Annotated in this window: 57 protein-coding genes and 2 pseudogenes (1 of these 59 running past the window's edge); 14 read left to right on the forward strand and 45 right to left on the reverse strand. The window is 50.2% G+C overall.

Annotated features, from left to right (window positions below; translation table 11 throughout):
• Positions 1-556: pseudogene (locus tag CFI03_RS31440) on the forward strand (transposase); the annotation flags it as partial.
• A 107-nt stretch (positions 557-663) separates the two neighbouring features.
• Here CFI03_RS31440 and CFI03_RS16045 read toward each other — a convergent pair.
• From CFI03_RS16045 to CFI03_RS16065, 5 genes are all read right to left on the reverse strand, one after another.
• Positions 664-1,530, reverse strand: coding sequence for an aldo/keto reductase (locus CFI03_RS16045; RefSeq protein WP_248757996.1), 867 nt, complete (start codon positions 1,528-1,530; stop codon positions 664-666).
• 114 nt (positions 1,531-1,644) lie between these two features.
• Positions 1,645-3,402: a hypothetical protein gene (locus tag CFI03_RS16050; RefSeq protein ID WP_248757997.1), complete on the reverse strand. Its 1,758-nt coding sequence runs from the start codon at positions 3,400-3,402 to the stop codon at positions 1,645-1,647.
• 12 nt (positions 3,403-3,414) lie between these two features.
• On the reverse strand, positions 3,415-3,939 hold the full coding sequence (locus CFI03_RS16055; RefSeq protein WP_248757998.1) for a prepilin-type N-terminal cleavage/methylation domain-containing protein: 525 nt from the start codon (positions 3,937-3,939) through the stop codon (positions 3,415-3,417).
• Positions 3,923-4,453, reverse strand: coding sequence for a type IV pilus modification PilV family protein (locus CFI03_RS16060; RefSeq protein ID WP_248757999.1), 531 nt, complete (start codon positions 4,451-4,453; stop codon positions 3,923-3,925). Before CFI03_RS16060 ends, CFI03_RS16055 begins: the two co-directional genes overlap by 17 nt.
• A gap of 201 nt (positions 4,454-4,654) precedes the next feature.
• Positions 4,655-5,281, reverse strand: a complete 627-nt coding sequence (locus CFI03_RS16065; RefSeq protein ID WP_248758000.1) for an O-methyltransferase — start codon at positions 5,279-5,281, stop codon at positions 4,655-4,657.
• Positions 5,282-5,406: 125 nt separating this feature from the next.
• Here CFI03_RS16065 and CFI03_RS16070 point away from each other — a divergent pair, with 125 nt between their 5' ends.
• Positions 5,407-6,543 carry a THUMP domain-containing class I SAM-dependent RNA methyltransferase gene (locus CFI03_RS16070; protein ID WP_248758001.1) on the forward strand — a complete coding sequence of 379 codons (1,137 nt, stop codon included), beginning with the start codon at positions 5,407-5,409 and terminating at the stop codon, positions 6,541-6,543.
• A 21-nt stretch (positions 6,544-6,564) separates the two neighbouring features.
• Positions 6,565-8,637 carry an LTA synthase family protein gene (locus tag CFI03_RS16075; RefSeq protein ID WP_248758002.1) on the forward strand — a complete coding sequence of 691 codons (2,073 nt, stop codon included), beginning with the start codon at positions 6,565-6,567 and terminating at the stop codon, positions 8,635-8,637.
• 68 nt (positions 8,638-8,705) lie between these two features.
• Here the strand turns inward: CFI03_RS16075 and CFI03_RS16080 are convergent, their stop codons facing one another.
• The 13 genes from CFI03_RS16080 to CFI03_RS16135 all read right to left on the reverse strand — a co-directional run bounded on the left by CFI03_RS16080 (position 8,706) and on the right by CFI03_RS16135 (position 17,468).
• Positions 8,706-10,130, reverse strand: a complete 1,425-nt coding sequence (locus tag CFI03_RS16080; protein WP_248758003.1) for a PDZ domain-containing protein — start codon at positions 10,128-10,130, stop codon at positions 8,706-8,708.
• Between the two features lie 89 nt (positions 10,131-10,219).
• Positions 10,220-10,522 (reverse strand): iron-sulfur cluster assembly accessory protein, encoded by a 303-nt coding sequence (locus tag CFI03_RS16085; RefSeq protein ID WP_127496923.1) that lies wholly within the window; start codon positions 10,520-10,522, stop codon positions 10,220-10,222.
• Positions 10,523-10,583: 61 nt separating this feature from the next.
• Positions 10,584-10,820, reverse strand: coding sequence for a hypothetical protein (locus CFI03_RS16090; RefSeq protein WP_248758004.1), 237 nt, complete (start codon positions 10,818-10,820; stop codon positions 10,584-10,586).
• A 73-nt stretch (positions 10,821-10,893) separates the two neighbouring features.
• Positions 10,894-11,790, reverse strand: a complete 897-nt coding sequence (locus CFI03_RS16095; protein WP_248758005.1) for a M14 family metallopeptidase — start codon at positions 11,788-11,790, stop codon at positions 10,894-10,896.
• Positions 11,791-11,903: 113 nt separating this feature from the next.
• Positions 11,904-13,136, reverse strand: coding sequence for an MFS transporter (locus tag CFI03_RS16100; RefSeq protein ID WP_248758006.1), 1,233 nt, complete (start codon positions 13,134-13,136; stop codon positions 11,904-11,906).
• A gap of 142 nt (positions 13,137-13,278) precedes the next feature.
• A complete protein-coding gene (locus CFI03_RS16105; RefSeq protein ID WP_248758007.1) occupies positions 13,279-13,758 on the reverse strand; it encodes a MarR family transcriptional regulator in 480 nt (159 codons plus the stop codon).
• 106 nt (positions 13,759-13,864) lie between these two features.
• Complete coding sequence (gene racE / locus CFI03_RS16110) at positions 13,865-14,674, reverse strand: glutamate racemase (RefSeq protein WP_349292481.1); 810 nt, start codon at positions 14,672-14,674, stop codon at positions 13,865-13,867.
• A gap of 181 nt (positions 14,675-14,855) precedes the next feature.
• Positions 14,856-15,251 carry a YtxH domain-containing protein gene (locus tag CFI03_RS16115; RefSeq protein ID WP_248758009.1) on the reverse strand — a complete coding sequence of 132 codons (396 nt, stop codon included), beginning with the start codon at positions 15,249-15,251 and terminating at the stop codon, positions 14,856-14,858.
• 26 nt (positions 15,252-15,277) lie between these two features.
• Positions 15,278-15,739, reverse strand: a complete 462-nt coding sequence (locus tag CFI03_RS16120) for a DUF948 domain-containing protein (protein ID WP_164775571.1) — start codon at positions 15,737-15,739, stop codon at positions 15,278-15,280.
• Positions 15,740-15,851: 112 nt separating this feature from the next.
• Complete coding sequence (locus CFI03_RS16125; protein ID WP_248758010.1) at positions 15,852-16,532, reverse strand: helix-turn-helix transcriptional regulator; 681 nt, start codon at positions 16,530-16,532, stop codon at positions 15,852-15,854.
• Between the two features lie 49 nt (positions 16,533-16,581).
• Positions 16,582-17,028: a DUF86 domain-containing protein gene (locus CFI03_RS16130; RefSeq protein WP_127496931.1), complete on the reverse strand. Its 447-nt coding sequence runs from the start codon at positions 17,026-17,028 to the stop codon at positions 16,582-16,584.
• Positions 17,029-17,032: 4 nt separating this feature from the next.
• A complete protein-coding gene (locus CFI03_RS31095; RefSeq protein ID WP_015843681.1) occupies positions 17,033-17,155 on the reverse strand; it encodes a hypothetical protein in 123 nt (40 codons plus the stop codon).
• A gap of 25 nt (positions 17,156-17,180) precedes the next feature.
• The gene (locus tag CFI03_RS16135) at positions 17,181-17,468 is read right to left on the reverse strand and encodes a Dabb family protein (RefSeq protein WP_127496932.1); all 288 of its coding nucleotides are present in this window, start codon (positions 17,466-17,468) and stop codon (positions 17,181-17,183) included.
• A gap of 109 nt (positions 17,469-17,577) precedes the next feature.
• Here CFI03_RS16135 and CFI03_RS16140 point away from each other — a divergent pair, with 109 nt between their 5' ends.
• A complete protein-coding gene (locus CFI03_RS16140; protein ID WP_015843679.1) occupies positions 17,578-17,835 on the forward strand; it encodes a hypothetical protein in 258 nt (85 codons plus the stop codon).
• 44 nt (positions 17,836-17,879) lie between these two features.
• Here the strand turns inward: CFI03_RS16140 and CFI03_RS16145 are convergent, their stop codons facing one another.
• From CFI03_RS16145 to CFI03_RS16265, 25 genes and pseudogenes are all read right to left on the reverse strand, one after another.
• A complete protein-coding gene (locus CFI03_RS16145; RefSeq protein ID WP_015843678.1) occupies positions 17,880-18,269 on the reverse strand; it encodes a cupredoxin domain-containing protein in 390 nt (129 codons plus the stop codon).
• A gap of 144 nt (positions 18,270-18,413) precedes the next feature.
• A complete protein-coding gene (locus CFI03_RS16150) occupies positions 18,414-18,809 on the reverse strand; it encodes a YhjD family protein (protein WP_248758011.1) in 396 nt (131 codons plus the stop codon).
• 74 nt (positions 18,810-18,883) lie between these two features.
• Entirely contained in the window at positions 18,884-19,279 is a 396-nt protein-coding gene (locus tag CFI03_RS16155; protein ID WP_127496934.1) for a phage holin family protein, read from the reverse strand.
• Positions 19,280-19,371: 92 nt separating this feature from the next.
• Positions 19,372-20,982, reverse strand: a complete 1,611-nt coding sequence (locus CFI03_RS16160; RefSeq protein WP_248758012.1) for an extracellular solute-binding protein — start codon at positions 20,980-20,982, stop codon at positions 19,372-19,374.
• 12 nt (positions 20,983-20,994) lie between these two features.
• On the reverse strand, positions 20,995-23,358 hold the full coding sequence (locus CFI03_RS16165; RefSeq protein ID WP_248758013.1) for a helix-turn-helix domain-containing protein: 2,364 nt from the start codon (positions 23,356-23,358) through the stop codon (positions 20,995-20,997).
• Positions 23,359-23,568: 210 nt separating this feature from the next.
• Complete coding sequence (locus CFI03_RS16170; RefSeq protein WP_248758014.1) at positions 23,569-24,699, reverse strand: glycoside hydrolase family 88 protein; 1,131 nt, start codon at positions 24,697-24,699, stop codon at positions 23,569-23,571.
• Positions 24,700-24,741: 42 nt separating this feature from the next.
• Positions 24,742-25,623 (reverse strand): carbohydrate ABC transporter permease, encoded by an 882-nt coding sequence (locus tag CFI03_RS16175; RefSeq protein WP_248758015.1) that lies wholly within the window; start codon positions 25,621-25,623, stop codon positions 24,742-24,744.
• An 11-nt stretch (positions 25,624-25,634) separates the two neighbouring features.
• Positions 25,635-26,489, reverse strand: coding sequence for an ABC transporter permease (locus tag CFI03_RS16180; protein ID WP_236013348.1), 855 nt, complete (start codon positions 26,487-26,489; stop codon positions 25,635-25,637).
• Between the two features lie 117 nt (positions 26,490-26,606).
• On the reverse strand, positions 26,607-28,247 hold the full coding sequence (locus CFI03_RS16185; RefSeq protein WP_248758016.1) for an extracellular solute-binding protein: 1,641 nt from the start codon (positions 28,245-28,247) through the stop codon (positions 26,607-26,609).
• Between the two features lie 531 nt (positions 28,248-28,778).
• Complete coding sequence (locus CFI03_RS16190; RefSeq protein WP_248758017.1) at positions 28,779-30,056, reverse strand: ABC transporter substrate-binding protein; 1,278 nt, start codon at positions 30,054-30,056, stop codon at positions 28,779-28,781.
• Positions 30,057-30,079: 23 nt separating this feature from the next.
• Complete coding sequence (locus tag CFI03_RS16195) at positions 30,080-31,687, reverse strand: response regulator (RefSeq protein ID WP_248758018.1); 1,608 nt, start codon at positions 31,685-31,687, stop codon at positions 30,080-30,082.
• A 15-nt stretch (positions 31,688-31,702) separates the two neighbouring features.
• Positions 31,703-33,529, reverse strand: coding sequence for a sensor histidine kinase (locus tag CFI03_RS16200; RefSeq protein WP_248758019.1), 1,827 nt, complete (start codon positions 33,527-33,529; stop codon positions 31,703-31,705).
• Positions 33,530-33,592: 63 nt separating this feature from the next.
• Positions 33,593-34,405 (reverse strand): carbohydrate ABC transporter permease, encoded by an 813-nt coding sequence (locus CFI03_RS16205; RefSeq protein ID WP_015843665.1) that lies wholly within the window; start codon positions 34,403-34,405, stop codon positions 33,593-33,595.
• Between the two features lie 10 nt (positions 34,406-34,415).
• Positions 34,416-35,324, reverse strand: a complete 909-nt coding sequence (locus CFI03_RS16210; protein WP_248758020.1) for a carbohydrate ABC transporter permease — start codon at positions 35,322-35,324, stop codon at positions 34,416-34,418.
• Between the two features lie 97 nt (positions 35,325-35,421).
• Entirely contained in the window at positions 35,422-36,729 is a 1,308-nt protein-coding gene (locus CFI03_RS16215) for an ABC transporter substrate-binding protein (protein WP_248758021.1), read from the reverse strand.
• Between the two features lie 242 nt (positions 36,730-36,971).
• Positions 36,972-37,835 (reverse strand): RNA polymerase sigma factor SigJ, encoded by an 864-nt coding sequence (gene sigJ / locus CFI03_RS16220; protein ID WP_248758022.1) that lies wholly within the window; start codon positions 37,833-37,835, stop codon positions 36,972-36,974.
• Positions 37,813-39,117: a phytoene desaturase family protein gene (locus CFI03_RS16225; protein ID WP_283094568.1), complete on the reverse strand. Its 1,305-nt coding sequence runs from the start codon at positions 39,115-39,117 to the stop codon at positions 37,813-37,815. The genes sigJ and CFI03_RS16225 overlap by 23 nt, the downstream gene beginning before the upstream one ends.
• A 103-nt stretch (positions 39,118-39,220) precedes the next feature.
• Entirely contained in the window at positions 39,221-39,877 is a 657-nt protein-coding gene (locus tag CFI03_RS16230) for an HAD family hydrolase (protein ID WP_248758023.1), read from the reverse strand.
• Positions 39,878-39,896: 19 nt separating this feature from the next.
• Positions 39,897-40,373, reverse strand: coding sequence for a GNAT family N-acetyltransferase (locus CFI03_RS16235; RefSeq protein ID WP_248758024.1), 477 nt, complete (start codon positions 40,371-40,373; stop codon positions 39,897-39,899).
• A 56-nt stretch (positions 40,374-40,429) separates the two neighbouring features.
• Positions 40,430-40,597: pseudogene (locus tag CFI03_RS16240) on the reverse strand (NUDIX domain-containing protein); the annotation flags it as partial.
• Positions 40,598-40,615: 18 nt separating this feature from the next.
• Positions 40,616-40,972 (reverse strand): hypothetical protein, encoded by a 357-nt coding sequence (locus tag CFI03_RS16245; RefSeq protein WP_248758025.1) that lies wholly within the window; start codon positions 40,970-40,972, stop codon positions 40,616-40,618.
• 307 nt (positions 40,973-41,279) lie between these two features.
• Entirely contained in the window at positions 41,280-41,765 is a 486-nt protein-coding gene (locus CFI03_RS16250) for a hypothetical protein (RefSeq protein WP_248758026.1), read from the reverse strand.
• A 361-nt stretch (positions 41,766-42,126) separates the two neighbouring features.
• Positions 42,127-44,004: an ABC transporter ATP-binding protein gene (locus CFI03_RS16255; protein WP_127496951.1), complete on the reverse strand. Its 1,878-nt coding sequence runs from the start codon at positions 44,002-44,004 to the stop codon at positions 42,127-42,129.
• Entirely contained in the window at positions 44,001-45,728 is a 1,728-nt protein-coding gene (locus tag CFI03_RS16260) for an ABC transporter ATP-binding protein (protein WP_248758027.1), read from the reverse strand. Before CFI03_RS16260 ends, CFI03_RS16255 begins: the two co-directional genes overlap by 4 nt.
• Positions 45,722-46,210 carry a MarR family winged helix-turn-helix transcriptional regulator gene (locus CFI03_RS16265; protein WP_248758028.1) on the reverse strand — a complete coding sequence of 163 codons (489 nt, stop codon included), beginning with the start codon at positions 46,208-46,210 and terminating at the stop codon, positions 45,722-45,724. Before CFI03_RS16265 ends, CFI03_RS16260 begins: the two co-directional genes overlap by 7 nt.
• Positions 46,211-46,518: 308 nt before the next feature.
• Here CFI03_RS16265 and CFI03_RS16270 point away from each other — a divergent pair, with 308 nt between their 5' ends.
• Both CFI03_RS16270 and CFI03_RS16275 read left to right on the forward strand, forming a co-directional pair.
• Positions 46,519-47,007: a C40 family peptidase gene (locus CFI03_RS16270; RefSeq protein WP_244935721.1), complete on the forward strand. Its 489-nt coding sequence runs from the start codon at positions 46,519-46,521 to the stop codon at positions 47,005-47,007.
• A gap of 107 nt (positions 47,008-47,114) precedes the next feature.
• Complete coding sequence (locus CFI03_RS16275) at positions 47,115-47,618, forward strand: GNAT family N-acetyltransferase (RefSeq protein WP_248758029.1); 504 nt, start codon at positions 47,115-47,117, stop codon at positions 47,616-47,618.
• 69 nt (positions 47,619-47,687) lie between these two features.
• On the opposite strand, the gene CFI03_RS16280 is transcribed toward CFI03_RS16275, so the two are convergent.
• On the reverse strand, positions 47,688-48,617 hold the full coding sequence (locus CFI03_RS16280; RefSeq protein WP_127496956.1) for a manganese-dependent inorganic pyrophosphatase: 930 nt from the start codon (positions 48,615-48,617) through the stop codon (positions 47,688-47,690).
• 214 nt (positions 48,618-48,831) lie between these two features.
• On the opposite strand from CFI03_RS16280, the gene CFI03_RS16285 reads away from it, so the two are divergent.
• From CFI03_RS16285 to CFI03_RS16320, 8 genes are all read left to right on the forward strand, one after another.
• Positions 48,832-49,608 (forward strand): Cof-type HAD-IIB family hydrolase, encoded by a 777-nt coding sequence (locus CFI03_RS16285; RefSeq protein WP_201004909.1) that lies wholly within the window; start codon positions 48,832-48,834, stop codon positions 49,606-49,608.
• Positions 49,609-49,928: 320 nt separating this feature from the next.
• Positions 49,929-50,816 carry a VOC family protein gene (locus tag CFI03_RS16290; protein WP_248758030.1) on the forward strand — a complete coding sequence of 296 codons (888 nt, stop codon included), beginning with the start codon at positions 49,929-49,931 and terminating at the stop codon, positions 50,814-50,816.
• A 12-nt stretch (positions 50,817-50,828) separates the two neighbouring features.
• A complete protein-coding gene (locus tag CFI03_RS16295) occupies positions 50,829-51,521 on the forward strand; it encodes a metal-dependent hydrolase (protein WP_248758031.1) in 693 nt (230 codons plus the stop codon).
• 127 nt (positions 51,522-51,648) lie between these two features.
• Entirely contained in the window at positions 51,649-52,326 is a 678-nt protein-coding gene (locus CFI03_RS16300) for a response regulator transcription factor (protein ID WP_248758032.1), read from the forward strand.
• The gene (locus CFI03_RS16305; RefSeq protein ID WP_248758033.1) at positions 52,323-53,786 is read left to right on the forward strand and encodes a sensor histidine kinase; all 1,464 of its coding nucleotides are present in this window, start codon (positions 52,323-52,325) and stop codon (positions 53,784-53,786) included. The genes CFI03_RS16300 and CFI03_RS16305 overlap by 4 nt, the downstream gene beginning before the upstream one ends.
• A gap of 172 nt (positions 53,787-53,958) precedes the next feature.
• Positions 53,959-54,669, forward strand: coding sequence for a polyphosphate polymerase domain-containing protein (locus tag CFI03_RS16310; RefSeq protein WP_283094569.1), 711 nt, complete (start codon positions 53,959-53,961; stop codon positions 54,667-54,669).
• Between the two features lie 4 nt (positions 54,670-54,673).
• Positions 54,674-55,381 carry a DUF4956 domain-containing protein gene (locus CFI03_RS16315; RefSeq protein WP_127496963.1) on the forward strand — a complete coding sequence of 236 codons (708 nt, stop codon included), beginning with the start codon at positions 54,674-54,676 and terminating at the stop codon, positions 55,379-55,381.
• A gap of 20 nt (positions 55,382-55,401) precedes the next feature.
• The gene (locus CFI03_RS16320) at positions 55,402-57,216 is read left to right on the forward strand and encodes a CotH kinase family protein (RefSeq protein WP_248758034.1); all 1,815 of its coding nucleotides are present in this window, start codon (positions 55,402-55,404) and stop codon (positions 57,214-57,216) included.
• A gap of 211 nt (positions 57,217-57,427) precedes the next feature.
• Here the strand turns inward: CFI03_RS16320 and CFI03_RS16325 are convergent, their stop codons facing one another.
• Positions 57,428-57,671 carry the 3' end of an ABC1 kinase family protein gene (locus tag CFI03_RS16325; RefSeq protein ID WP_248758035.1) on the reverse strand. The gene runs 1,424 nt beyond the window's last position, so 244 of the gene's 1,668 nt are visible here — the last part of the coding sequence; its start codon lies beyond the right edge, outside the window; the stop codon is at positions 57,428-57,430.

Here is a 57,671-nt window from a genome sequence, read left to right on the forward strand (position 1 = left end):
TGTTCGCTGCCATTGAAGAGGCAGAGAAACAGGAAGATCAGGCACTGAATAACTTAGACCTTCCTGAACTCGGAGAGGCTTCCGCCATCACGAGCGAAAAGCTGGAGCAAGCTGTTCAACGGCTTGAAAGCAAGCTTCAAGAGAAGCCTAAAGACAAACCGTTAAAGAAAGCTGTGCGCCTTGTTCGGAAAGAAGTACCACCGAGAGCGGATATGAGATCGTTACTCGCAACTATCGCAGTATGTCTTGCGAGGGCTGTCCACTAAAGGACAAGTGCACAAAGGCACAAGGAGATCGAGAAATAAAGGTTAGCAAGGAGTATTTACGGCTCAAGCAGCAAGCGAGGGAGCAGCTAAAGAGCGAAAATGGACATGCCTTGTCGGTTCGACGGATGCATGAACCAGAAAGTGTGTTTGGCCAAATAAAGAATAATCGGGGATTCCGCAGATTCCTGCTTCGAGGCTTGCCAAAAGTGAGCCTCGAGGTCGGGTGGCTTTCGCTTGCCCATAACTTGCTGAAGAAAGCAGCAAGAGCAAAAATAGCGCTGCAAGGGTAACCCTCAACAGCGCCATTTTTATAAAAATCACTCTTTAATTACTTATGCGAGCCGTCTTTACATTGAACAATCACCTTTTGAGACAGCCCCTTTTAAATGGAGTGGCATTAGGCGGTGATTTGAGCAGCGATCCCGTTCAATTCTGCTACGTCTTTGGCGGAAAGCTCCAAGTTGGATGCCCCCGCGCAGTTAACGATGTTCACCGCTTTGCTGGCGCCGGGAATCGGCAGAATGATTGGCGACAATTGGAGCAGCCATGCAATCGCGATCTGCTGCGGCGACGCATCATGGCTTACGGCGATCCGCGAAAGCGTCTCGTTGCTGCCTATGCCTTGCGCATTGCCCATGCCGTTTAGAGGGCTGTACGGCAGGAAAGCAATACCGTACTCCTCGCAGCGCTTCAGCACGTCCATGGAAGAATGGTCAAACAAGTTCATACGGTTTTGAACAGACGCGACCGTTACTATTTTGCGAGCCTCTTCCAGCTGTGCAACGGAAACATTCGACAGTCCCACGTGAACGATCTTTCCTTCCCGTTGCAATTCAGAGACTGCCCCCACGGATTCCGCAAACGGAACCTTAGGATCCGGACGATGGAATTGATAGAGCGTGATGGCTTCCACGCCGAGAGCACGCAAACTGTCCTCGCACGCTTGACGCAAGTGTTCTGGACGGCCATCCGTTTCCCATCGTCCATCCGGGCGAATGTGCCCGCCTTTTGTTGCAATGAGCACTTCCGGACGGTTATGTAAAGCTTTGGCGAGCAGGCGTTCGTTATGGCCTTTTTCGGTCGAATCCAAGCAATACGAATCCGCTGTATCGAACAGGGTAATGCCCTGCTCCAATGCGGCATGCACCGCTCTAATGCCTTCTTCCTCCGAAGGGCGTCCGTTAACGGAGAGCGGCATTCCGCCCATCCCGATTTCCCCCACGGTTATCCCTGTCGAACCAAGCTTGCGTTGCGGTATCGTCATCTTGCAGCCTCCTTAGAGATAATTATGAAATTTTCGAGAGCTGTGAAGAAGAAACTTCCATTTTCAAGTATATCAGTTCTGTCTTTTCGCAAGTAGTACTGAAAAAAAGTTCATCTAGTTACTTTGAGGTAACACAGCAGAGGATACCAGCTGCTTTTTCCCCACGATAACGCTCAGCTTCTTGACGCGGGGCAAGCCTTCGTATTGGTTCTCGAAGAAATCATAATCGTAGTTGATGATAAACCGCGATTCATTAAATGGGATGGTGCTTTGCTGCCTTGCATCGAACATAATATCAGAAGCACCTTCGGAGGCTTTGCCAAGCACGGCATTAATCGTTAAATCTCCCTTGGAGAAGAAGCCTCCACGCAGCCAGAAGATTGAACCAACGCCATACAGCTCCGCATCTTCATCCGTATAAAAGAACGCATCGAGAATATTCTTATTGTCTGAAGTATAATTTCCATAATCCCCAAAAGAGTCAACCTTATTAACCAAGACCGGTCCTTTCGAAATGAGGATCAGTTGCTGACGTACGTTGTCTTTTTGAATGCCTTGTATTTTCGCGTCTTCAATTGTCGTACTTCCGAGCGTGAATACGGTTGAATCAACTTGAACGCTGTCGCTTATAAACACATTGCCCGTAACCAGAATATTGGCTTTCACCACCAACGGATCGCTGGAATAGTTCGATATCGTCAAATCCCCGTTTACGATCAGCCATTTATGATTGTCCTGCTTGGCCGAATCCGTGAAGATCAAGCTCTTATAATCTAAGCCGTCCAGCTTCAAGTCTCCATTAAACAGAACGGTGCTCGATAAGGAGTTAAATTGCATGAAATAAGCATCGTATTCCTTCAAAGCTTCATTATAAGCATCCATAGCTGCCGTATCGTCTAAGTCCGTAGGCAAAGTTGGCTTCTCGGGAGGGCCGGAGGTCACCTTAACGCCGCTGCCATTCTTCAAAACAGCCGCCAGGTTATTAAACCTGCCCGTTTCTCCGCTATGCGCCAATCCATAATCGACGGCCGCCTTTATGCTGTTGCGGTCCACGTCGGTTGCTTCCTCAGCCTTATCAATGAAAGATTCCGCTACGTTAATCGAGATAAACTTCTTTTGATCCCGGAGTTGAATTTTGCTGTTATCCACCCCAAGAATCTGCTGCAGTGTCAGATCCGTTCGCGAATACGGCTGGTAGTTGCCCGTGATTTTGTCCCGCACTTTAATGGAGTCCATATTTTGAATAAAGATATTGCCTTCAAAAAACGGATACTTCGTATCCTTTGTTTTATTCGGGTCATTGTTGTAAATGTATTTCGCGGTGTTATCGATAAGAAAATCGTGACCGGCATAGATATTGCCCATCCCATAGGCAGCGCCGTTAATAATGACATCGTTCTCCGACCCAAAGGCGTAATTCAGGAAATCCGGATAAGCGCCTATCGTAATCTGCTGGGTAAGCCGTCTAGTCACGCCATGAACCACTGCTTCCGCCGTCAGGTTGAGCTTATAGCTGGTCTGATCGCCGACGCTTACCTGCTCCGTTGTTACATCCGTAATTTTTCCGCTGGCCCCCGGCAGGTCCGTGCTGGTCTCGAGCCGCTGCAGCTCATCAATGCCGGCTTGCATCAATTGCGAGAGCTCTTCCGGCGCAATATCTTCCCTGCCGTTATACTTCGTGACAAGATAAGAGGCCGCTTCATTTAACGTTTTTTCCGCCAGATGAAGGCTTTGCACATCATTTTCACGCGTCTCTGCCCGCGTTGCCCCGCCCAACGTCGAACTGACAACCGCCGTACCCAGAATGGTCAGCAGCAAGATCATAAACAGAACCAAGACCAGAGCGTACCCGCGCTCTTTCTCGCTCCCCATGCACCCTTCCCCCTAAAACCCGAATTTGCTTTCCAGAGTCAGCTGCTGATTACGCCCGTTATGATTCTGCTCAAGCACCAGCCGAATCTCGATGAGACCGCTGCCGCATTCCGTTACATTCGTCCTGCATTTAAGCTCAATGGAGGAGGCATCAGAGGATGGCTCCGTCTGACTCGGCATATCCACATCCGAGCGGGTATCCACCGTTCTGCTGCCGATATGAAGCTGTTTATCCTTGATAAAAATCTTCTGTTCTTCCCTAATTCCTGCATCGCGTACCAGCGTAATGCCGTTTCCATTCGATGAAATCAGATCCGGACCGTAAGCATACAGCTCCGTGATAATGGAGGACATCAGCAGATCCGCATCATCCCGCAAAGCATTCTCCGTTTCGATCCGGTAATACGTATTCATGCCGAAGGTAACGACGGAAAAAATAATGCTCGCGGCGATCGATAGCAGCGTCATAGCCGCTATCAGCTCCACCAGCGTCAGCCCCTGCTCCTCGTTCCGCCACTTCTTAACGAACTCTCTCACTGGCGATATATCCCTCCACTTCCGCCGCATTACGGGCACTGGCAGATCCGTTGGCCTTCTCTACCCGCACCAGTACGGGCAACAGCTCTTCCACCATGTTTTTCTTGTCCGCATCGTGGAGCATCGCGTCATGCATATCTCTCTGGTAGATTACGGAAATGGTATACTGCACGCCGTTTATATTCGGATTTAAAATCTGCTGCAAGACAGCCGAATCTTCGGCCAGCTTGCTCACAGCGGTATTGCATCCGGTTAGAGGACAATTAATAGCCGTGTTTGAGGTATTCGAGAAGTAGGTCTGGATCGGTTCAAAGCGCTGCTTCTCCATATAAAACAACGCGTTGCGGGCCAGATTGACCATAACCGTCTTGCTCTGGTTGCCTTTCGCGTAAGTAAGTGCATTCGTGAAGAAGGAAGTCAGCACCAGGCTTACAACGGATAAAATAACAAGAGCAGCCAGCACTTCCACCAAGGTTAATCCGGATTCCTTATTGCCATGCCGAATCCATTTCATATCATTAGCACCTACGATCCGCCTTCTTTTTTACGAAAAACTACTTCCATTTTACTATAATCTTGCTTTTTTTACCATGAATAGTGATTCTAATTTCATAGATTTGCCGTAAATAAACTAAGTCTAAAGAACTATAAAAGAACAACGCAAAAAAAGAGCAACGATGCCGCGCAGCATCATTGCTCTTCTCTATCGCTTGCTTTATTTGACGATCGCAATCGCAAGTCCGTCATACCCCGGGAGAACGGTGCTCATCAGGCGTTCGTCGCTTGCAATCTGCTGGTTGAAGCTGCGGACGGCTTTGACGGACGGACCTTCCTTGGCCGGATCCGTTGTACGGCCCCGCAGCAGGATGTTGTCGCCGATAATAACCGCACCCGGATTGGAGAGCGCAATCGCATGCTCCAGATAAACCGGGTAACCTTCTTTGTCCGCATCAATAAAGAAGAAATCGAATGTTCGTCCCTCTTCCTGCAGCTTCACGAGACTCTCGCGGGCATCCCCGATTATATATTCGACGGCGTCGCCTAGACCCGCTTCCGTCATATGCACCTTGGCTACATCCGCGTATTCCGCCTTCAGCTCTAATGAAGTAAGCAATCCCCCCTCGGCGAGCCCCCGGGCAATGCAGATTCCGCTGTAGCCGCCAAGCGCACCGATCTCAAGCGCCGTCTTTGCCCCGTTCATCTTGGCTAGCATCGTCAGAAGCCTGCCGTATCCGTCTGCTATCGATATATCGGGCATGCCGCGGTCGGCAATCCCTTTTTTCGTACGGACCAGATCCTGATCTTCGCCATATAGCCCGTCAACATATTGTTCGTCTGTCAATTTACTCTCAACCTCTCTATTTTTACAATTTGTAAAAGCTACCCTCTTTGTCCTATACTTGATTGTATGATTTTGACCGTGTGGATACAACTCATGTTTTCACAGGTAAGGGGAGAATTGTAATCATGACAACGATTAATCTGATCGCTACCGCACCGATGGGACTGGAAGCGGTCGTTGCGCGCGAGCTGAAAACTCTCGGCTACACAGACCTTCGGGTGGAGAACGGACGCGTCCGTTTCACCGGGCAGCCGATCGATATTTGCCGCACGAATCTATGGCTTCGCTCCGCGGGACGGATTCTCGTCAATATGGGCGAGTTCAAAGCGACAACCTTCGAAGAGCTTTTCGAAGGAACAAAAGCACTGGATTGGCCGGAATGGATTCCGGAGGACGGGGAGTTCCCCGTTAACGGCCGTTCGCAGAAGTCGCAGCTGACCAGCGTTCCCGCCTGCCAAAGCATCGTCAAGAAAGCGGTAGTCGAGAAAATGAAGGACCGCTACGGCACCGAATGGTTCCACGAGGACGGCGGACGTTATGTCATTGAAGTAACGCTTATGAACGATATGGCGATGCTGACGCTTGATACAACGGGAGCGGGCCTGCATCAGCGCGGCTACCGCAAAGTATCGACCGAAGCGCCAATCCGCGAAACGATGGCAGCGGCTCTTGTTGACCTCAGCCGTTGGAGTCCGGAGCGTCCGCTGTATGATCCGTTCTGCGGCTCCGGCACGATTCTCGTGGAGGCTGCCATGATTGCCTGGAATATCGCTCCCGGCCTTCGCCGCTCGTTTAACGCGGAAGGCTGGCCGCTTGTCCCTCACGAGCTGTGGGATGAAGCCCGGGAAGAAGCTTTCGACGCCGTGAAGGATGATATCCCTCTGCAAATCGCAGGCTCCGACATTGATCCTTATGCGATAGAAATTGCGGAAGCCGCGGTTAAAAAGGCAGGTTTTGGCAAAGAAATTAAGTTAAAGGTTATGCCGGTGGCCAAAATCAAGCCTGAAGGCGATTATGGCGTCATTATTACGAACCCGCCTTACGGCGAGCGGTTAGGCGATGACAAGGATGCGGAAATGGCTTTGATGCAATTCGGACGCTCCGCGCTTTATTTGCCAACCTGGTCCTTCTTTGCCATCAGCCCTTCCGCAAGCGTCGAGCATTATTTCGGGAAGCCGGCGGATAAGAAGCGCAAGCTCTTTAACGGCCGTATCCAATGCAACTACTATCAGTTCTTCGGCCCGCTGCCTCCCCGGAAATAAGAGAAAGGAATTTTTGCGTTTATGTTAAGTTATACCGAACAACCTAACGCCGTACGCCGCTTGATGCGGTTCGCGCTGGAATGGCTGAACCGCCTCAAAGGCGTCGACGTTATTCTCTTTTTTATCGTCATGCTGTTAAAGCAGCTGTGGTTCAACAAGTTAATCCATGTTCCGAATATGGATATGGACGGCTATGATACCGTTGTTGCGATCGGCACGCTGGCTCTTGTCACCTTCTGGACATTCTGGCTGCCGACCCGCGGCCGAATTATGGCCCTGATTGCACTGAATTTGCTGTTATCGTTTATCATGTACGCAGACTTAATCTACTACCGTTACTTCCAGGACTTTATCTCCGTACCCGTGCTTCTTCAGGCGAACCAAGTAGATTCGCTTGGCGAGAGCATCGGGACGTTAATGCATGCGAAAGACTTTTTGCTTGGAGTAGACTGGCTGCTCATCATTCCGTTTGGCGTTTATGTGATCTGGAAAGGCCGCTCGGATCTCCGCAGAGATTCCCATGGTTATGGATACGGCTATTCCTCCACGCGGAAAACGCCCCTTTGGCGTAAAGCCGTCATTCGAATAGCGGTTAGCGCCGCGATTTTCGCAATCGGGATGTCGATGTCGATCGGCAATGTTAACGAAGCGAAAAAAACATGGGCGCTTGGCCTGTTCGACGGCAACTGGTGGAACGTCTCGCTGTATAATGTCACCGGTATCGTTGGTTTCCACGGCTATGATGTCTACCGTTACGCGAAGCTGCATTGGATCGACTCCGAGCAAGCTTCAGCCGAAGAGACGGCGGAGGCGATGGCTTGGACGGAAGCCCGCGGCGATAAGCGCCAATCGCTTGAATCGGATCCTACGTTTGGCGAATACAAAGACAGCAATGTCATCGTGGTACAGATGGAAGCCTTCCAGAACTTTATGATCGGCAAATCGGTCGGAGGCCAGGAAATTACGCCGAATCTGAATAAGCTGGTGAAGGAAAGCGCGTATTTCAGCCAATTCTACCACCAGACGGCCCAAGGCCGGACTTCGGACGCCGATTTCCTGAGCAACTGTTCGCTGCAGCCGTTGATGAGCGGCTCCGTCTTTATCCAGTACCCGAATCATCAGTACAACTGCATGACAAGCACTCTCAAGGATAACGGTTATGCAACCGCCGCATTCCATGCTTACGAGGGCGGCTTCTGGAACCGGAATACGATGTACGCCAATATGGGCTACGATACGTTTTACAGCAAAAAGAATTACGAAATGGACGAGCCGGTAGGCTGGTCGCTAGGCGACAATTCGTTCTTCCGGCAGTCCGTGGATCTGATGGCGAAGGAGCGGCAGCCGTTCTATTCGTTCCTGATAACGTTATCCAGCCATTATCCGTTTACGATGCCGGAATCGGAGAAAAAGCTGAATGTCGGCGAGCTGGACGGCACGATTATGGGCGACTATTTGCAGGCCGTTCATTATGTCGACGCCTCCATTGGCACCTTCATCGACCGGCTCAAGGCTGAAGGACTATGGAACAACACGATCGTCGCTTTCTATGGCGACCATGACAACTCGATCCGGGATTGGAGCATGTTCGAGACCTTCCTTGGACAGCCGCTGAACGACCTGCAGCGGGAAATGATTCTGAAGCAGGTGCCATTTATCGTCCATCTGCCTGACGGCAAATACGCCGGCACGCATACGAACGTAGGTGGACAGCTTGATGTCACGCCAACGATCCTGCATTTGCTTGGCATCTCGACGGCTGACATGACGCTGCTTGGCCAGCCGCTCCTGACAAGCCAGCCGCAAAGCAAGCTGGTCGTGCAACGCAGCGGTGCCTTCACCGACGGCACCGTCTACTACATGCCTTCCGGCGATGCGGTCGCCGAGAATGGAAAGTGCTGGAACATCGCCGAGAATAAGCTTGGCGATGTGCAGAAATGCCTCGGTGCGGTGGAAGACGCGCGCACCGAGCTGTCCATGTCCGATCAAATCGTGCAGCATGATTTGATCGCATCCTTCCGCGCAGCTGCCGTAGAGGCAAGCGCGGACGGCGGCGAGGCAACCGCCGTGAATACAAGCGGCGCGGGCAAATAGCGCCGCGCACAGCAAAAAGGCTGTCCCCTCGGGTCAATCGACCATGAGGGAACAGCCTTTTTTATCCCTTATTCCTTCGCGTGCGCTTTCAGCCAATCCAGCACCTCGTCGATGGTTTTCACCGGGACGATGTTGAGCCCCGGCGCCGCCTCCTTCGCTTCCTCAAGCGAAGCGGCGGGCACGAAGAACACTTCGGCATCGGTGCGGCTGACGGCGTATGCCTTCTGCGGGATGCCGCCAACAAGACCGATCGAGCCGTCCGGCTCGATGGTGCCGGTGCCGGCTACACGAATGCCATGCGTTACCCCGCCCGGCGTCAGCTGATCGATCAGCGCAAGCGTCAGCATGGCGCCATGCGAAGGTCCGCCGATATGCGCAATGTAATGATGGTACGCAATCTGGCGCGGGATATCCGCATGCCAGTCGTTCTCCGCCCCAATGCCAAATACGGCACGCTTCGGCAAATCTCCGGACGCTTCCGCTTCGCCCGTCGGCACTTGTGTATTAAGCGTCTCTTTACCCCTCCGGAGCGTTACTTCAACGGAATCACCCGGTTTGACCTGGTTCACCATATAATCCGTCAGCTCGGTCATATTGCTAATGGATTTGCCGTTTAACGCGATAATGACATCGCCCGCCTTGATCAAGGACTTGGCCGGCGCGTTGTCCGCGACGGCAAGCACCCGGGCTCCGGTAAGTTCAATCCCTTTGCCTATCCCCGCCTTGCCCATTGCGATAGCTCCCGCCACGTCATCGGCGCCTTGCTTCATCTGCACAACCTCGGTGTAGGACTCCGTTAACGGCGGTTCATTTTTGCTCCTCTTCTCGAAGCTGTACATCGGCAGCAGCTTGGCGTACAGCCAATCCGCAGGCACGGCAATCCGTTCAAAGACAAGCACGCCGCTGATGCTGCCTACCGGCTTGCCTCCGTCTACATGCGCGTACCGGTTCATGCCCATCGTCAGACCCGGATAGGTAACGTTATAAGACGTAGGAAAAGCCAGACAGGCAAATAGCGCAGCCGTCGCGACAAGACCTACAAGGCTTCGCCAAGGCCATCTAAGCCCCTCTCCCCTGCCCGCAAGCCTTCGGTATACGGCATCACTCCAGATTAGATCGATAAACAGCAGAATCAGGCCAATCGCGAGCACGCCAAGGCCGATCAAGAGATCATCCGGTTTTACGAGCAGGAATACAACTCCCGCCGCGCTTACCGCCAGAAGCAGCATGCGGACGGTAAGCAAGAGCCATCTTCTTTTTCCAGCGCCTAATCGGCCCTGCTCCGTCCATAACCGCCGGATCCCGATCAGTGCTCCGACCCCCCATAACAATGGGATAACGGCAAGGCCGTACAGCAGATCGTCGATCATATCGATCCAGAGCATGCCGGAGGATGTCCGCAGCGGTGCGGGGAGCCAGATCAGCTCTGCGGCAAGGATAAACAGCATGACCGCAATGATCCCGGCCAAATAATAACGAGCATGACGAACCATCTGAACGTCCCTTCCCCCTGTTGCGGTAATAAAAAGACTCAACATCTGATGTTGAGTCTTTTCCAATCCAATCGTATCTATTCCTGCTCTTAGTGGTCGCCGCTGTTGCCTTTGGACGGGTTCGTTACCGCAAAGCCTTCTTCCGGCACGTAGAAGTAATCAATACGCACGCCATCGAGGAATTCGTTGTCTTTCTCGAGGATAACGTCGATCTCTTTATCCGTCGATACCACAACGTCCTTCTCGTTAGGCTCGTCAATCGCCATGCCGTAATGCGCATGGTCGCCATGCGAATGCGTCACGTATACGCGAAGTTTCTTGCCTTCGTTCTCGGGCTTGTCCAATTCCAATTTCAGTACTTTTGCCGCGTTGCGCGTAATTTTGACGTTCATTCTATTCCACTCCTAAAAAGAATTGTGATTTCGTAAGCCTATGCCAAACCAATGGTTAACATTACCTGATCCTATTATACTTCTTCTCCATTCTCCGGGCAAACCATTCGGCAAGCAGCATCGTCACCGCGATATCGTCAATGGGGAGGAAAGGAATCGCATCGGGCAGCACCCAATATAGAATAACCGGCACAAGAAATAATAATTTATCGGTAATGGCCACTTCTCTGGAGACGATCAGCTTATAAATCCGGACAAATGTGCTTTTCCAATGCCGAAGCGACAACCATTTGCGCATGAGGTACACCACCTTTATCAGCTTTTGCCGATCATTATAGCATAGGCGTGCCTCGGAATCATCTTTATGTCCGTCAGCGGTGCAGCCGCAGAAACTCCGTCAACAAAGGGCCGATCTTCGAATAAATGCCGTTGAACGCTCCGGGAGGCAGCGGATTCACGCCGTAACCCGCTTCAACCGTAAAGCCCGGCCTGCGAAAACGTTGGATGAACCAGTCCTTATATCCGGCATCGCTGCCTGTAAGCTTCACGGGTTTGTAGCCGCTCGCCTTGCCAAGCCGGTCCGCAAGGCCTTCGGCATGCTGCGGTTCGTATTCCCGGTAATTCCAATAGATCTCCTCGCCCTGCGTATGTAAGGCAAGCACCGAGTCGAATTGCAGCGACTGCGTAAGTCGGGCAAGTGCCTGGGCTTCCGGCTCGCTTAACGGAAACGGCCCGGGAAAATCGCGTGGGCCCGGCCCTTCCATTCCTCTGCGAAGCCTTTCCTCTTCCCAGTGGGCAGGAAACTGGTCATTCAGGTCCACGCCGCGTATATTCGCTTTCCATTGATCGAACTGCTCGGAGCCTTTATTCCACAGCAATAGCCGCTGCCGGAACGGATTCGCCTCATCAATGCCTTCGAGCGCAAGCTGAACGCCGTCGGGATTCACCATCGGAACAATCCATACTTCCGTCTCCCGGTACAGCTGACAAGCCTGTTCCCCGAACAATGAACCATTCTGTGCGCATGCCGCGGCCCATTCTTCAACGAACCGCATGAGTAGCGGAGTGGTAATCCATTCATTCGCATGGAAGGAGCCGTTCATATGGATACGCCGCGTGCCTTCCCCGCATTTGAGCGCTACGATGGGTCTTCCCAGCACGCTATGCCCTATGACGTATCCCCGGACAAAAGGATAAGTACGCATCAGTCTGTCGCAATCCGCCACCGTGTCCCGGTACCCGTATTGCCCGTTTACGAGCTCTTCCATGCCGCTACTCCCCCTTGTTATCAAACATTGGCTGTAATCTTTTATCATGCTATTCAGTCGAATTGCGGCGCATGCCAACACCGGGGCTTATAATCCTTGCAAATCAAATACCTTCAGGTCGCTTGCGTACTCCTATATAGAACCGGTATTGCCGCAGCTATAAGAATCATCCCCATCAAAGCTGGCGCGGCGTGGCCAACCATCACATAGATTTGGCCTCCAGCGATCGGACCGATCAATCTTGCCAAAGCCTGAATCGATTGGCTGCCGCCTTGAATCCGTCCTTGTTCGCTGGAATCGACCGATTTGGAGAGCATCCCGTTGAAGGAAGGACCAAAGATTGAATCGCCAAACCCGAATATAAACATGCCGGCGATAAGCAGAGGGTAAAAGGAGAACACGGCCGATGCTGCAATAAAGCCGTAGCCGATCATCTCCGAGACCATTCCGAGAATGGCGATCTGTTTATCATGGAGCCTTTTCAAAAGCCTGGGCATGATGAAGCCTTGCGACAGGATGTCCTGGATCCCCATTATGGAAAACATGAGTCCGATTACGGCAGGCTTCCAGTTGAAAGCATCCACTGTGAATTGCGAGAATACGGCTTGCAGAGATCCGCTCGGAATCCAGAGCAAGAACGCGGAGACAAGCAGCCTTTTTAAGGTTTTCATGGAAAGCAGGCTTGCAAGCTGTATAAATGGATTCAGCCTAACGAAGGTAATCTGCTTCAATCGATGATGTTTGTTGAGACTCTCCGGCATAAACAGGTATCCGTACACCACGTTCAATAACGTGATTGCGGCTCCGAAATACAGGGGGGCGGAATAACCAAGCTTGGCAATCAACCCGCCTAGAGCAGGGCCAATAACGGTTCCGGCGCCAACAACGGCGCTCACCCATCCGAAATATTTGGTTCTCTGCTCCGGAGGGATGATGTCTGCAAAATAGGCGAAGATCGTGCCGATGCTTCCGCCCGTTATTCCTTCTATGATGCGTCCGGCAAAGAGCACCCACAGGGCCCCTCCCAAGCCAAATACGAAATAACCGATTGCGGAACCGAGCAGACAGATTAAGAGCAGCGGGCGGCGTCCGTATTTGTCGCTCAAAGCGCCTAGCGCGGGGGCCGCAAAAAACACGCAGACCGCATAAACGGAAGTTAGAAGCGTGACAAAGATAGCCTGTTCGCCCGGATTGCCGGCATAAGGCTGGACTAAGAAAGGAACGACTGGCGTTATAATACTAAACCCTAACCCGCAAAGAAACACGGAGATAAGACCGAATAGTAAGGCATGCTTGTCTACGGTTGGTTCTGAGTGTGATTGTTGCCGTGATTTCTGTATGGTCACTTGAACTCTCCTTGTTACGATATTATTCTTTCCTTGGAAGCAAAAACATCGTAACGCGATTTTGTTTCCTTGTCAACAAAAACCGCAATAAAAAAACAGCCCCTGCTCAATAGAGCCAGGCTGCATTTGGTTCACGTTCCTCTTATTCATTTTCCGACTTGATATCCAAGCCTTGTTTCTTAATTTCCGCATCCAAATGCCGGCTATACTTTTCTACGAACCTAAGAACTCCTTCGAATTGTTCGTCGGTAACCTGCTCGAATACTTCTTTATCCCGCTCTTGAAACTCCTTATGAAGATCATAATGGATCTTATCAATAGCTTTACCCTGCTCCGTAAGCCTGAAATAGATTTCTTTCTTGTTTTCCGGCTTCTGGTAGCTTTCGATAAGACCCTTATGAATGAGCTTCTTTGTCATTTTGCTGATTGCTCCGCTTGTCATATAGAAGGATTCCGCGAGTTTTGTGACGTTGGAATCCGCATTTCTTCCAATGTATTCGATGCAATGCACTTCGGAAGACTTATAACCCTTAAGGCTGACTTCCATCTTCGTTTTATTAAGCCACGCCAGCTTATTATATAATTCCCTGAATCCCATTATGACCTGATCTTCCTTGTTCATGGCTTGTCCCCCATTCCTTATACAGTAATTATGTATAAAATGAAATTGTTAAAGGCTGCCCTTATCGCTTTCGCCGGGGAACGCGAATCAGGACAGCCGTTATTTGTTATCCGATCTGAGGCACCTGCCATACGACTGGAGTTAACTCAATTTGCTCTCCAAGCCACTGTTGGGCAATCGATTTGAACATTTGCGGTTCTCCGCTGCAGAAAAATTGATGGACCGGCATGACTTCTCCCCGAGACAGCATCCCTTGATCCTGCAGGATATTACTTACTTCTCGCGCAGTCTCATCGGCCGAACTAATGAGGTTAATGTCGGGACCAACAACCTCCTGAATGACATCAGCGAGAAACGGATAGTGGGTACAACCCAGAATCAAGCTGTCCATCGGAAATTTGCGAAGGTGGCCTATCGAGCTGCGGATGGTTTCATAGGTTTGCAAAGAACGGAAATTCCCTTTCTCTACAAGCGGAACAAAAAGAGGGCAAGCTTCGCTAATCACATGAACATTAGGAGAAATTTCAAGTAACGCATGCTCGTAAGCGCCGCTTTTTATCGTACCTTCCGTACCGATTACACCGATACAGCCTGTAATCGTCCGGCCAAGCGCCGCTCTTGCTCCCGGCTTAATGACGCCAACTACGGGGATATCCACGATTGCGCGTATTTCTTCCAATGCGAATGCGGTTGCGGTATTGCAAGCTATTACAATCATTTTAGGACGAAATTGAACTAAATAATCTACGATTTCACGCGTAAAACGAGTCACAACCTTCGGGTCTCGAGGACCGTAGGGAGCTCTGGCGGTATCGCCAAAATAAACGATTTTTTCACGCGGCAGCTGGCGCATGACCTCTCTGGCAACGGTAAGGCCGCCTACGCCTGAGTCTAGTATCGCAATCGGTTGCTGCACAAACACACCGCTTTCTTGAACTTTTGATGTAAAAGAGACCTTAAAGCTTCAATACTATATGAATCGAGGTACAAAAATGTACCTCCATCATCTTATCTCAATTCCATATCAGGTTCAAGGAAATCACAAGGGATGTGGCGGGTGATTGCAGCAACCGATTCCGATACGTCCGGGGACTTAATTAATTGATGGTTTGAAGCTCTTTCGCGTCTTCGAAAATTTCTTCCGCGGTATCTTCAAGAGTATCCGTCACTTCATCGGTAACTTCCTCTACCGATTCTGCCAGCTCGGCGCGGCGTTGTTTCACGCTGGATACAGCGGCTCCCGCTGCTGCTCTTGCCGTATCCGCCAGCTCAGTCGCCTGATTGCCGATTTGCTTCGCAATTCTAACCGTTGTATCGGATACTTGACCTGCCGCTCTAACGGTATTCTCCTGAACTCTTCTTGCGCCTTCCGAGATGTCATGGCGCAGCTCCTTGCCCGCTTTTGGCGCGAACAATAATGCCGTCACCGAACCAATGATACCTCCTGCGATTGCGCCAAACAGAAACCCTTTTGTTTGTTTACTTGATGCCATAAAAAATCGCTCCCTTCAAATTAGAGCTATTCGCCCTGCCCGTTGTTGGAGGGTTCATAACGTTTACGGTTAGTCTGCCATTGCTGCCAGAAAGCCATACCAAGCTCCATCCATTCCAGCATGGAACTCGCCTGCCGCTCTGCCGCCGCACTCTCCGCATGTTTGACCGCGGATTGCGAAATAACGCTGGATACGCGATGAATCGCCGTTGTCGTATGTCCAATCGTATCCCCGATCTGTCCGACCGCTTCAAACAGCCGGTTCGCCTGCTGCAGTTGAAGATGCGCGGTGTTGACCGTCTGCTGGGCCGTATCGGCAAAAGCCCCCATTTTACCGGAAGTCTGCCGGATTTCCTCCTGCATCGCCTCCGCCTGAAGCTGCAGCCTCGACAGCCTGTTAAGCGCAGTACGGACGCCAATCAACAGGCCCGCAGCAAGAATTACAAACGTGATGGCAGCAATCAGCGCACTCCATTCCATAACCGTCATGACCATTTCCCTCCTTTTGCTTGAGCGGGCGAATGCCCATTTCGTATTGCCATTATAAGCAGCATGGGCTTGACCTGACACAAAAGAAGGCAATAAAAAAGCTAACGATTCGTTAAGAACCGTTAGCCTGATGTTTAATTCCGATGGTATAGCTGCATCTACCCCCGCCTTTGGCAAGGCATTCCGTCCGCTCCACCTTCGTCTGGAGCAAAGACTCGAACAAGGAAAGCTCGCAGCTGCAAGCCTGCTCGTATTTACCCGCGACTTGCGCAATCGGACAGTTATATTCATGGAGAACGTATTGACCGTTATCCCTATCTTCTACCTTAGCCATGTAGCCGCCGGCATTCTGAATCGCTTCCAGCTCCGTTACTTTCTCCGACAGGCTTTTGCCGGTCATCCTTGGCTCGTAACGGTCCAGAAGCTTTTGCTGACGTCCCTCGAACATGCGGGTAATCAGCCCTGCCGTCTCGGGGTCTTCCGCCAGCTCCTCAAGCAGATCAAGCGCAAGAAGATTATAGTTTTTCGGGAAGCGGTCATCGGCAAGCCTCGTCAGCTCGTAAGCGTGCACCGGCCGCCCCATCCCCTGCTTAACGGAGACGATGCTGATGCTGCCTTCACGCTCGAGCGCATACATATGCCGCCTTACTGCCATTTCGGTTATTCCCAGCTCTCCGGATAGCTGTCCTGCGCTTAATCGACCGTTAGTCTTCAGCAAGAACAAGATCCGGCTCCGTGTTGTTCCTTCCACGCTGCGGGATTCCGTTTCCATCGCGCGCTGCTTCTCCAGCATCAACCCATCACCACCTTTGCAGGCATTGTTAGGGTCATTGTAACGTATTTCAATCTTTTCGTAAATCGGATTCGTCCGGCAGCTCGCGCTCCAAATACTGCTGTACGGACTCGCCGAACAATCGAAGCTGCTGCGGAATATCCCTCGTCAGGGCATGCAGCTCGGCTCTAGGCCAGCTGTAATAATCCTGAACAAGCGGTTTGCGGAGCTTAACCAGCTCGATAAGCAGCGGCTGCATCGCTTCCGGGAAAGCGCCCGCTTCTCCGGCAATTTCCACAATATCCTCGTAGCTGCTCGCATCCCTCAAAATAAAACCGTCAATCAGGTAACTGCCGACATCCGTAACGGTCTCAATCGCGAGATGCAAAGCCCGCTCCTGTGCCAGACCTTCAAGCAGCGTACCCTGCCAGCTTGAAGCCAATGCTTCAAGAGCCGTTGCGATATCCGGAATAGCCTTTAGTCTAACTGCAATTTGTTCTTTATTTACATAATACATGTCTTTATTCGCCCGCTTTCAGCCTTGCTTTCTTCTTTTTTCCTTTTTTCTTTAACCATGCCACCATCACAACGCTGCTGATGAGGATCACGATCAAATAAGTCATAATCTCAAAGACGTCTCCCATGAACGGTTCGCGCTCCCCTGTCCGATTAGCTTACGAAGTCAACGGCAACAACAGCTTCGCGAACTTCGTTAATATGCTCGATGACCTTTTTATGTACGGGATGAACCTGATACGCTTCAAGCGCTTCCATCGACTCGAATCTCGTGATCAGAGCGATGTCGTAAGAGCGTGCCGAATGGATAACGTCAAGCCCAACTTCGATCGATTTCAGCTCGTCGATTTTGCCTTCCATATCCCGCAATACTTGAGCCGTGCGTTCCACGTTTTCACTGCTTCCGTCCTTCAGCTTGAACAATACGATATGCGTAATCATAAATGGTCATGCTCCCTTCAACTTGTCGAATGACAAATATCCTTTTGTCACATAATAACCCAAGCAGTCGCATTACGGCAACATTAGCCTGAGAAAGGAACGGTACGTTATGCGCTATCCCGTTATGTTTGTGGCTACCTTCATAGGTCTTGCCCTATGTGTTTATAATTCAACCGGTTACGACCCGCATAATTTCGTGTTTTTTATGTTTAGCCCTCCGGCATGGATCGTGGACATGTTCGTCGACATCCATAAGGTAAACGTTCTTCTTATGTACGTACTTACCGTCGCGACATGGGCCCTTCTCGGGTTTATCGCCGACAGACTGATTGAACGCGGCAGAAGCCGCGACCGCGATAGAGCATAGATACAAATCGAAAGAGGAGCCCTGAGGCTCCTCTTTCCTTATCATTATGCCGCGTCTACAATAAGCTTCGCTTTCATATCCGCATGACCTGCGCCGCATGGGACGGAGCAATGCATCACGTATTCGCCTGGCTTGTCAAATTCCAGGTTGGTCTCGAGATTATCGCCTTCGAGATCTACGTTCAGATCTTCAATCTTCAAACCATGGATACCGCTTTTATTTTGCAGCTTCAGGATAACTTTGTCGCCAACCTTGACATGGTATTCCTCTTGACCGTAAGTAAAGTCGCTGTTCGCTTCAACTTTAACGAGTACCGTACCTTCAGGAAGTGAAGCAGATTCGTCTACCGGTTTGGCTGGGAGGCCGAATGTCAGCAAGTATACCCCGAGAAGAGATGCCGCTGATAATAGTACGAACATGATCCATTTGTGCATTGCTACGTGCTCCCCTTTGCGATCTTATTGTCTTAGTGTTTAATTCTTATATTACATAAGATCGTCCGAAGTTCTCAACATTAAACTGCAGAATCAGGAAAAGTTTTTTCCCGAATATGACAAAACAATGAACTTTTTGTGACTTTAACTTTTAAAGTATTGCTTAATGGCCTGCTCCGATTCCGCCTTCAAATAGCTCCATGGCAGATAGAAGCGCTTTGTGCTGCCGCGGCATATGTAGACCGTCTCCATGCCTTCCTTCAATCTTCGTTCCTCCGTCAGCTTGATGCCCGCCTTCCTGAACTGCATGCGCAGCGCGGCCTGCTCCAGCAAGACCCGGTCCTGTATGCCGCGGAGCAGCGATTCATACAGTCTCGGAAGCTTAATGGAGCCCGTCCCCATTACCCTTATATCATGATCCAATACGAGCATCACGATTCCAAGCAGGACATAGCGCTGCACAAGCGTTGTTTCGTCCTCTGCCGAATAGGCCGGAGACTCCCGCTCGCGTACCTGTTCATCAGCATACCGGATAGCCATTTGCTATCGCCTCCTATAAATCGAACACTTGTTCTCATTATAGCGAACGCCGCTTGTACAACGCAACCCTAATCTTACTTCTCTTTATCCTTCAGCACCTCAATTATTTTGCGTATGCGGTCGGGAAGCGGAAGACCAATCCTGCCGTAATTCTCTATAATGGAAATGATCTCATTCGCTATATAGAAATAGATAGCTGCACCCATGGTGATATTATCGAGCTCAAGCAAAATATCAATCCGATGCGCAAGAAGAATGACGAGCAGCATCATTCCTTTTCGTGCCAGCCCCCAAGCTCCGAAAAAGCTGTTCAATCCTCTCCCTTCTTTAATTGACGCGGTTATGCCCGATACGTAATCAATGCCCATCGCCACTACCAATAGAGTTAATGATTCCATCCATCCGCCGAATGCAAACGTAATCACAGAGCCGATAATCCCGCTAACCGAGCACACCATGACTAACTGCATCTCTCGTCACCCCTTTCTGCAAGTAATCCATCTATTCTATGCAGATAAAATAAGGGGTGCTTGTTCGAATGGTATACATTCTATCAAACGGGCTATTTGGCCATATAGCGGTCAAGCGCCGCCTTCTGGATCGCGATCGCCCGGTCAATATTAAGCGCTTTGAGCTGGGCGACGTAATCATCGAACGAATCGAGAGGATCGATTCCCAGAATAATGCGCAAGGACATTTCGTCCACGAGCGTCGTGGCATCCTGCATGATGGCGGAAAACTCCGCGCTTTCCCGCTCGGTCTTCTGAACCGGCGGCAGCATATACTTCTCCGCTTCGGTATCCGCCCATATATTCACGGCTTCCTTCTGCTCCGGAAGCATATAATATTGCTCCATGTAAGCTACGTCCTGCACGAACGGGCCGAAGTAACTCGCCCTGCTGTACATCGCAATGGCCTGGGACGGAGCCAGCTTATCCGGATTATGGAGGATCAGATCGGTGTACGTCGGCTTTCCGCCTTGCATCGTATAGCTTACGCCTTCAATTCCGAAGTTGAAGAGCAGATGCCCCTCTTCGCCGTAACCGTAGTCCAGCATTCGAACCGCCTCTTCGGCATGGCTGCTATTCGTCGAGATCGCAACGCCGCCGCTGCTCATGTAAGGATTCACTCTTTGGCCGAACATCGGCCGCTCCCCTTGATGAAGGACCGGGTAAGGCGCCGCCACAAACTCCGCGTCCGGATCCTTCTCCTTGAGCAGAGGCAGCCAGGTCCCGATCCCGGATCCGGCATTCCAAATGCTTGCGCCGCTTCTGCCGTTCAGCATGCTGGAATCAATCGTTCTTGTATCCACCGTCGCAATGTTGCGGTCGATCAGCCCTTCGGCATACCAGTCGCGGAACAAGGACAAGAACTGCTTGTATCCCGGCTCTATCGGGCCGAATTTGACCTGCCCGTCCTTCAGATAGAACCCTTTCTTCACGCCAAATGCTCCGACGAACGCGCCGTTCTCCACGCCGAACAGCGGACTGGGCGTACTAAGGAACGTAAGCGGCGCTTGCACGCCCTTTTTCTCCTTGAACGCCTTCAGCACCGCATGCCAATCGTCGATCGTCACCGGAACGGACAAGCCAAGCTCCTCCAGCCAGTCCTTGCGGATAATCGGTCCTTGGTAAGTCCGCAGCCTCGCATCCCCCTGAATGAAAGGGAACACGTAGTAGCTGCCGTCCGCCGTCTTGATCTGCTTGTCAATGTCCGGATGCTCGCTTAAGTACCGCTTTAAATTCGGGGCATATCGATCAATCAGATCATTCAGCCTCAGAATATAGCCGTCTTTTATCGCTTTCTCCGGCCCGCCGGGGAAAGTCGCCCATTCGTATTCGATCATATCCGGCAGCTCCCCCGAAGCCAGCATGACATTCAAAGCCTGCTTCGCCTGGTTGGCTGGAGGCTGGATGAATCTCAAATTGACGCCGGTGCGCTTCTGCCATTCCTGGAAAAAAGGAACGTCTTGAAAACGCGGCTTGACGCTCGCCGCATTGCCGTTTAACTCGGCCCAGTAGGTCAATGTCTCGCCTGATGCCGGCGATTGCTGTTCCTCCTTCTTCCGGGCCGTTGAATGTTGTCCGTTATGGCCCGTTTGCTTGCAGCCGGCCAGACAGCTTAGCGAAACAGCGGTAATCAGGAGGATGGCAATTATGCGGTAGTTCTTCATTGTGATATCCCCCTAGTTCATTTCCTTGTATTTGCCCGGCGTTATGCCTTCGTACTTTTTGAATACACGGATAAACGTTGCGGCATCGTTGTATCCAACCGCGCGCGATACGTCGCTTACGGATTCCTGAAGCACCGTCATCCGCCGCTTGGCCTCGGCAATCCGGTATTTATGCAAATAGTCCAGCAGCCCTTCGCCTGTCTGCGTCTTGAACAGCTTGGACAAGTAGCTGCCCTTCAAATCGAAATGCTCGCCAATCGTATTAACGTTCATATTGGAATCGCCGTAATTCTCCCCAATGTATCCGGCCACGCGGGCCGACAAATCGCGGATGGACTCGGCACGCTCATGCGTCATATTGGATTCGAGCCTTGCGGAAGCGAAAGCGCATACATCCCTTAACAAAGAATGAAGCTCCTGCCGCATCTCCTGGACCGTGTCGCAAGCCATAATGCCATTCATCCAATTCGGATTATCGTTCAGCACGCTGCCCTTGCCGTCGCCAAGCTCGTTAATAGCCTTCACCATCGTTCCGACCAGATTAAACATAAAGCATTTGGCCAGCGTCAGATTCATCATCGGCTGCTGGAAGTTGCGGTCCGTAATCTCATTCATGAAAGCGGAAGCCTGTTCGAAATCGCCGCTCTTGATCAGATTAATCAATTGCTGCTCCGCCTGCAGCGGATAATAATAACCGAATTGAACGGCATCGGAAGGCGTCTTGCGGATATCGTCATAGGTGATGATGCCTTTTTTGCCAAGCACCATTTTATACTCCATCGCATCTACCGCTTCGCTATAAGCCGCTGCAATCCCCGTCAAAGTGCTATGCCTGCCGCTGATCGCCACCGTAAGATCCATATCGTAACGCTTCAGGAAGCGCTGCGCTTCGGTCGCGATCTCATGCAAATCCTTCTTGTATTGCTCTTCGTCCCCGCTTCCGCAGGTCAAATTCACGAGGCAGACCATCATGTCGTCCATTTCCGCCACGTAGCCCGCATGATCGTAACGTCCGGCAAGCTCCTCCACGACATTGCTGATAATGAATTGAAGGAATCTTCTCCGTTCATTATCGTCAATGCCCGGCAGCTTCTCGTAAAGGCTTTCATCATTCTCGATAACAAATAAAATAACCGCGTAATCATCCGAGATTTGCTCCATGCGGTACGTCTTGAAGGCTTCCTCGTAAGGAATAGGCGAATCCAGCCGACCCTTTAGCAGCCTGCTGAGCATATTCGACCGCAGCACGTTGTGATGCATCTGGAGCTGCATGGCGATTTTGTCCTTCTCGCTTCGCGTCCGGCTGACCGCCCGCTGAATGAAATTCAGCTCGTTCCATTCCGCATGCTCTTCATCGTTATTTTTGTCGGTTAACGACTCTACAAGCTTCTGGATCGGCGAATAGTTGCGGCGCATAAAGAACCAGGTAAGCACGCCTGCGCCCATCACGCTGATCAGTACGCTCACCAGCGTCAGCTTCCGGACATATTCGGCCTTCTGCCAATAAATGCTGCTAGGGATCACCAGCGCATACTTCAGATCCGATACGGATGATTGCAGGTAAAAGATTTCCGAATCTCCCGATTTCATCGAGGTCGGCATCTCTTCGCCGCCGCTCCGAACCTTCTGCAAGATAACCTCTTCGCCCTGCTTCTTCGGCAGATTGGACAGCAGCACCTCGTTATTCCGGTTCAGAATGAGAACGTACCCTCCGCTGAAGCCGGAGATGCTCTTGATGGCATTCTGGAATCTGGCCAAATCCGACATCACGACTACCGTGCCTGCTTGCCTGCCGTTCAGATCTTTAGGCAAATGAGTAATGTAAGCGATTGAAGACTGCGTAGCACCCGCATCCATAAGCGGCAGCAGCGTAAACTGGTTATGCTCCGAAGTCTCTACGGCAGCCAGCCAATCTTCATAACTCATCTGGCCGGTGTCGTGAAGGGTGGCAAAGGCCGTCTTCATATCGCGGACATTTCCGGAGCGCAATACCGCATGCTCCCGCTCCCAGGTGACGTAAAACTCATCTATCGAAGCATAAGAAGTCTGATAGGTTTGAAATTCCTTCACGAGCTGATAAGCATCGAATTGCGCATCCGCTTCCGTTCTGCTCGAATACATCAAGGTTTGAAGCCTTGCATTCCAGGTCAGCTCCATGGTTAGGCGCTTCATCTGGTCCACCTGATTATCGATGGTATAGCCAACCTGCTTGAGCAGCGAATCATTGGCACGGTGAATCTCGCTTCGAAGCGCCGCGCTCGACTGCGAATATACAATTAAGCTGATTAGTATCGGTACGAATAATACCGCGCAATAGGAAATCAGCCACGTTACGATGATGCTTTTCCGTTTCTGCCATATGGATCGAATATTCAAACCAAGATCTCCTCGCCTGTACGTAAATGTTAAGGTTGCTCATGTTGTTTGCCAGCTTTAGAACCTTATTATACGCATACAAAAGGCGCCAGAGGAAGTTGCAATATGTGCAAAACGATTGACGATAGCTCTACTGGAGCCCCAAAAACAGCACAAATAGCCCATTGGAATCATCCAATCGGGCTATTTGCCATCATACGATATCCGGTATTAGAACATGCGCTGCTTCCAGCCGTTCAGCTTCGCGATGGCTTCGACGAAGAAATAGTCTCCGTAGATAAGAGACACATCCACGTTCTGCCCAGCCGGTTTATGGCCGGTGCCATGCTTCAGAATCGCCTCATGCGAAGGTTCGGTCCATGTGCCGTAATTCGAATAAAGCGACGCCAGAATGCGCTCTGCCGCTTCGCGGTAGATACGTCCTTCCTTCTCTGCCAGCAGAGCGGCCAATTCGATCAGGCCCGAAGCGGCAATCGCTCCGGCCGACGTATCGCGCGGCTCTTCGTCCATCTGCTCCGACGCGCGGAAATCCCAGTGAGGAACATGATCGTCCGGCAGATTCGCGATAAAATAATGCGCAACGCGCTGCGCCGCCCGCAAATATTCGATATTGCCGGTATAACGGAAAGTGTTCGCCATTCCGTACAAGGCCCAAGAAGCGCCGCGGCTCCAGCCGGAATTCGGCGCTGCCCCTTGCCCGCCGCGCACTTGGTCGAATTCGCCCGTCTCCGGATCGAAGCAGACAATATGGTTCACCGAACCGTCCTCGCGGATAAAATGTTTCAATACCGTATCCGCATGCGCGCTGGCTATATGCGCAAAGCGCGAATCTCCGCTCTCGGCCGATGCCCAGTACAAAAGCGACAGATTCATGCACGTATCGATAATCGACCAGCCATGCATGTCGCCGTTCCAGGCGCGGATAAAACGCCCGTTCAGATTAAAGCGTCCCGCCATAAAATTCGCGGCAAACAAGCCGCGGCGCAACGCGTCTTTGTCTCCGGTAATCCGGTATTTCGCAACCGCCGTCGGCAGGAAGTGGAAGCCTACGTCATGGTCGAAGGAGTTCGGCCGGAGCATTTGCGCTTCCAGCCGCTCATCCCAGCTCCAGGCAGCCTCTTTATATTTCTCGTTGCCGGTCGTTTCGTTCATCAGCCACAGAATGCCCGGCCAGAAACCCGAAGTCCACCAGTCGATTCTTTGATCATCGTAAATGCCGTCCGCCTTGGCCGCGTGCGGGGATTTCTCCCCGATTTGAACGATCATGCGGTCTACCTTCTCTTCAAGCTGCTTCCAAATGCGCTTAACATCCAATTTGCTTTGAGTCGAGCTTGCTTGCATGTTCCCTGCCTCCCGGATTATTCTCTTGGACTATGAAATAAATCAGCCTTTAACCGAGCCTACCATAACGCCTTTGACGAAAAAGCGCTGCACAAACGGATAGACGCATAGAATCGGAACCGTAGCCACCATAATAGTCGCGTATTTAATCGTTTCGCCAATCTGGAACCGGTCTCCTGCCGATGCGCCCGATGCCATGCTGTCCGTCGAGTTCGCAATGAGAATCTCGCGTAGCACCAGCTGCAGCGGGAACAGCTCGCGGCTGCGGATAAAGATCGAGGCGTAGAACCAGCCGTTCCATTTGTCTACCGCATAATACAGAATCATAACCGCGATAACCGGCATCGAGAGAGGAATGATAATCCGGAACAAAATCGTAAAGTGGTTGGCTCCGTCGATTTTGGCCGATTCCTCCAGCGCTTCCGGAATGCCTTTAAACGCCGTACGCATAATGATCAGGTTAAACGTGCTGATCGCAAACGGAACAATCGTTGCCCATAACGTATTCAAGAGGCCTACGCCTTTTACAACGAGGTATAGCGGAATAAGGCCGCCGCTGAAAAACATCGTTAGCAAAATCATGCCCATGAACAGATTGTTCAACATGACATCCCGACGGGATAAGACATACGCGCCCAGCGCGGTCATAATCAGGTTGAGAACCGTACCGCATACGAGAATAAACAGCGTATTTTTGTAACCGGTCGTAATGCCCGGATTTTTGAACACGCTCGTATACGCATCCAAGCTTAATCCTAATGGATGCCATAAGATGCCTTTATTGGCTACAAGCTGCCCCGCGTCGCTGAAGGAAGCGAACAAAACGTACAACAGCGGATACAACGTCGACACGATGAGGAGGATCAGGACGGCGTATACAACGACATCGAACACTCTCTCGGATAAAGTCGCCTTCATTTGCATGGATTCTCACCTCACCATAGACTGCTTTTATTCACCTTGCGGCTGATGTAATTGGCGGTAACGAGCAAGGCAAGGTTAACAACGGAGTTGAACAATCCGACTGCCGAGCTGTAGCTCCATCCAAATTCCAATAAACCTTTCCGGTAGACGAAGGACGAGATCACGTCCGCCGTATTGTAGGTAACCGGATTGTACAACAGAATGATTTTCTCGAAGCCAACGTTCAGCATATTGCCCATCCGCAGGATGAACATGATCGTAATCGTCGGCAGGATGCCCGGAAGCGTAATGAAGAAGATCTGCTTTATCCGGCTTGCGCCGTCTATTCTGGCCGCTTCGTACTGCTCCTGGTCGATGCTCATCAGTGCCGCGATATAAATGATCGACTCCCAGCCGATCCGCTGCCAGATCTCCGACAAAATGTAAATCGGACGGAACAGCTCCGGCTTCTGCAGCATCGCTTGGCCGTCGTAGCCAAACAGCATAAACAATCTATTGATAATGCCGTCAGCGTTCGTAAAGTCCGTAATGATCCCGCAAATGACTACGAGGGAAATAAAGTAAGGCATGTACGTAATCGTTTGCGCTACCCGTTTGAATGTTTTGTTTCTAACCTCGTTAATGAGCAGCGCCAATATAATCGGTGCGGGGAACTCGAAGATTAACGAATACAAGCTGATGACAAGCGTATTCTTAAGGATCCGTGTAAAGTAATAGCTGCCGAAGAAATCGTGGAAATGCTTGAGGCCAACCCAATCGCTGTGCAGGATGCCTTTCATCGGGGAGTATTCCTTGAAGGCAATTAACGCCCCGTACATGGGAATATAGTGAAAAATTAGGTAATACGCGATGACGGGAAGCATCATCAGATAGAGCAGTTTGTTTAGCTTAAAATCGCGTATAAAGCGGTTTTTCCCCACATGCCTCACTCCTTATTGAGGGAGAAGGAGGGCTTTCAAGGCCCTCTCCTCTCTTGCTATCTATTAACGGCTGTTGTAACGGTCAAGCGCCGCTTGCTGAATTTCGATCGCGCGATCCAGATTGAGCGATTTCATTTTGTCCACGTATTTGGCGAACGCATCGGCCGGCTCCGTGCCCAGGATGATCTTCAGAGACATTTCGTCCACCAGCGTGTTGATATCGTTCATAATGGCCGCGTACTCGGAAGCTTCTTCCGGCGATGGCGTGATTGGCGGCAGCTGGTATTTCGCCGCGTCCGTTTTCTGCCAGGCGGTTACCGCGTCGCGCTGCGACTGAAGAGCAAAGAATTGCTCGGCATAACGTTTGTCCTGAACGAACGGACCGTTGTAGCTGCCGCGCGTATAGAGCGAGATCGCTTGCGCCGGAGCCAGCTTGTCCGGATTCTTCAGCAGAAGATCGGTATAAGTCGGGTAGCCGTCCTTCATGTTGTAGCTGACGCCTTCCGTACCGAAGTTAAAGAACAAGCCTCCTTCTTCGCTATAACCATAGTCGAGCATTTTGACAGCGAGCTCAGGATCTTTCGCTTGCGTCGTGATCGCTACCGTACCTTCGGATGCGTAAGCGGTGTTATGCTGGCCGAATTTCGGCGTGTCGCCTTTCTTCAGTACCGGGTAAGGGGCGCCGATCAGAACGGCTTTTGGATCCTTCGCTTCAACAAGCGGCTGCCATTTGCCGATACCGCCGCCGGCATTGCCGATCGAAGCGCCCGTTGCGCCGGACGCAATGTTGCCGTCAACCGATTTGGTGTCCGCCGTTGCAATGTTCTTGTCGATCAGGCCTTTCGAATACCAGTCGCGGAACAGCTCCAGGTATTGCTTGTAGCCCTCTTGCTCCGGACCAAACACGACCTTGCCGTCTTCCTGGTAGAAGCCGCGCGTTACGCCAAACGCGCCCATAAAGGCACCGTTGCCGCCGTCGTTGAAGAAGCGCGGTTTGCTGTTGAACGTAAGCGGTGCAGCAGCGCCTTTCTTCTCTTTAAATGCGGTAAGCGCCGCTGTCCAGTCGTCGATCGTCTCAGGTACAGCCAGGCCAAGCTCATCCAGCCAGTCCTTGCGGATAATCGGGCCTTGGAAGACGCGCAGATATTCGTCGCCGCGGATGAACGGAAAGGCGTAATAGCTGCCGCTGTCCGTCTTCACCATTTTGTCGATGTCCGGGTTTTCCTGCAGATACTTTTTCAGGTTAGGCGCGTATTTATCGATCAGATCATTCAGCTTGACGATATAGCCATCCTGGATCGCTTTCTCCGGACCGCCCGGGAAGTCGCCGATGAAGTTATACTCCACCATATCCGGCAGCTTGCCGGATGCGAGCATCACGTTAAACGCTTCTTTTACTTGACCGGTTGGCGGCTCCGTAAATTCGAGCGGTACGCCGGTTTTCTTCTGCCATTCCTGGAAGAACGGAATATCCTTGTGGGATTCCTTTACGCCGATCAGCTGACCGTTAATCTCGCCCCAATACGAGAGCGTCTTATCCGTCTTAATCGGATACGTTGTTGCTTCCGCCGGCTGTTCCGCCGAGCTGTTGCCGTTATTGCCCGAGTTCGAGCTGCCGCCGTTCTTATCATTATTGGAAGAACACGCTGCAAGCATTGTTCCCAGCAAAGCGATGCTGAGCGAACCTGCTACCCATTTTTTCATGACCCTACCTCCGTTTAATTGTGTAGTGAAAATGGCTACATCCACAGAGTAAAGGAGCAGGAGGAGAGTCGATATGGGCAAAAGATGCAATCAAATGGGGATTTGAGAAGGGGGAATTGAGGATTTCGCCATTTAGATTGATGGTGGGAGTGATGATTTGTACAAAGCAATGGGAGAAATCGATAAAAAGATGTCGAGGATGTGGGGGGAATGGCAGAAATGTATCTCCTTCGGTCGCTGTTGCCATCGTGAAATTTTGAATCAACTCGTTTTCAACGAGATTTCACGACTGGCAAAGGCGAGCGTTCCACTCTTCAGGAGATACATTTCCTCTATTCCTCCCTTCTCTCGGGGGAGAGGAATAATAAAGGGCTAGAGATTCGGAATGTTTCCCGAAATCTCTAGCCCTTTTAAAACCGCATCGAATTAGTACTTTTTCATCCACAGACCGCCGGGACACGGAACGAAACCGCATTCGGTATAGAACGATGCGTGTTTGGGGTCGTAGGTCAAGGTTACGATCTCAAGGCCTCAGCTCGCTAACAGATCGTTTAACTTTTGCTCCAGATCAACGAGGCCTTTCTTGGGATCCTGTCGATTGGCAATAATATTCTGAAGCTCCTCCGACAGAACGGTGTACAGAGCGGAGTATTTGTCCGTATTGGGAGCCAGCTTCACATGACGCGACGATTCCAGGAATAGCTTGCGGTACGGGAGGTTCTGGTAGTGGGAGTCGTTCTGCACCGTACTGTTGGCAGGAACATGCCCCGCTTCCCCCCAGGTAAGGCTGCCGACTTCCGAGAAATAACGGATGAAAGCCATCGCCGCAAGCTGTTTCTCCTTCGTCACGTAGGTCGGAATAACCAAGGTATGCGAGCTGCCCCATTGCTTATTTCCGCCGAACAAGGACGGGAGCTCCGTAATTCCGCTCTGAAAGGACGAATCCTTCAGATGATGACCCGCTTCCCATATTCCTCCCATCCAGAATACGGCTTGGCCGTTATGAAAGGTATCCCAAGGCGTTTTATCGTTAAGGTCGCTTAGACCGCTGGCGAACAGCTTCTGGTAGAACCGGAGCACCTCCAGCGCCTTGTCGTTATTGATCGCCGCATGCTTCATATCGGAAGTGAGCAGCTCGCCCCCGGCTTCGTAATACATATCCAGAAACGGCTCCTGGAAAAAAGGCGTATTCACCGCAAGCGGCTGTACGCCGGGCAAACGGTTCTGAAGCAAAGTAAGGAAATCCATAAACTCCTGCGGCGTTAGACGGCGGAGCTTGGAAATAACCTCGTCCTCGTCCAATCCGGCTTTAGCCAGCAAATCCTTGTTGTAATACAGCATGTGAAAATGCGTATCGATCGGAACCGCATACGTCTCCCCGTTATACACGACGCTATTTCGGTTTGTTGACTCAATATGACTGAAATCTAATCCGGCAAGCTGCGCCAGCCCGTCGAGCGGAATAATCTGCTTCGCCTTCACAAAAGGAGATACCCGGTCCGCATGGGCAACGGCCACATCGGGGCCTTTCCCGAAAGATAATGCCGTGCTTAGCCGGACGTAATATTCATTGGATTCGAGACGAAGCTGCCGGACGACGATTCCCTGCTGGGACTCGTTAAAATCTTTGATGATTTGGCCAACGTAGTCTCCTTCTCCGCCGCCGAACGGATTCCAGAACAAGATTTCGACCGGTGCTTTGGCCGATTTACGGACCGGTGCTTCCGCTTTGTCCGAACCGTCGCATCCGACCAGCAATCCCATGCATGCCACCATAACGAACAACCATGCAGAAAGCTTTTTCCCCACACTTTCACCTTCCGCAGACATATTTATTGCCCTGTTTCAGAGCTTTCTTTATTCCCTTTATTCTCCTTGACCAAGCTTCTATATTCCGAAGGGGTTGCTCCCGTAATCTTCTTGAATACTTTCGAGAAATATTTCGGGTCCTGAATGCCAACCATCTGCCCGACGTCGGCAGCTTTCATCTCACCGGCCAGCAGCGCCTTTGCTTTCTCAATCCGTACTCTCGTTACGTATTCCAGAAAGCTTTCTCCGACTTCCTTTTTAAACAGATTCGCAAAATAATTTTTGCTCAAATGAACCAAATGACTAATGGACTGCAAGGATATTTCCTGCTGGTAATGCTGTTGAATGTACTGCGTTGCTTTTATTATACTGTTCCGGTCACTGTTATAAATGCGGATCATATGCTCAAGAAGCTCCGCGAAGGCTTGGAGGAACCAGTCGCGGCTTTGCTCAATCGTCTCCAGCTTCGATAATTGGTCGAAATACTGTTTTTTCAATTGGACCACCTGCTGCTGGTCATGGGAGACATCCGGCCATATCGCCGTTAGAATCATAATCAATTCAAGGGAGATGAGCTGCACCAGATCCGGATCCTGCCGCCTGCCCAACTGATCGAATAAGCCGTTCACATAATCGTGAAGCTCCTTGGACTGCAGCCCATACAGCAAAGTATGAATATGGGATTGGCTTACCTTGATTGGCGCGCCGTCTGCTTCCTTGGCCCCGGCAAGCTCCGAATACGAGATCGCTTTCCCGATCCCGGCGAACATGCTTTGCTTGGCAGCCGCCAAAGCCTCGCCGTATGCCTTGCTTAGCTCCGTCCACTCGCTTACTCTTCCGCTTAAGCCAATCGTACACGCAAGTCCGTAAACCTGCGATAGATGGGAGATGCTCCGTTCCGCCAGCTGCTTGATCCCTTCCGAATTGACCGCCTCATGCTGCGGAACCGGAAGCAGGACGTTAATTTCCCCTTGTTTATCCGCAAACACAACAAAGCTTCGATCGCTTCCGATCTGTTCGAACGTTTCATGAATGACCTGCTGCTTCTCGAACAGCCCGCAGTCTCTCGTGTGAATAAGCGTGTACAGGAGATAGGCAGGCAGATGCAGGCCATTAAGCTCCGCTTCCTCCGGAATCGAACCGGCTTCACCTTCTTCCGGGCGGCTTCCTTCAATCAATCCCAGCAGCAGCTTTTCCTTCCGTGCCGGTTCAACAATAGACGCCTTTGTATGGGTTCCGGGATCCGACTCGGCCGTATCCAATGAAGCTTTAACGTTCATTAATGCTTTTTCGAAATCCCTTGGCATCATATCCGACTTGATCATATACTCCGAAACTCCGTAACGAATGGCTTTTTGGGCATATTGGAACTCTTCCAGATTGCTTAAAATAATCACTTTCATCGTAAATCCGCTGCTCCGGACTTCCTCAATGAGCTGAATCCCGTCCATAACCGGCATCTTGATATCCGTGATCAGAATATCGGGAGGTTCCCGGCGAATGAGCTCCAGTGCCTCTTTTCCGTTGGCGGCTTCGCCCGTTACTTCCAATCCTACTTTCTCCCAATCGATCATAGAGCGAATACCGTAGCGCACGATAAACTCATCCTCAACAATCATCACTCGGTACATCTGCCATAATCTCTCCTATTCCAAATACGGAAGCTTGATCGTAATCGTTGTTCCCGCTTCCGGTTCGCTTGCAATATCGATACCGTACGTTTTGCCGCTAATGAGCTTGATCCGTTCGTCCACATTCGCGAGCCCGATTCCTCCCGTCTTGCCGCCCTGCTCCTGATTCCGGAGAAGACTCCTTGCATAAGCCGGATCCATCCCTTTCCCGTTGTCGGCAATCTGAAAGCGTATACCTCCGTCCGGGCTTCTGGTACAGGAAATATCGATTTGACCCTCTTGCTCCGAATCGGAAAAAGCATGCAGGATCGCATTTTCGACAATCGGCTGGAGGATCAGCTTAGGGGTCTGCAGATGACGAACACCGTCTTCCACATAGACCTCCGTTTTGATTTTATAATTAAACCGGAATTTCTGGATTCCCAGATAACATTGCACATGCTCGATTTCCTCTTCAACGGTGACCGTCTCTTTCCCTTTATCCAAGCTGATCCGCAATAAACGGGACAGCAGGCTGACCATCTCCGCGGCGTTATTCGCCTTCTGGATAAGGGCGGTCCATTTGATAATATCGAGTGTATTATACAGGAAATGAGGATTGATCTGCGCTTGCAAAGCTTTTAGTTCCGCTGTTCTTTTCTGATTTTGCTCCTCGTACACCGTCTTCAGCAGCTCATCAATCCGGGCAACCATGTAATTGAAATTATTGCCCAATATATCAAATTCATCGCTATGCTTCTTGACCCGGAACCGAACCGTCAAATCCCCCGACATGACCTGTCTCATGAGCCGGATCATTTTCAGAATCGGATTGCTGATCGAATTTGCAAGAAAAATGGCCGTTATAATGGAGAACACGATACAGAGCAGCGCAATAATCCATATCGTCCGCAGCAGACGGTCGGAATCCTGATACAGAATCGATTCGGAGATGACGTTCACGACTATCCAGTCATTGGTGTGAAGCTTCTTGTAATTCACAATCAGCTTCTTCCCTTGTTCCTTAATAGGAAAGCGGTATTCCTCCAGGCCGGAATGAACGATCTGATTATAACCTTGTTCCCCGAGTACTTCTTTTAGATTTTTCCCGATCATGTCATTCTCGCCATAAGAAACAATCTGGCCTTGACCGTCGATCACGAAGCTTTGAATATCCCGGTTGTTGTTGGTTAAGCTTGAACCAAGCTCCTTCAGCACCTCGCCGCGGATATCCAGTACCGCTATAATCCCAACCGGACTATCGTCCGAAGTTTTGTAAATCTGCTTGGAGAGCGAGAAGACATGGACGTTTTGCGTGTTCAAGCTGTCTACATACGTATTAAGCCGAGTGGGAAACCATCTAAAATTGCTTCCGTCCTCAAGCGTATCCAAGAAACCGCTTACCTCTTCGGGCGTGCGGTTCTTCCATCGATAAATTCCTTTTAAATAATGATCCTTGGAAATAAACGATATGGATTGAATGTCCTGATTAATCGCAATAATCGTGGAAAGCTTTGTCGTGAGCGACAAGCTGTCGATATCGTAAGGCTTAGCCGGGCTTGTCTTATCCAGATCCCGCAGCATCCGGATAATCTCGCCGTTATTCACGACCTGCATCATCAGGTCTTTATAGATGCCCAGACGGGTATCGATGTTATCCGCCGTCTGCTTGAGCAGCTGCTCCGAATACTCCGTTACCTTTTCGTTAATTGTCGATTTGGAGAGAGAATACGAGATCGTCCCCATCACGATTAACGGTGTCAGGGAAAATAGAAATAAGAGCAGCATCCATTTATAGCGTATGCTGCTCTTCCATATATTCATCGAGGGCAAAAACCTTGCCCAGCCGGATTGTTTTCTCATTGTACCTCGCTGCTCCTGCCGGACATGCCGTTATTATTGGCAAACGTCTTCCCGATCATTTCATTAGCCCTTCACGCCGGACATCGCCACCCCTTGCACAATATGGCGCTGTAGAATGGCAAAGACCAGAATCGTTGGAATAGCCGCAATGCCGCTTGCCGTCATAATCATATTTAAAGACATATTATTATTCGATAAAAACGTAGGCAGTCCTGCCGACAATATCATATTTTCTTCCGAGGTAATCGTCAGATACGGCCAGAGGAAATTATTCCAGGATAAAATCAGAAAGAATATGCCCACCGATACCATCGCCGATTTCGTCAGCGGCAGGCAGATGTTCCACCAGATCCGAAAGGTCCCGCTTCCGTCAATTTGAGCGGCTTCGATATAATCCTTCGGAACGCCGTCCATAAATTGCTTGAGAAGAAGAATGCCAATCGGATTCGTAAGCCCGGGGAGTATAATAGCCCACTTATTATCGATCAGATTCAGATGCAGCGTCGTTTCGTATAACGGAATCAGAATCGCTTCGGTCGGAATAAGAAGTCCCGAGGTAATGAGGACAAATAAAAAACCTTTGCTTTTAAAAGGCATTTTGGAGAAAGAATACGCAGCCAGGGAGCTGAGCAGTATGGATAACAGCGTCGTAATGACGCCGATAACCGTGCTATTCCAGGTCCATCTGAGAATCTCGGAGCCGGTAATCACTTTCTTGTAATTGCTGAACGTCAAATCCGCGAAATGAACCCAATCGGACATGGCATATACATTCGTACCGTCCGGCTTCAAGGAGACAAGCAGCATCCAGATGAGCGGGAACACGAAAAGAACCGCCAGTACCGTTGCAATGATGTTAAGAGCCCACTTGTTCATGTTAATCCCCTCAATCCTTTCGATCCGTAAGTATAAATTGAATGACCGCAATGAGCAGCATGATGACGCAAAATACGATAGACTGCGCGGAGGCAAGACCAAACATATCTTTCTTGAAGCCCGTCACGTAAATATAACGGATCATCGTGTTCGTGGAGTCCCCCGGACCGCCGCCGGTCATAATCTGAACTTGACCGAACAATTTCAAGCAGCTGATGACCTGATAGAAGACTTGAATCTTCATGACTCTGGACAATCCCGGTATCGTAATATGCCAGAATTTGCTCCATGTTCCAGCCCCGTCGATCGTAGCTGCTTCATAATGATCCTGGGGAATTTCCTGAAGACCCGCCAGGAACAGCACCATAACGAATCCAACCGTCCACCAGTCGGTCGCAATCGTAATCGCCCACCATACGAACCGGTGATCCGTCAGCCAATTGATGTCCTGAGGCAAGCCAAGTAATCCCAGCAGGCCGTTGACCGGACCGTTCTTCGGATCAAACAGCTTCAGCCAAATAAAGCTGATTACCGAAACCGACAACACATAAGGAAGGAAATAAACGGAACGAATCAAGGTTCTCAGCCAGATGCGCTGATTAATAATGAGCGCCAGAATCAGCCCCAATATGAGTACCGTCGGAGCACAGATGAGTACAAAATAAAACGAATTCCATAAATATTTGTAGAAATCGCTATTTTCGAAAATTCGTTTATAATTGTCGAGCGCCACGTACCGCTGCATCCCTTGAATATTCCAGACATGCAGGCTGATCCAGGTGCCGCGCAGGACGGGCCACAAATAGAATAAGGCGAACGGGATCAAAAAGGGAACAATATACAGGATCGCTTTCAGCTCGGCTTTTGCTCGGTTGCCCGATACTCTTTTCTTGCGCAGTTCAATCGGTTTGGTATCCATATGTGTTTCTCCCTGCTTCTCTACGTCATTCATTTATCAAGAGTGGGCCAGGCAGTAATAACGCCGTTCCTGCCCAGCCTCCCCTTCAAGAACTATATTAGTTAGCCAAAATCTCGTTAATCTGCTTCTCCAAATCCTTCAAGCCGTCTTCCGCCGATTCGTTATGGAAAATGATGTTTTGCAGCGATTCGGCAATCGTCGTAATGATCGTCGTATAGTTATCGGTTTGCGGCGCGAATTTGACGGTCTTCTGCGCTTCGATAAAGAACTGGCGATAGGGCAGCTTATTGTATTCTTCGCTTGCCGTCACCTTGCTGTTCGCAGGCACGTGACCCGCATTACCCCAAGTCTGGCCGCCCACTTCGGAGAAGTATTTCATGAACTTGGCAGCAGCTTCTTGCTTCTCGGCAGAAACATATGACGGAATGACAAGCGTATGCGAGCTGCCCCAATGCGTCTGGCTTCCGAAAATCGCAGGCAATGGCATAGCGCCGATATGTTTCGAAGCATCTCCAAGCAGCACTCCTGCTTCCCATACCCCGCCAAACCAGAAGGCGGCTTTGCCGTTGCTAAACGTATCCCAAGGATTCTTGTCGTTAATATCCGCGTACTGCTTGGTATAAATATCATCGTAGAATTTCAATACGCTTAGTGCCTTGTCGTTGTTGATAGCCGCTTTCTTCAAATCCGGCGAGAGAATATCGCCACCGGCTTCATAGTACATATTGAGGAAAGGCTCTTGGAAATAAGGCGTGTTAACGGCCATCGCCTGCACATCCGGAACGGCTGTTTTAATTTGAGCTAACGTATTCAAATAACCTTCTGGACTTACATCATCGAGTTTAGGAGTCTCATCCTCATTTAAGAGATTCGCTTTTTTGAGAATGTCCTTATTGTAGTAGAGCATATGGAAGTGAGTGTCGAGCGGTACCGCGTAAGGCTTGCCTTCATAAGTAACGCTTGTTATATTCGATTCGCTGATCTGTCCAAGATCAAACCCGACTTTGCTTGCCAGCTCGTCAACCGGCACAATTTGCTTCGCTTTTACAAAAGGAGAAATCCGGTCGACGTGGGCTACGGCTACATCCGGTCCCTTGGAAGAGGAAAGCGCCGTGCCCAGCTTCGCGTAATATTCGTTCGATTCCAGACGCAGCTGCTTCACGATCACCTCTTGCTGCGAATCGTTAAATCCTTTAATAATCTGATCGACGAAATCCCCTTCGCCGCCGCCGAACATATTCCAGAATGTAATTTCTACCGGACTGCCGCTCTTGCCGCCAGCGTTTCCGGCATTCGTTTTGTTATCCGCGTTACCGCCGCCGTTGGACGAAGAACATCCCGTTACGGCTAGCGCAAGCGCCACTCCGGCGGTCAGCATCATTCCAGCTTTCTTCTTTGCTCTCATGTTTCGACTACCCCTCTCTTATTGGAGAAAGCGCTTCACGAAAAATGTAAGTGCTTTCTTTAATCCTTACTTTATCGCGTTTGCTTCTCCAGCCAAACCGATAAAACGCTCTATTTAGGGATACAAAAATAAGGTCTGCTAGGAGGGACGGGTAGACGATCTTACGATTGGTGTCAAAATGAAAGAAAAAAAGACCCTATCCCCAAAAAATCGGAGATGAGGGTCAATGCAACAAAAACTCACTATAGATGACGCAGCTTTTCCGGATTGGCGACCGCATAAATCGCTTCGATCTTATGATCCCGATAAGCAAAAGAATAAACATATTGAATCCCTTCATCCAAATGAAGCCGGATTCCGGGGAGCCCATTCACCATGAGGAACGAATACGTAATCTTACCCGCATGCAGGTTGATCGAATGTTGATGCAGCTTCAGCACTTGCTCAAATCCGACAACTGGCACTTGCGCCGCTCTTACTTTGCCTCCGCCGTCCGAGTAGAGCACAACATTTTCACTAACCAGTTCAAGAAGCTTCGTTGTATTTCCTTGCAAGAGCGAGTTCACGAACTCTCTAATCTTCTCCTCTGCAACGGAAACCGACGGTTGCTGGTCCGGTTCGAAATGGATGCTTTTTTTGGCGCGGTGGAAAATTTGCCTGCAATTCGTACTGCTTTTCCCGACAATATCGGCAATCTCTTCAAACGAATAATGAAAAATCTCCCGAAGAAGAAAAACCGCCCTTTCCGTTGCGCTCAGTTGCTGCAGAAGCAGAAGATAAGCCGTGGAGATCGACTCGGACCGCAAATACTTATGGGATGGGTCGTTGTCAGAAGTCCCTTTATCAATCAGGGGCTCCGGAAGCCATGGACCAACGTACATTTCCCGTTTTTTGGCAGACGAGCGCAACAGATCTAGACAACGATTCGTGACGATTTTATATAGGAATGCCCTTTCGTTTCGGATGGTCCCTGCATCAGACAGCCCGTTATAGCTTAAAAAAGCATCTTGTACGATATCTTCCGCATCCATGACGCTGCCAAGCATCCGATACGCTAACGAAAACAGCTCCGTTTTATAACGTTTATATAACTCCTCTATGCTCATAAAAGGCATTCCTCTCCTTACCCTCAAGGGAGAGCATGTATTGTACGGCTCTTTTGGCGCTTGCCGTCGCGGCATCGGCTAATACTTCACCGTGCGACGCCCATTCTCCCGCTACATATAATCCTTGTATTTCCGGGACAGCGGGTCCGGGATTCTCAAGACGTTTCATATGCATAAAGTCGTGACAAACCGTCATTTTTGGAAGGTATTGCTTCACAACCAATTGTTCCCGCCATCCCGGCTGCATCAAATCCAGCACGCCTTCCAGCTCTTGCAAATCTTTATCCGGGTCCGATTCTTTCCCTTGGTACTTAATGAGAGATATGACCTGCGCTCCATCGTCGCTTAGATAAGCCGCACGCGAATAATTGCTAAAAAGCACCGTCTGATCAATCCCGTAAGCAAATTGTTGTTTAGGCTCGGGAAGCCGCTTCAAGGCCACATCCAGGCAAGCCGCGGTGACCTCAATCGCTTGTTCTTTCCAGGTATGAAGGGCGGTTTTTTCAGCAAAGGGCACCAACTCATTGGCGATGGAAGGCGCTGTGGCAAGAATAACATGCTGCGTATCGATTGTCGTTCCGTCCGCACAAAGAACTTGCCGCACGATCCCGCCACGGGTATCGATGGATGCGACTTTGGTATTCGTTAAAAACCTTACGCCTAGACCGGATGCCTTTGTCCGCAATTCCTCGATCAATTCGCCCCAGCCACGATCCAGGTACAATGCGCCTTTAAGGGCATTCTGCAGCTGCTTCAACACAGGACCGGCGGCTGGCAAATCCGGCCCGACCACATAACTGGCGGCACGAAATAGCGAATAAAAGATATTGCGCACCATAGGATCCTGCAAATTCCCTTCTACCCATTCGCGGATGCTGATCCGGTCGAATTGACGAGTATCCGCTTTTTTAACTTTCATAAGACAGGAAGCAAACTCCATCTTTCCTTGCCAGGACAATAGCGGGGTCGTAAACAAGGATTTCATATCCGAAGGCAAGGGGCTCGCTTTCCCTTTCCAAACGCCATAAGCGAACGATGAAGGCCGTTTTCCTTGCAAGGTCAGTCCCAGTTCCCTGAAAGTCGCATACGCATCCCCCTGATACAAGGCATGCGCGCCTAGATTAAAGTAAGCACCTTTTTTCTTGTTGGTAACGGCTCGACCGCCCAATCGGCTCTGTTTTTCAATGACCACCGTTTGTTTCCCGGCTTTGGCTGCGTAAATAGCAGCGGTTAAACCCGCAATTCCTCCTCCAACCACAACCACGTCAACCTTTTGCATCATTCATCATCCCCTCGCAAATTTTACCTGTATGACGGGCAAGGGATGTGATATGTGACAAATACGCAAAAAAAATTTAAAGCTAAATGGATCGTTTTAACCTGCATTAAAATATAAATTTGACTAGTTCATCCAATTCATGAATAATACCATCCGCCTCAACATTGGGAGAAAAGGTGGAATTATACTTCCACACGGCTTTCATGCCAACCGCACGGCTGCCTCTTATATCGCTGTCCGGATGGTCGCCAACAAAAAGCGCATCCTCCGCCTTCACGCCAAGCTTGTAGAGCGCCCGCTCAAAAATAGCCGGATTCGGCTTGCGAAGCCCTTCCCATTCCGATATAAGGATCTCGTCAAAAAATGGGCTAATGCCTAGTGCTTTGAAATTATCATATTGAAACTGGCCGTAGCCGTTTGAAATTAAGGCGATTTTGGTTCCGTAGCTTTTTAAAGAGGAGAGCATCTGAATGAGATGGGGGAACCCGACGCAATGCTTTTGAAACGACTGCAAATAATCCTCTAACAGCTCTTCCCAGCGCAAGCCTGGAATTTGGAATTCTGCCAGCAGCTGCTCATACACCTTATCCTTCCATACATAGCCATGCTGATCGAGCTCAATGAACCGCTTCGTAAAAACATCCTTCGGCGCCTTCTGAAACGCCGGATAACGTTCATATTGATCATCGATAAATAAAGCCAAAGAGGCATCACGGTCGAGCAACGTTCCGTCCAGATCAAAGAGTACGGCTTTAAACCGCATGTTACCCCTCCCGAATAGATTAGTTCATGATCAGCTTGAAAAGCTGCCTGCTTCCGCCTTCCGGTCCATTCGGAACAGGCTCCTCTTGAGGCTCAAATCCAAACTTTTCGTACAGCCTTCTTGCCGGAAGTCCGCCATTCGTATCTTCGCCAAACGTAACAACCGATACCTCCGCCGGGGATTGAAAATGTTCAAGGACATGCTTCATAAGCGCGGAGGCCACCCCTTTGTTTCTTGCTTGTTCAGATACTGCCAGCCAGCCGATTTTATAGGAGGGAGCATTTTTCGTTGAGATGAGGATCCCGCCAAGCAGCTGTCCCCCGGGGAAACCGTCATTCTCCCGTATGCAAAAAGCCCTGCCCTCGCGGATATTCCGTTCAAGCGTTTGAACAAACAAAGGATCATCAACCATAGGTCCAAACAGCTCTTCCACCTCAGCAGCCAATACTAACCACTGCTTTATATCTTCTTTCTCTGCGTTTACGACTTTCACCATTCATACTCCTGTTCCTTATTTTCGCGTTGGATCAAATGAAAACAAAGAGTAATGGGAATTTCCTCGAGACATTCTCTTATTACCGCTTGCCTCAAACTCTCGGAATGCTCTTGCCCCCCGCCGGGACATAAGTAAAAGAGCCCAGCATCATCCTTATTAACGGTCAATAAAATTTTCTCGTCCTCCATAATAATAGCTTTTGCTGAGTTTCGAATAGGCTTCATTTCTTGTTTCTCGCTCCTCTATTTATCTTGTTCCAGTACGGTAATCTCTTTAGCCGTAAATTCTCTTTTTCCATTTTTCACATTCTGAGGTTTCACGGGAACGATCCGAACTACATCTTCGGTAGTCAGCTCCGGCAGCTTTATAGGCTCGCCTCGTTCGTTCTTAATGACTGTATCCTCATCTATATGTACACGGCATAAGTATCCGATATCATTAACTTGGTTTTTGCCCTTAGTTACTTCAGCCGAGCAATTAACCATTAATCCATTTGTTTCGATTGTGTCTATACGATCTTCAAACACCTTAATCTTCCCGCATGCGGCCAGAAAGCAACAAAAACAAACAACAAGCAGGATACGATATATTTTCTTCAATGTATTTCCCGCCTTCCGTTACCTTATATTAATTCTCCCGAAGAACGGATGTAACTATTTTATATCCAAAGATACACACAAGAACAAAGCCGATGGTTCCCAACATTTTATGGAGAAGACCATCAAGGATGTCTCCCCCGCTTAAAGCATTCAATAGATCGCTAACAATAAAAATATGCGGCTGAGGTAGTATCATTAGAATTACCCCAACGATAAACCCAATAAATAGATTTATGGTTCTTGACATGCCTACACTCCTTCTCCCCATCTAATAATCTCTTCGGCTACGGCTTGAGGCACCTTATCCTCATTCGTTAAAAAGTCGGAAAGCGGTTTTTTTCGCTTCTAGCTCCTCCATCCCGACGTGATTTCTTTCCAATTCTGCAGTCTTTTGAAGCTCACGAATGGAAGGTAGCGTTCCATTTGGTGCGATTGTTATTTTTAATAAAGTCCATTTAGGAAAAAGCTTATGATATAGAGATTTGGTAGTCACTGTCATATATACATGAAGCGGCTTTACCCCCACCCTGCTAACCAAATAACCTATTTGTTCTGAACCTCCTTGAAAATCCGTTACAGATTCAACTACTGCGTCAGTCGGCAATTCAAGAAGATATTCCGTTGTTGGTTCGTCTAATGAGAGAGCCATAATATTCGCTTGATTATGTTCTTGAATAATGTGCTCCAATTGTTTCTTCAATGCATGCTGTGGCGACAATGGTCCAAAACGAAGATACAGATACGCGCCTCCCATTAAAAATAAAATAACAATGGAAATAAAGGTTTTTCTCACATGATGTACCCCCGCATTTCATTTTCCTATCTTTGGAATTATCTATTAAGACGTCATGCGATAACATTTGTTGCGCATCTTCTGATCTAGAAAAAACAAAAAGAGAAAGCGCAGCTAACGCGCTTTCTCTTTTTCCCGCCCTCCCCACAAATAGCCATTAAGGGGAGACTAATTGTGGGCTTGTATGGTTTAAGGTTGGAGGGGGATGGAGGGTTTGTATCTCTGGAGGAGCGTAGCGTTCGCCTTTGCCATTCGTGAAATCTCGTTGAAAACGAGTTGATTCAGAATTTCACGATGGCAACAGCGGCCGGAAGAGATACAAACCCGTAATCCCTTGCTTTGCTATCCCTTGCCTTTAAAACTAAACAGCCTCAATCGCCTTCCCCGTAAACTGGCTATTATACAAATCCGCATAGAATCCGCCCTGCTCCAGAAGCTCCTCATGCGTACCCTGCTCGATAATCGAGCCTTGGTTCATGACAAGAATCAGGTCTGCATCGCGGATCGTCGACAGACGGTGCGCGATAACGAAGCTTGTGCGGCCTTCCATCAGATGGCCCATCGCCTTCTGGATGTAGACCTCTGTACGAGTATCGACGCTGGAGGTCGCCTCGTCGAGAATGAGAATAGACGGATCCGCAAGAATTGCCCGGGCAATAGTGAGCAGTTGCTTTTGCCCTTGCGAGATATTGGACGCCTCTTCGTTCAGAATCGTGTCGTAACCGTCCGGCAGCGTCCGGATGAAATGATCGGCATGAGCCGCTTTCGCTGCGTTAACGACATCCTCCTCCGTCGCCCCTTCCCGTCCATACGCGATATTGTCGCGAATGGTGCCGTTAAAAAGCCAGGTGTCCTGAAGCACCATTCCGAACATGCCGCGCAAATTGCTGCGCTTCAAATCCGTAATATTGACGCCGTCAATCGTAATTTTCCCGTCATTCAGCTCATAGAACCGCATAAGCAGGTTTACGAGAGTTGTTTTACCGGCACCTGTTGGACCTACGATCGCCACCGTCTGACCAGGCAGCACATTGATGTTCATGTTATCGATTAGAGTTTTATCCGCTGTATAACCGAATTTCACATGGTCAAAATGCACGGAACCGCTCGGACGAGTGATTGTTTTCGCCGGATTTGCTTCCAGTACTTCCTCTTCCTCGTCCAGAAGCTCAAAAACGCGTTCCGCTGATGCGATTGTCGACTGAATAACGTTCGAAATCGTAGCCAGCTGCGTGATTGGCCAAGTGAACTGTCTGGTGTACTGAATGAAGGCCAGGATATCCCCGACTTCAATCGCGCGTCTCGTAACAAGGATACCGCCAACGATGCTGACAAACACGTAACCGATATTTCCGATAAAGCTCATGATCGGCATAATAATGCCGGAGATGAATTGGGCGCGCCAGCCGGCATCGTACAATTGCTCATTCATCTTCTCGAACTTTTCCATGGATTCGCGTTCGCGGCCAAAAGCTTTTACGATCTTGTGACCGGTATACATCTCTTCCACGTGGCCGTTTAATTTACCAAGCTCCGCTTGCTGCTTCACGAAATATTTCTGCGAACGCTTAGCGATAACAGCCGTCGCTAGCAAGCTGATCGGAATCGTCAGGAAGACGATCAACGTCATCAGCGGGCTGATGGTGAGCATCATAATGATAATACCAACCAGCGTAATAACGGATGTAATCAGCTGCGTTAAGCTTTGCTGCAGCGTGTTGGCGATATTGTCCACGTCGTTAACGACCCGGCTTAATATTTCGCCATTGGATTTGGAGTCGAAATATTTCAGCGGCAGCCGGTTGAACTTCGCGTTCACCTGCTTGCGCAGATCGTATACGGTATTCTGGGCTACGCCCGCCATCAAATACTGCTGGATATAGCTGAACACCGAGCTGATGATATAGAGAACGACGAGAATAAGCAGAATCTGATTAATCGCGTCAAAATCGATTCCCGCCCCGCCATTTTGTTTACCAAAAAAGCCTTCGGCCAGCTTAGTCATCGCATGACCCATAATTTTCGGGCTTACGATGCTGAATACCGTACTCAAAATCGCGGTAAGCAGCACCAGCAGAAGCTTGGTTTGATGCGGCTTCAGATACGCCATTAACCGGAACAGTGTTCCTTTAAAGTTTTTCGCCTTTTGCACCGGCATCCCGAATCCGCCGGGACCGCCCATGCCCGGGCCTCTGCCAGGTCCGCCTGGAGGGCGTCCGTTTCCTTTTTGCTGGCTCATGCAATCTCCTCCTCTGACAGCTGCGACGACACGATTTCCTTGTAGACCTCGCAAGTTTGCATAAGCTCCTTATGGTTGCCGATCCCCGCAATACGTCCTTCATCAAGGACGATAATCCGGTCCGCATCCATAACCGTACTTACGCGCTGCGCGACAAGCATAACCGTGGAGTTGCCTACCTCAGACTTCAATGCCGCACGAAGCTTGGCATCCGTCTTGAAGTCCAGTGCCGAGAAGCTGTCGTCGAACACGTAAATTTCCGGCCTTCTCACCAATGCCCTCGCAATGGACAAGCGCTGCTTCTGACCGCCGGACACGTTATTGCCGCCTTGCGCGATCATGGAATCGTAACCCTGCTCCATCCGGCCGATAAACTCGGAAGCTTGCGCAATAGCAGCGGCATGAGCGACTTCCTCATCTGTTGCATCCTCCTGGCCGTAACGGATATTTTCCGCTACCGTCCCCGTGAAGAGAACCGCCTTTTGCGGAACAAAGCCGATCTTATGGCGGAGATCCTCCTGGCTCATATCTCTGACGTCCATGCCGTCAATCATAATCTGACCCGCATCTACATCATAGAAACGCGGAATCAAGCTGACGAGCGTGGATTTACCCGCACCGGTACCGCCAATGATGGCGGTGATTTCGCCAGGGCCAGCCTGGAACGAAATATCCGACAACGCAGGCTGTTCCGCGCCCGGATAGCTGAATGACACTCCGCGGAATTCCAAATAGCCTTCTTTGCCGCTGTTTTTCTTCGTTACCTCTTTATCGGACAGCGTTGGTATCATTTCGAGCACTTCATTGATACGGACAGACGATGCCTGCGCGCGCGGAATCATAATCAGCATCATCGACATCATCAGAAGCGAGAACATGATTTGCATGCCGTATTGAATAAAAGCCATCAGGGAACCGATTTGCATATTCCCGTGATCAATTCGGATACCGCCGATCGCGATAATGACAATCGTTGAAATGTTCATGATCAGCATCATCAGCGGCATAAGAATCGCCATAATTTTGTTTACGCGCACCGCCGTATCGGTCAGATCGGCGTTCGCCGCATCGAATTTCTTACTCTCATGGCTGATCCGGTCAAACGAACGGATAACGCGGATACCCGTAAGGCCTTCGCGCAGCACCAGGTTCAATTTATCGATCTTCACCTGCATCGCTTTGAACAGCGGAATCCCTTTACGCACGACCAGGAAGATCGCGCCTGCCAGCACCGGTATAACGACTACAAATACAAGCGACAGCTTGGCATCCTTCGAGATGGCCATAATAATGCCGCCGATACACATCATAGGCGCGGTAATCATCATCCGCAAAATCATGATAAGCACTTGCTGTACCTGCGTAATATCGTTTGTTGTGCGGGTAATCAGCGAAGCTGTGCCAATCTTGTCGAACTCCTGCAGCGAGAAGTTCTCGACATGCTTGAACACTTTACTGCGGACATCCCGTCCAAAGCCCATTGCGGATTTCGAGGAGAAATAGCTGGCCAATACGGAGCAGATCCCGCCCGCAGCCGCAACCAGCAGCATGAAGCCGCCGATTTTCCAAATATAAGACTTGTCGCCTACAGATACGCCTTTATCCACGATATCGGCCATCAAGGTTGGCAAATATAAATCAGACAAGGTCTGCAAAAAGACAAAGACCAAAACACCAATCACCAAAAACCGAAACGGCTTTAAATAGCGGAATAATTTCAACATTTATTAACATCATCTCCATTTGAATCGTTCAGATTCATTTGTTCGAAATAAGTCGTCGTCTGCCGGAGCAGACGAATTAATTGCTCCGTGTCATCGTCGCCCAGAAAATCAACAAGACCGTTCATCCGCTGCATAAAGCCTTGCAGCGCCTTTTTGGCGGTTAATTCGCCTTCTTCGGTCAAGGACACGCGGACCGCTCTTCTGTCTCTCGGATCCTCTTTGCGGACTATAAGCTCCATCTCTTCGAGCCGGTTAAGCAGCTGCGTGACGGTTGGTGACGTCACCTTCAGAAACTTGCTCAAATCGGATACTTTGACCCCTTCATCTTCCCCATTGCCCATACGCTTGATTACGACTAAAAGCCGCAGCTCGCTATGCTTCTGCTTCAGATCCATCGGCTGATGGTTCCAGTTCATCTTGTTGAACAGCATAAATACTTCAATTAGTCTTCGTGCTGCGGTCTCTTCTCCACCGCCGGCCATTTGATCACCTCACCCTTTAAATATGTAAGCCACTAATTATTTTAGTACTATTAATAATAGGCTACCTAATTATATTTCACTCCCCTATTACTCGTCAATTAGAAGCGACTTTTTATGAGGAGACTTTTCTGAGAGCGTTTCTAAAGAGATTCTCATTTATTTCTCATAAAGATCTCTTTCTTTACAATTCATTGATCTTTCGCTCTAATTGTAAAATTTTGTGCTGTTTCGGATATGTTATAGTAATTTCAGCGAAAGATGGAATCTGTATTCGAATGAACTTCCAAACGAAAGGAAACCATACTACCATGAAAAACACATTTAAATCCCTCAAAAAAATAATGACATTTAGCCTGGTTGCAACCATTGCTGCATCAGCTTTCACTCTTGCCACTACAACGAATCACGCAAACGCTGCAACGGAAAAAACGCTGGCCTTGATCAGCGAAGGTAAAAATTACTTAGGCGTACCTTACAAATACGGTGCCCCAGTCGGAATTACATATGCTTTTGACTGCTCGTCCTTTACGAAATTCATGTTCGCCGGCCTTGATGTTAACCTGCCTCGCACAGCAGCGGAGCAAGCGACTGTCGGAAAAAAAGTGCCAAAAACGGAACTGAGCACGGGTGATCTTGTATTCTTCCGTACGAACGGCATCAGCATCAGCCACGTGGCCATCTATGCCGGATCGAAAAAAATTCTTCACAGCTCCACTAGCCAAGGCGTTACCGTATCCGACATGTCCAGCTCCTACTGGTCCGGCAAATACGTAACTGCACGCCGTGTCGTTAACTAAATTCTAACTTGCACAATGGTTGAGCCAACAAGCTCAGCCATTTTTTTATTACAGGAAGGAAAGCTTCCCTCTCCTATGGAATTTCAATCCGTAATGGAGGTGACACTGTGGAAATTAGGATTTTGACCGAAGCCGATGCACAAGCTTACCATGAGCTTCGTCTGCAATCCCTGCTTGAAAGTCCCGAAGCGTTCCTTACCACCTACGAGATCCAGGTCGTAAGATCGCTTGCCGAGATCGCAGGTGGGCTGAAGCCGGATGAAGGGCGGTTCACGTTAGGAGCGTTTCTTGCAGGCAAGCTGGTTGGCATGGTTACATTCGTGAGAGAAAGTAAACCGAAACTATTCCACAAAGGGAATATCTACGCGATGTATGTCGCTCCGGAGGCGCGCGGTCAAGGAACTGGCAAGCGGCTGGTTACGGAGCTAATCCGTAAAGCCTCGACAATGGATGGACTCGAACAGATTAATTTAACCGTTATTTCGGAAAATGCTGCGGCAAAAGCGCTGTATGCCAGCTGCGGATTCGAGGTATTTGGCATTGAACGGAATGCCATGAAATCGCAAGGCCAGTATTGGGATGAAGAAGATATGGTGCTGAGGCTGAAGTAAGTGCAGCTGCGGCAATAAGAAAGAGGTTGTTCCCCGGGGAACAACCTCTTTCTTCTATTATATAGCGTATTATTTGCTTAATGTTTCGGTCAGTACGGGAACGATCTGCGATTTGCGTGACACAACGCCTTTCAGAAGCGCCTTGTTGCCTTCCAGAGTAACGTTGTAAGCTTGTTCGACAGCGTTAGCTTTCGCACCCAGAGTAAGAGCGATGGAATCGCTGTTCAGGATGTCGGTAACGACGAATACGAACAGATCAAGACCTTTTTTCGCGATGGTTTCGTTGATTGCCGCTTCCAGATCCGCTTGGCGAACCAGAACGTCGTTTGTGTCAACCGCGTTAACTTGAGCGATTTCTACTTTTGCGCTGCCCATCGAGAATTCTTTCGCGTCCAGCGACAGAAGCTGCCCGATTGTTTTGTCGCGGAGATCCGCGCCGGCTTTCAGCATTTCCAGACCGTAAACTTCAGCGTCAACGCCGGCGATTTCAGCCAGCTCGCGAGCTGCCGCTACGTCTTGCTCCGTGCATGTAGGCGATTTGAACAGAAGGGAGTCAGAGATAATAGCGGACAGCATCAGTCCAGCGGCCTCTTTGCTGATGGCAACGCCGTTTTCTTTGTACAGCTTGTTCAGGATTGTAGCCGTGCAGCCTACAGGCTCGGCACGGAAGTACAGAGGAGCCGCAGTTTCGAAGTTAGCGATGCGGTGGTGGTCGATAACTTCAACGACGCGAACTTGATCAATATCGGAAACGCTTTGCTGGCGCTCGTTATGGTCAACCAGAATAACGTTGTTTACTTCGCCTGCTACAGTCTCGACAAAACGCGGAGCTTCCGTCTTGAAGTAGTCCAGAGCATATTGCGTTTCGCCGTTGACTTCGCCAAGGCGTACGGCTTCAACGTTAAAACCAAGTTTCGATTTCAGTTCGGCATAGGCAATCGCGGAGCAGATCGTGTCTGTATCCGGATTTTTGTGCCCGAAGATCAATGTTTTTTCCATTGCGTGCATTCTCCTTATTTCCCAATTATAGATACCCATCTGATTATATCGCATAATGCGTCCAACTCCTACTTCTTTACACCGATTCATTCAAAATGTTCGCACTCTTCTGCGCCGCCTTCCAGCCTATAAAGCTTGCCTAATCACGGAAATCGGTGTTATAGTACGTCAATATATAGATGAAACCGCAAATAGGGATAGGAGAGGTAAGCTTATGCCATACAAAATCGCTTTCTTTGACATCGACGGCACATTATTGGATGAAGAAAAACAAATCCCGCAGGATACGATCGACGCGATTCGCGACCTGCAGGCCAGCGGGGTACCTGCTGTTATCGCAACGGGCAGAGCGCCTTACTTTTTCGCTCCGATTGCCGAGCAGCTTGGAATTGATTCTTATGTCAGCCTGAATGGCGCGTACGTCGTATACAAAGGAGAAGCCATCTACCGTCGCCCTATTCCGCGCGAAGACGTGGAAACCCTGGTCAGCCATGCTTCCGCCCACAATCATACTCTCGTGTTCGAAGGACATGATTCGTTCTACCGAAATACGGAATCCCACCCGCATGTGTTTAATTCCGTAGCATCGCTGCGCGTTGCGCAGCCGGGCTTTGATCCGGACTTCTGGCAGAAGGAAGACGTCTACCAGATCTTCTTGCATTGTACCGCGGACGAAGAGCATCTGTACGGAGAAGCTAATCCGGGACTTCGCTTTATCCGCTGGCATGACACCGCGATGGACGTGCTTACCGTTGACGGCTCCAAGGCGCAAGGGATTAAAGCGTTGCTCAAGCTGCTCAACATCGCTCCGGAAGAAGCCGTTGCGTTCGGCGACGGTCTGAACGACAAAGAAATGCTCGAGGTTGTTGGCCTTGGCATTGCGATGGGCAACTCCCATGAAGAGCTGAAGCCGTTCGCGAATTACATTACGACGCATGTAAGCGACAGCGGCATCCGCAACGGTCTCGTGCATGCCGGTCTTATCAAATAAATAGGTTCGGCCAAGCCCGCCATTGCGCGGGCTTTTATTTTTGGCGCCGTAGGTTGGCGAAACCTCCGATTATAAACTCCCGCTAATCCAACCCCCGCTGCAACACGATAATTTCCTCTTATTTCGTTATCTGCCTCCATCCGGGTACAACCGCGTATCTTATTCGCATTTTTATTCCACACTAACACAAGTACATAAGCGATTTCCGCAACCTTACTCCACGCCTTTTCCCCGGTTTTCACAATCCCATAACTTGACAACACTAAATATATTATTTATATTAATTTACAAAAAGTAACTAAGCGAAGGAGGGCTACATCATGTCCGCAAGCATCCATCCAGATACCGTTCTTGGCGCTGTAAAGCTCAAGATCAGCAATCTCGCGCAATCTCTCAGCTTCTACACCGAGGTTATCGGCCTCCGGATTCTGGAGCAGACGAGCACGACTGCCGCATTAGCCGCTGATGGCAAGACAGCTCTCATTCTGCTTGAGCAAATACCGGACGCTATTGTAGCGCCAGAGCGCAGAGGAACAACCGGGCTGTACCACTATGCCCTGCTGCTTCCCAGCCGCAAGGAGCTTGGCATCGTTCTTAAGCGGCTGATCGCTCACCGCATCCCGCTTGGCCAGGCCGATCACTTGGTCAGCGAAGCGTTATACTTATCCGATCCCGACCATAACGGAATCGAGATTTATGCCGATCGTCCAAGATCCGAATGGAAGCGCGACGTTAACGGCGATTACGTTATGGCAACCGATCCGATCGACTGGGAAGGTCTATTGCAGGAAGCCGGCGAAGAAGATATAACGACAGGTCTGCCGCCTGAAACCATCATGGGCCACGTCCATCTTCATACGGTGGGCATTCCGGAATCAAGAGCGTTCTACAACGGTCTGCTAGGCTTCGATATTGTCGGCGATTATACCCAGATGCGTGCATTATTCGTATCGGCCGGAGGCTACCATCACCATATCGGACTTAATGTATGGGCTGGCATCGGAGCTCCCGCTCCCTCTTCCCGATCAACCGGGCTAGACTATTTTACGATCGTCTATCCGGATTCCGGCGAACTCTCATCGGCCCTTGAACGGCTCCTTGCCGCAGGCATTTCCGTTGAACAGCAGGACGGCGCCGCTTTCGTCACGGATCCGTCCAGCGTACGCATTAAACTTACCACGAGACTTGTCCAACAAAACAACCGTTAAGGAGCTGCTACAATGACTGATATTATTTTTCACGGACATTCCTGTGTCCAGATTACTTCCGGCGATAACTCGCTTGTAATCGATCCTTTCCTGAGAGGAAACGAACTGGCTGTAACGAAGCCCGAAGACATCAAGGTCAACTCGGTCCTTCTCACGCATGCCCATATAGATCATATCCTGGATGCGGAGCCTATCGCCCGGGCGAACAATGCTCCGGTTGTCGCGAACGTCGAGCTTGCTACCTACATGTCCTGGAAAGGCGTTGAGACGATTGGCATGAACATAGGCGGAACCGTTGATCTTGGCTTTGCCAAAGCGAAAATGATTCAAGCGTTCCACAGCTCGGGCATTACCATCGCGGAAGAGCAGCGCATTATATACGGAGGCATGCCGGGCGGCTACATTATTACGGTGGACGGCAAGACGATTCTCCATGCCGGCGACACTGCTCTGTATGGCGATATGAAAATGATCGGAGACCGTCATAACATTGACGTTGCTCTCATCCCGATCGGCGACCACTTCACGATGGGCCCCGAGGATGCTCTCCAAGCGGCCGAATGGTTCGGCGCCAAGGTGACGATCCCGGTTCACTACAATTCCTTCCCGGTTATCCGCCAGGATGCGGAAGCCTTCGTTCAGGCTTTGGAAGCAAAAGGATTAAAAGGCCAGCTCCTCGAGCCCGGCCAGAAGCTGTCCATCTAACGCGCAAGCTGCCTTCCCTTATAGGGTCGGCAGCTTTTTTTATTTGCGGTTAATGAAATTCCTGCTAAAAACGACGATAATAAGTAGACAACAAATTTTGAACATGATAACGGGGAGCAACGCATTTATGAACGGAATCCGATTATTGCTGGCTGACGATGAGCCGCATATTATACAGTTTCTTGAGCTGGGTCTTCTGAACGAAGGGTTTGACATCCGTACCGCCGAGGACGGAGCAGCCGCCTTGCAGCTGGCCAAGGAGTTTCAGCCCCATGTCCTTATTCTCGATGTCATGATGCCGGAGCTGAACGGGTTTGAAGTTTGCCAAGCGGTCAAAGACACCGGAGCGAACGTTGCGGTCATTATGCTTACCGCGAAGGATGAGATCGAAGACCGGGTGAAGGGCTTAACGCTTGGCGCGGATGATTATGTCGTGAAGCCCTTCAGCTTCGAAGAACTGCTCGCCCGGATCAAAGCCCGGCTCCGCAACCAGTTCCCAAGCCTGCTGGGCGAGGCGACTTACGGCCCCTTCCGCGTGAACGACCTCAAGAAGGAACTGATCTACCAGGATAAGACCCTGGAGCTCTCACCCACCGAATATGAGCTGTTGAAATATATCGTGCTGAACAACGGCATTGTACTCAGCAAAGCGCAAATATTGGACAGCGTATGGGGCTACCGGTTTGGCGGGGAAGACAATATCGTCGAGGTGTACATCCGCTCCCTGCGGGACAAGCTTGGCGACAAGGAGCACCGGCTTATCCGTACGCTGCGGGGCGTCGGTTACAGGATGGATCTGTCATGAGACGCTCGCTCTTAGCCCCCCGCTCCCTCCGATTTCAGCTTCTTCAGCGCTCTCTGTTCGTCATGGCGGCTCTGCTGCTTATGATCGGAATTTTGCAGTATGTTTTGATGAAGGATTTTCAATATAAAAATAAAGCCGAAGCGCTGGAGGCCCAACTAATCTCGCTTCCCCATGATTGGTTTGGAGGCAAGCCGTTCGGCGGCGGCAGTCTCCCCGGCAGCTTGCCGCCCATGCAGCTGCCGATCCCGGCCCCGTTTTATTATCAGCCCGGCTTGTCCCTGGCCTCCATTAATCTTGAAGGCGAATTTACCGATCTGTCGCGCGATGAGGAGCTTAACGCGCCTCAATTATCGGCCGGGCAATATAAAGAGCTGCTTAAACAGCCTAATCAGCGTGGCGCTTACCGGATCTTGACGGACAAAAAAGGTACGGAGCAGCTGGTCGTCTTTCATGTTACGGGGCCTCCCGGACATCCCGACGGCATCATCCAGGCCGGAACGGATACCGCTTCTCTGAATCAAATACTGATGACTCAACTTGCGATCTTTATCGGATTGTCCGTGCTTGCGCTGGCTGCCGGCTTATGGCTCTATATTCCCCTGCTGCGCCGCACGCTTGGCCCGTTGTCGAGCGTCGTGCAAAAGGTCAGTCAGACGGATGCCGCAAATTTGAACGAAAGACTGCCCGTCAATCAAGGACAGCAGGAAATCGACCAGCTTGCCGTTGCCTTTAACGGGATGCTGGAGCGTCTGGACCTTTCCTTTGAAGCCGAACGGCAGACAACGGAACGAATGAGACGGTTTATCGCGGACGCGTCGCATGAGCTGCGCACACCGCTTACGTCTATTCATGGCTTTATCGAAGTTTTGCTGCGCGGGGCCGCTTCCAACCCGGATCAGCTTCGTTCCGCCTTAACCAGCATGCAGCTGGAATCCAAACGGATCAACAAGCTGGTCGAGGATTTGCTCCTGCTTGCCAAGCTTGATCAAGCCCCATCGCCCGAACGGATCGAGATCCGGCTGGACAAGCTTCTGCAGGAAATGGAGCCCCAGCTTCTCTTACTAGGTGGCACTCGCAGCGTTAGCCTGCACATCAATTCGGGCATTCAGGTGTCCGGGCATCCCGATCAGCTTAAGCAAGCGGTGCTGAATCTGTTCCTGAATGCCGTTCAGCATACCGATCCGGATGCCGGCAGCTTGTCCCTTAAACTATACACGGAAGCATCTGAAGCGGTTATTGCCGTGTCCGATAATGGCTCCGGTATAGCGGCGGAGCATCTGCCCCATCTATTCGAACGATTCTACAGAAGCGAATCCTCGCGAACGCGCAAAAGCGGGGGTACTGGTCTTGGCCTTGCCATTACCCAGTCCCTTGTCGCACAGCATCACGGCACCATACACGTGGACAGTATAGAAGGCTCGGGCAGCACGTTCCGGATCAGACTGCCGCTTTATCCATGAGAAAGGCTATCCCGTCATACCAAATGGCGGGATAGCCTTTTTGCCATGCGCAGGAAGACATTCAGCATTCTTTCAGCCAGCGTTAAGATTAGCATCAGACTCAGCCTATACAATTAGTTTTGTTAAGAGAATGTAAACGAAAGCAAACGTGACAGTGAAATGAGGTGTAATAATGAGCAAAATCAAATTCAGGAATGAGCTGAAATTTTTCATCAATCATCTGCAATATTTCACGATCCGCCAACGGTTGAGGAATCTGATGCAGCCCGATGAGCATGCGGGTTCAACCGGTGAATACCATATCCGAAGCTTGTATTTCGACGATTTTAGCAATACCGCCTTAAACGACAAGCTGGGCGGCTTCCGGGACAGAAAAAAGTACCGGATCCGCATCTACAACGGCCAGGACAAAGTCATTCATTTCGAAAAAAAGCTTAAACGGATGGACTACATCGCCAAGTTGAAGGAGCCGCTTACCAGAGAGATGTACAACCGCATTATGGCAGGCGATTACGAGGTTCTAAACGTGCCGGACAAGCCGCTGTTTACGGAGATCTACAATGAAATGCACGACAATCTGCTTCGTCCGAAGGTCATCGTCGATTATGTGCGCGAGCCTTATGTCTGCCATAACGGCAACGTACGGATTACATTCGATAAGGACCTGCGGACCGGGCTGCATGCGGTCGATATTTTTGATCCCGAGCTGGCGCCCGTCAAAGCGATTGATGAAGATCTCATCATTCTGGAAGTGAAATTCGATGAGTACATCCCGGGCTACATTCAGACTGCGCTACAGCTTGAAGGCCTGAACCGCCAATCGGCGTCCAAGTACGTCATCTGCCGTAAATTTCTGAAATATAACTCGTGGGAGGATTATTAAACCAATGGATACAACAACTAACGCAACCGATACGACCAACACGTTTTCCGACCTTTTCAAAAGCTCGGTCCTCGACAATTTCAATTCGAGCATCGATATTTCGAAAATGCTGATCACGCTCGCTATCTCTTTCTTAATCGGTCTGTTTATTTACACGCTTTACAAGAGAATCTTCAGCGGGGTGTTATACTCCAAGAGCTTTAACGTCTCCCTGATCGGGATGACCATCATTACGTCCGTCGTTATTCTGGCGGTCAACTCGAACCTCGTCCTGTCCCTCGGTATGGTCGGCGCGCTCTCGATCGTTCGTTTCCGTACGCCAATCAAAGACCCGACCGACCTGATCTTCCTGTTCTGGGCGGCAGCTGCCGGTATCGTAACCGGCGCAGGCTTCTTCACTCTTGCCGTTGTTGGCTCTGTTGTTATCGGGCTTGTCCTCTTCCTGTTCGTAAAAGGCGGCAAGGTGGAAAATCCGTACCTTCTGGTTGTTCAATGCGCGAATGACGAGAGCGAAAAAGCCGTTCAGCAACAAGTCGGCAAGCTGGTTAAACGCTATAACGTGAAGCAAAAAACCGTATCCGCAGGAAATATCGAAATTACGCTGGAAGTCCGTCTGAACGATCAGGAAGGACGTTTTGTAAACGAGCTGTCGCAGATTGCCGGCGTTCGCAATGCCGTTCTGATCAGTTACAACGGAGATTACGTATCGTAAAAGACAGGATGGTGCTTAAGATGAAAGCGAAGTTTATGCTGACGCTCTTCTCCATCATTCTGATCATCGGATTAACAGGATGCGGCTCCAAGCCGGCAGCTAACAATGAGGGAGAAAGTGCTGAGAACAAAGCCGCCTCCAAGGAGGAGCAGTTTTTAGACGAAACCGTATTTCCGAAGGACAAAGTCGTCGACGTGAAAATTACGATCGATGAAGATCAGTTTCAGGACATTATCGATAATGCCAGCGCCGAGGAATATCACGCGGCGTCCGTCGATTATAACGGAGAGCATTTCGATAATGTCGGCATTCGCGCCAAGGGTAATCTAAGCCTGCGCAGCGTTGTGCAGATGGCCGATTCCGACAGGTACAGCTTCAAGATCTCTTTTGACGAATACGTGAACCAGACGCTTGGCGGCATCAGCAAAATCAACCTGAACAATAATTACAGCGATGCTTCCTATATGCGCGAATTTCTGACCTATGAGCTGGCGGAACAGATGGGCTTGCCGACTCCGAAGTTTTCGTTCGTTAACGTCTATGTCAATGACAAGCTATGGGGCTTCTACTTGGCGGTTGAACAAGTCCGGGACGAATACCTGAACCGCAATTTCGGCAACTCTTATGGCGCTTTGTATAAAGGCATTATGGGTACGGGCAGCGATCTGCTCTGGATTGACGACAAGCTTGATTCTTACCCGGGTCTTGCGCAAAAATCCAAATCATCCAATAACGACATTCTGATTGATATGCTCAAAGAGCTCAACAGCGGCACCGATCTGGAGAAATACATCAATGTCGATGATGCCTTAGGCTATATCGCCTTAAACGCTGCTACCATGAATATGGACAGCTACTTGGGCGGCAACAAGCAGAATTATTATCTGTATGAGGATGACGGCGTCTTCTCGATTCTGCCATGGGATTACAATATGGCCTTTGGCGGCATGGGAATGATGGGCGGCGGCGGAGGTTCAAGCAGTCTCTTAATCGACGAGCCTACGCAAAGCGCGGTAGCTGATCGGCCGCTAATCGCGAAGCTGCTCGCCGTGGACGAGTACAAAGAGAAGTACCATGAGATGCTTCAAAAGATCGTAGACGGTTACTTGTCAGACACGCAATTCCAGGCAAGAGTAAATGAGCTTAACACGATGATCGCCTCGTATGTCAAAGCGGATCCTTCCTCGTTCTACACGTACGAGGAGTATGAGGCGGGAGTCAAATCGTTGGTCTCGACCAATGCAAGCACGATCAGCAATATCTCGCAGCAGCTCGACGGCACGATCCCCTCTTCGGGCGACGGCTCTGGCAGCGGTGGCGGCTTTGGCGGTGGCGGTGGCATGCGCGGCGGCGGCAACCGCCAGCAAAATGCCGCTGATGCAGTCGGAAGGCAGCAAGGCGTCGCTGCAGTTCAAGGCGCGGGCGGTAATGCGGCGCAGCAAGGTGCCGCTGCACAGCAGAGCACCAATGGCGCTGCGGACAGCAAGCAAGACGCGGTACCGGCTGCCGCGCAAGGCGCGAATGGCGCCGATGCGCCGCAAGGCGGCAATATGGGCGTGCCGCCGGACGGGTTCCAAGGCGGCGACGGCATGGGATTCCCTGGCGGCGATATGGGAGCCCCGCCGGGAGATTTCCAGGGCGGAGGTATGGGTCAGCCACCGGATGGCTTCCAAGGCGGCGGCATGGGCGGCGGAGGTTTCCCCGGAATGGGCATGGGTATGGGCAACCAGCCTAAGCAGGATAACTCTAAAGAAGGCATTACGGCCGGTATTGCAATCCTTGTCTTGCTCCTGTCGTGTCTGTTCATCAAATATTTCAACCGCAGAAGATTATAAGTCATAAAAAAAAGGAGCAGGGAATCCCCCTGCTCCTTTACCTGTTCCCCAAAAAAATAATTGATAAAGAATAGAGGCAATGTATCTCCTGGAGGAGCGTAGCGTTCGCCTTTGTCATGTATTTTACCACCTTTAAATATTGTTAAAGGTAAAATACTGGCAACAGCGGCCGGAAGGAGATACATTCCGTTATTCCTAATCAAACAAATAACTATCTGCTTCGTATGATAGCAACAATTAACCACACAAACAGAATCGAAGCAATCCCGAACCCGATCTCAATCGCCGGTATATTCCACAGCAGCGTGCTCTGATGCCCCATTGACGAGCCTATAATAAGGCCAACCATAATAATGCTGAACGACAGCAGCACAATGCTGAGGCTTAACCGGTTGCTGATCTGATCCAGCTTTTTCAGCACGGCATTTAATTCGGGAATGGCAAGATCCAGCCCT

Origin of the sequence: Paenibacillus sp. ATY16, from assembly GCF_003399985.2 — a bacterium.
Lineage (GTDB): Bacteria > Bacillota > Bacilli > Paenibacillales > Paenibacillaceae > Pristimantibacillus > Pristimantibacillus glycanilyticus.

Excerpts from the sequence above, each read along its gene's own strand:
- CFI03_RS16145 (WP_015843678.1), bottom strand. The coding sequence starts at position 18,269 with ATGCACAAATGGATCATGTTCGTACTATTATCAGCGGCATCTCTTCTC.
- CFI03_RS16105 (WP_248758007.1), bottom strand. The coding sequence starts at position 13,758 with ATGAACAAGGAAGATCAGGTCATAATGGGATTCAGGGAATTATATAAT.
- CFI03_RS16290 (WP_248758030.1), top strand. The coding sequence starts at position 49,929 with ATGTCCGCAAGCATCCATCCAGATACCGTTCTTGGCGCTGTAAAGCTC.
- CFI03_RS16180 (WP_236013348.1), bottom strand. The coding sequence starts at position 26,489 with ATGATGCTTCCCGTCATCGCGTATTACCTAATTTTTCACTATATTCCC.
- CFI03_RS16150 (WP_248758011.1), bottom strand. The coding sequence starts at position 18,809 with ATGGCTATCCGGTATGCTGATGAACAGGTACGCGAGCGGGAGTCTCCG.
- CFI03_RS16155 (WP_127496934.1), bottom strand. The coding sequence starts at position 19,279 with ATGCAGTTAGTCATGGTGTGCTCGGTTAGCGGGATTATCGGCTCTGTG.
- CFI03_RS16075 (WP_248758002.1), top strand. The coding sequence starts at position 6,565 with ATGTTAAGTTATACCGAACAACCTAACGCCGTACGCCGCTTGATGCGG.
- CFI03_RS16260 (WP_248758027.1), bottom strand. The coding sequence starts at position 45,728 with ATGTTGAAATTATTCCGCTATTTAAAGCCGTTTCGGTTTTTGGTGATT.
- CFI03_RS16215 (WP_248758021.1), bottom strand. The coding sequence starts at position 36,729 with ATGAGAGCAAAGAAGAAAGCTGGAATGATGCTGACCGCCGGAGTGGCG.
- CFI03_RS16115 (WP_248758009.1), bottom strand. The coding sequence starts at position 15,251 with ATGGCATCAAGTAAACAAACAAAAGGGTTTCTGTTTGGCGCAATCGCA.
- CFI03_RS16295 (WP_248758031.1), top strand. The coding sequence starts at position 50,829 with ATGACTGATATTATTTTTCACGGACATTCCTGTGTCCAGATTACTTCC.
- CFI03_RS16200 (WP_248758019.1), bottom strand. The coding sequence starts at position 33,529 with ATGAGAAAACAATCCGGCTGGGCAAGGTTTTTGCCCTCGATGAATATA.
- CFI03_RS16185 (WP_248758016.1), bottom strand. The coding sequence starts at position 28,247 with ATGAAAAAATGGGTAGCAGGTTCGCTCAGCATCGCTTTGCTGGGAACA.
- CFI03_RS16160 (WP_248758012.1), bottom strand. The coding sequence starts at position 20,982 with ATGAAGAACTACCGCATAATTGCCATCCTCCTGATTACCGCTGTTTCG.
- CFI03_RS16255 (WP_127496951.1), bottom strand. The coding sequence starts at position 44,004 with ATGAGCCAGCAAAAAGGAAACGGACGCCCTCCAGGCGGACCTGGCAGA.
- CFI03_RS16280 (WP_127496956.1), bottom strand. The coding sequence starts at position 48,617 with ATGGAAAAAACATTGATCTTCGGGCACAAAAATCCGGATACAGACACG.
- CFI03_RS16195 (WP_248758018.1), bottom strand. The coding sequence starts at position 31,687 with ATGTACCGAGTGATGATTGTTGAGGATGAGTTTATCGTGCGCTACGGT.
- CFI03_RS16205 (WP_015843665.1), bottom strand. The coding sequence starts at position 34,405 with ATGAACAAGTGGGCTCTTAACATCATTGCAACGGTACTGGCGGTTCTT.
- CFI03_RS16305 (WP_248758033.1), top strand. The coding sequence starts at position 52,323 with ATGAGACGCTCGCTCTTAGCCCCCCGCTCCCTCCGATTTCAGCTTCTT.
- CFI03_RS16095 (WP_248758005.1), bottom strand. The coding sequence starts at position 11,790 with ATGGAAGAGCTCGTAAACGGGCAATACGGGTACCGGGACACGGTGGCG.
- CFI03_RS16310 (WP_283094569.1), top strand. The coding sequence starts at position 53,959 with ATGAGCAAAATCAAATTCAGGAATGAGCTGAAATTTTTCATCAATCAT.
- CFI03_RS16045 (WP_248757996.1), bottom strand. The coding sequence starts at position 1,530 with ATGACGATACCGCAACGCAAGCTTGGTTCGACAGGGATAACCGTGGGG.
- CFI03_RS31095 (WP_015843681.1), bottom strand. The coding sequence starts at position 17,155 with ATGGGAGACGTCTTTGAGATTATGACTTATTTGATCGTGATCCTCATC.
- CFI03_RS16170 (WP_248758014.1), bottom strand. The coding sequence starts at position 24,699 with ATGCAAGCAAGCTCGACTCAAAGCAAATTGGATGTTAAGCGCATTTGG.
- CFI03_RS16270 (WP_244935721.1), top strand. The coding sequence starts at position 46,519 with ATGAAAAACACATTTAAATCCCTCAAAAAAATAATGACATTTAGCCTG.
- CFI03_RS16120 (WP_164775571.1), bottom strand. The coding sequence starts at position 15,739 with ATGACGGTTATGGAATGGAGTGCGCTGATTGCTGCCATCACGTTTGTA.
- CFI03_RS16315 (WP_127496963.1), top strand. The coding sequence starts at position 54,674 with ATGGATACAACAACTAACGCAACCGATACGACCAACACGTTTTCCGAC.
- CFI03_RS16140 (WP_015843679.1), top strand. The coding sequence starts at position 17,578 with ATGCGCTATCCCGTTATGTTTGTGGCTACCTTCATAGGTCTTGCCCTA.
- CFI03_RS16265 (WP_248758028.1), bottom strand. The coding sequence starts at position 46,210 with ATGGCCGGCGGTGGAGAAGAGACCGCAGCACGAAGACTAATTGAAGTA.
- CFI03_RS16135 (WP_127496932.1), bottom strand. The coding sequence starts at position 17,468 with ATGATTACGCATATCGTATTGTTCAAGCTGAAGGACGGAAGCAGTGAA.
- CFI03_RS16230 (WP_248758023.1), bottom strand. The coding sequence starts at position 39,877 with ATGCGGTTTAAAGCCGTACTCTTTGATCTGGACGGAACGTTGCTCGAC.
- CFI03_RS16080 (WP_248758003.1), bottom strand. The coding sequence starts at position 10,130 with ATGGTTCGTCATGCTCGTTATTATTTGGCCGGGATCATTGCGGTCATG.
- CFI03_RS16060 (WP_248757999.1), bottom strand. The coding sequence starts at position 4,453 with ATGAAATGGATTCGGCATGGCAATAAGGAATCCGGATTAACCTTGGTG.
- CFI03_RS16225 (WP_283094568.1), bottom strand. The coding sequence starts at position 39,117 with ATGATGCAAAAGGTTGACGTGGTTGTGGTTGGAGGAGGAATTGCGGGT.
- CFI03_RS16210 (WP_248758020.1), bottom strand. The coding sequence starts at position 35,324 with ATGGATACCAAACCGATTGAACTGCGCAAGAAAAGAGTATCGGGCAAC.
- CFI03_RS16235 (WP_248758024.1), bottom strand. The coding sequence starts at position 40,373 with ATGGTGAAAGTCGTAAACGCAGAGAAAGAAGATATAAAGCAGTGGTTA.
- CFI03_RS16125 (WP_248758010.1), bottom strand. The coding sequence starts at position 16,532 with ATGCTGGAGAAGCAGCGCGCGATGGAAACGGAATCCCGCAGCGTGGAA.
- CFI03_RS16090 (WP_248758004.1), bottom strand. The coding sequence starts at position 10,820 with ATGCGCAAATGGTTGTCGCTTCGGCATTGGAAAAGCACATTTGTCCGG.
- CFI03_RS16130 (WP_127496931.1), bottom strand. The coding sequence starts at position 17,028 with ATGTATTATGTAAATAAAGAACAAATTGCAGTTAGACTAAAGGCTATT.
- CFI03_RS16300 (WP_248758032.1), top strand. The coding sequence starts at position 51,649 with ATGAACGGAATCCGATTATTGCTGGCTGACGATGAGCCGCATATTATA.
- CFI03_RS16285 (WP_201004909.1), top strand. The coding sequence starts at position 48,832 with ATGCCATACAAAATCGCTTTCTTTGACATCGACGGCACATTATTGGAT.
- CFI03_RS16050 (WP_248757997.1), bottom strand. The coding sequence starts at position 3,402 with ATGGGGAGCGAGAAAGAGCGCGGGTACGCTCTGGTCTTGGTTCTGTTT.
- CFI03_RS16175 (WP_248758015.1), bottom strand. The coding sequence starts at position 25,623 with ATGCAAATGAAGGCGACTTTATCCGAGAGAGTGTTCGATGTCGTTGTA.
- sigJ (WP_248758022.1), bottom strand. The coding sequence starts at position 37,835 with ATGAGCATAGAGGAGTTATATAAACGTTATAAAACGGAGCTGTTTTCG.
- CFI03_RS16070 (WP_248758001.1), top strand. The coding sequence starts at position 5,407 with ATGACAACGATTAATCTGATCGCTACCGCACCGATGGGACTGGAAGCG.
- CFI03_RS16320 (WP_248758034.1), top strand. The coding sequence starts at position 55,402 with ATGAAAGCGAAGTTTATGCTGACGCTCTTCTCCATCATTCTGATCATC.
- CFI03_RS16085 (WP_127496923.1), bottom strand. The coding sequence starts at position 10,522 with ATGAACGTCAAAATTACGCGCAACGCGGCAAAAGTACTGAAATTGGAA.